Below are 57,671 nucleotides of genomic sequence, written 5' to 3'. Positions count from 1 at the left end.
TATACTTTCCAACCCATAATACAAACCAGCTAATCCCCCCACAATCGCAGCTCCGGTGTCTGTATCTTCGCCAAGGTTTACAATGGATAATACGGTATCCTTATAATTGTCTTTTTCCATAAAAAACCATAAGCTTGATTCTAAACTATCGATCACATAACCGCTGGACCTTAATTCATTATTTGATTTAGACCGAATTTCATGTAAAATCGTGCTATTAAAATGGATTATTTCTGACTCAGGGAAATTGTTGTCTGCCCAGAATTTTGAAACTTGATTGCGCATTTCAGCGTAAGCCTGCTCTTTGGCCAAACCTAGCAAAATCAGTTCGGCTAATTTAAGGTAGATAAAACATGCCATTGCAGCGCGTACATGCTTATGCGTTAGCGCTGAAATCTCCCAAATTTTCTCAAATTGTTCCGACGGACTAAGTCCTTTGATTTCAAATAAAAGTGGCAATATTCTCATTAATGAACCATTGCCGTTGTCTTGTTCTTTTGCCTGATATTTTAGCGCTTTTAGCGCGCCGATTTGCCCGGATTCGATAATACTTTTAAGCTCACTGATCGATTTAGCCGTGGTGATACCAATATCAAAGACTTCTCCTCTTGCTGTCCACAATTTACCTTCCTTCCAAGCTATAAATTTTTTGGAGATATCCACCAAATCATATCCATCTAATAGCGAGTCTGCAAGACACAAGGTTAAAGATGTATCATCCGACCAGATACCGATAGGTTGATTATGGCTGCCAAATCCGATCATTTCAGTAGCTGGATTTTTAAGCATATCTTCTTTCGACCTGAATTCAAATGGTACACCAAATGCATCACCAACTGCAATACCAAACAATGCTCCATACATTCTATTTTTCGCTTGGCTAGCCGATGTATTCGGATCACTAGCAGATCTGTTTGATTGTTCGTTCATAAATGATTGGATGAATGATTTCACATCAAGATAATAAAAAATATTTACCTGCCCATTTCCACCATTCACCGAGTTTTCCTGTCCGTTAGTCTAAAGGTCATAGGCTAAAGGAAGATTGTGTTGTAGTTTTGAATCAACAAATAAGAACAATATAACTAACAATATAAAATAAAGACATTATGAAAACGCTAGTAAAAACATTCGCAGCAGCAGCTTTAATCGCAGTATCAACCTTTGCAATGGCAGCTGAAGGACCAGGTTCAAAATCAGCAAAAGCAAACGTTAACCTTTCCACAGCGGACTTTGCCCTTGAGCATTATGTTGCAGTTACGACAGAGGGAAAGTCAGCAGGAGTAGAGCATATATTTGCTGCCGATTTCAGCCAAAAGGTTCAAGCTTCTAATGCGCAAACCCATAGTCGTAGCGCGTTGATCAAATCTTTGAAAAAACAAAAAGGCGAGAAGCTAAACTGTGCAGTATCTACAGATATCATCGAAGAGTCAGCAGACTATATGGTCGCTAAGGTAACTTTGAAATTTGAAAATTTCACCAAGACTGATCTTGTGACTTTGGTACGTGAAGGGAACAACTGGAAAGTATCCAGTTCAGTAAATGCTTACAAATAATTTGCCGAAGCTAGTTGTCAGCTCGGTCATACAGAGAGCTGACAACTAGTGAATCATATGTTTATTTAAGGCCATGTCGTGAGATGTGGCTTTTTCAGTATATATTTCTACAAACGTTAAATAGAATTACTGTTATTTTTTTATTTTTGATATATTATTAATCTTTAATTTATGTACAAAGCCTTTTTTTTCATAGCTTGTTTTTCCATTTTAAATATTTGCCATGCTCAAAATAGGGAGGTAATCAAATTAGCAAATCAATTTATCGATACGTTGGAAGTCCATTCGTTTATGCGGAGCAAGATCGACTTCGATCAATTACGTACAGAGACCAATGCAAAGGTTAAGAATATGAATAAGACAGATTCATTATTGCCGACGTTTAAAGAAATAATTTTCGGATTAAGTGACCTTCATTCAAGCGTTGGCTACGTTAAAGATACAACGGATAATTTGGCATTAATTAAAATGATCGCAAGTACGACCTATGAGAAAGAAGGAATGTCTCCACTCAATTTTCAACATCGTTTCATTGAAGATAAATATGCATATATCAATGTTCCTGGTGTACTTTTAGAGCATAGACGCTATATTGATACTTTACAAAAACAGCTGCGTGAACTGGATGGAAAGCAGCCGAAAGCCTGGATTATTGACTTAACTGAAAATGATGGCGGCGCTTTTGTACCAATGGTCACTCCATTCCATAGCTTAATTGATACGACTCAAACTTTTTCTTATTTCGATGGAACCTTAGATAAAGATGGTAAGGAGGTTTTAATCAATAAATTTCAGATTCCTCAAAATGGTCTATATATTGACAATAGCATTGAAGCTAAATATTGTAAATTCGATACCGTCCAAGCTCAACCACTTAAAAATAATCAGATACCTATTATCGTCCTGGTCTCAAATATCACTGCAAGTTCTGGCGAAATTACTGCGAGTCACTTCTTAGGACAAAAGAATGTCACTTTAATCGGAGCGAAGACGAATGGTTTAACTTCGAACAATGAACTCTATTATGTGGATAAAGGTTATTCCGTTAATTTAATGACAGCATTGTTGCATGATCGGAAAGGAAAGTCTTATCATGTCGGGGAAGGTGTAAGCCCAGATATCATCGTCGACCTGGAATATCCGGAAAATATCAGAACTTTTAAAGATCGTTATCGATTTACATTAGAAAAAAAATCAGTATTTATCAATAAAGCGCTTGAGTTTTTGAGAGCGAAGGGGATTTAACTTCGAACAGTAAAATTGAAGTTTATAGAGTAAAAGACAGATGGACGAAAAGGAACTATTTGATTTGTTTTTTTCAAAACAAATCAGTGAAGCGAAATTTATTGAAACATATTTTACAGATATATCACCTTCTGATGAATATATCTTGGCCAAAATTACTAATGCCATAACAAATAAGGATCGTATAGCTATTGAAGAATCTATCTCAATCCTCCATAGTGGTCAGTTTACCCAAGCAAAACTCACTGAAAAACTTTGTGAAATATTAGCCTATCCCTGGCATATGGAACATGAGGAAATTGCTTCTATGTTGCAATCTTTAGCGGATCCCAAAACAGTAGATTCATTATATCAAGCCAGCAAGTTACAATTTGACTATTTAGATTATGATGATACCTACCAGTTTGCTAGAAAATGTATTAAAGCGATGGCGCAGATTAATGACGCTAATGCAATCAATAAATTATGGCTGCTCGCTGATCATGATATCGTTGAGATTTCCAATTATGCGAAAAAAGAACTCCGTTATAAGGGATTGTTATTACCAGAAGATCCAGTTGCTGACAAGACAATTGCAACCCAAAAGAAAGAAGGCAAAAGGCGTCTTTTGATTACAATTGCTGTATGCGTTGCTGTAATTTTTATTGCTATTTTATATTACCTAGTATAAGTTCTTCATACACCTCCCCATTCCCCAAGCTTTCCTAATTCTTGGTCTATTTTCAAACTAATGTTTATTATTTAAATAATTAATCGATGAAAAAAATATTTCTTTTTATCTTATATTAGAGCATGATGAGACATTTTTCACTTATTGTACTATCGTTTTTAATATTTTGTTTTAATGCAGTTGCCCAAAATAAGGACATCCTAAATTTAACAAATGCTTTTATTGATACCGTTAAATCCAATGCATATTCCAGGGCCAATGTAAATTGGGATTCTGTTGCTCCGATTATCATCAAGAAAAGTTGTGGTATCAAAGAAGCTAAAGATTTGCTCCCCTTATTCAAGATGGTTCTGAGCGATCTTCGGGATGTGCATTCCTCTCTACAATATCATGAGACCGATACGAGCATTAAAGAAGATTTTATGGTTCAGTTGAGGCAGATGGCGAAGATGACTGATGCAGATGCAGGCCTGCCTCCCAAAAATTATCAATCTTATATGATTGATAAAAAATATGCTTATATAAATATCCCTCCAGTTCGGTTGGAGCAGGCAAAATATATTGATACCATTGGAAAACAACTCAAATTTTTGGATGATAATAATCCCCAAGCTTGGATAATTGACCTTACCGAAAACAGTGGCGGAGCCAATTACCCCATGATATGGCATTTTGCGTCATTAATTGATGTCGATTACAGCTATTCAGATGTTTTGAATACGGGGGAGGAAAAAAAGATTTCGGTAGTTCTTAAACCAGAAGGCGAACAAGCTACGCAAGTATATGATATTTTAGAGCTAGATCCCAAAAAACGTCCGCCCATTAAATTGAAGAATACGCAAGTTCCCATTGTTATTTTGACCAGTTATTATACCGCTAGTGCTGCCGAGGCATTTTTATTACATTTTAAAGGACAGAAAAATGTGATAACTGTTGGTCAAAAGACATACGGTCTCACATCGACCAATCAATATTATGAGATTGGGAATAATTTTTCTCTGGATTTGACTATAAGTGTTTTAAAAGACCGTAATGGGAAAAAATATAAAATTAACGAAGGAGTGAACCCTGATTTTCTTTTGCCATTTGATCATTCAAATATTAAAACCACGAATCAATTATTAGAAGCGGTGATTAATAGTAAGAAAGACTACATTGAAAAAGCTTTGGAAATTATAAGCAAGCCAAGTAATTTCTCTTTATGAAAATATATAGATTCACATAAAGTACTTTTACAGTAAATGATCATTAATAATTTTCGGAGAAGCGCTTGGCAATTTAGGAGAAAAATTAGAAGTAAACTTGATGAAATTATTGCTAATAAGTGGTTTAATAACCCTCAAGGTAGTTTTGTAGCAAGATGAAGAACTTAAATTTAGGTAAAGAAATCGGAGAAGATTAGGGAAAGGGTTAGTCGCAAGTGGTTGTTCGGAATTTCCGAACAACCACATAGTATGGCGCATTATGCAAAAAAAATGATTTTACGGCTATTTTAATTTTCCAAAACTTTACGCTCTTTACTGCGGAACTCTTTCAATTCACTAATAAAATCATTTAGTGCTTCTTGCTGTACATGGTCCATTACCACAATTTTATACCAATTGTTATCTTCGTCGTGCGAATCCGGAATCAAACCAAATTTAACTGCTAGCTTTTTGGGCAAATCAGCTGATTTTATGGTAATGATATTCATATGTGAATCCCTATAAAAGCCAATTCCCAATTTTTCGAGTTCCTGACAACATACTTCTGTCCGGTAGTTCAGAATCTTCATTTTCTCTAACCATTGATGTGGGCCATAGGTCTGCAAAATCATCCAAATTGCCACTGCGTTTGCTCCAGAGCGACTTCCGCTCAAAGTGGTGTCCATTCCATTGACATATTTCGCTTCTTTGGTAAAAACATTGTCTATCAGTCCTTTTCTCGTGATAAATATACCAGTTCCATAAGGAGCTTGGAGCATTTTATGGGCATCCATGGTCACCGATGAGACGTGTTTATTGTTGAAACCGATATTATGGTTTTGATTGACAATTGGATAGATAAATCCCCCAAATGCCGCATCTATATGAAGTTTAAAATTAAGATCATATTTTATGAAAACTGAGGCGTAATCATCTGGACTATCAACGCTTCCAAACATGGTGGTACCTGCATTTGAAATAACGATAGCATACTTTTTGCCATTTTTCACAGCTTCATAGACATGCTTATCCAGTTGATCCGACAGAATTTCTCTGGTATCAAAATCGACCGGAACAATCACAAGATCAATATTCAATAAATTTGCAGCTTTATTGACCGAATAATGTGTGTCTTGCGATGCAATTAGGAAAATTTCATTACAATTGGCATTAAATGTATTGATGAATAAATTTCTGTACATCCAACAAGCTTGTATATTGGCTTCTGTACCTCCAGAGGTAACATATCCATCGCAATCTTCTTGAGATTGTAATATATCTTTACTTAAGATTTGAATGACATCTTTTTCAATATCTTGGGTGCCTTGAAAAAAAGGCTCCGATTCTCCGACAGTATGACAACCAATATGGTTAGGATTCTGAACAATTGTCTGCAGGAAAGGAGCTTCCTTTAAAAATTCAGCCTGTTCATAAAAAACTCTTCCATCCAATTTTGTTCCGGGAAGCCCTAATACAGGGCTTTGGCTATAATTGATATTCTTAGCAAGTGCTTTGGATATTAGTTCTTTTTGAATCTCAACCCCAATTTTTTTCCAGTATTTATATTCTTTCATTTGGTGTTTTAAATTATTAACTTCATTTAGTCAAAATATAAAGCCGATTGTAAAAGTCATTAATTAGATGAAATTTTCAAACTGTTATTTTTAAAACAAGAAAAAAAATGATTTAGTGGATTTTTTACTGATAAATATTTGGAAAAAAGCGGAAAATTGACTTACCTCTGATGAAGCCGAAGAGCTATATGATTTTAATTATCTTTCTTTTAATATCAACAATGTGCCGCATTGGAAAGATGTAAAAAGATTTTTATTGACCGTGAATGAGTTTGTTGTGGAAGGGAAATGGGGTGGTTCTGATAATTTTAATAAATTGGAATATTTAGCTGAACGGATCAGTTGGTTTCATGGGATTCAAAGTCATTAAGACCGGAGCTCAGAAAATATGTTTATAAAAAAAGCTATGAATGGAAGAGGTTAATCTAAAAGCGAGGATAAAAAGGAATATGTTAGATATCCTGTCCGGAAAATCATTTAGAGACGAAACGAGTGAAATAATTCAACATCTAAATAAAAGCGATGCAAATGCATTCGTTGGCATTCAAAGAGAAGATGGAATCTATACAATTATTGGTGCCGAAAAAATTTATTATATGACGCCTTTAATGACTAAAGGCGATATTCCGATCGGTGAATTTCTAAGTATTTTAACAAAAAATGCAATGACGCTCGGCAAAACTTCAACCTATGAGTTTGTCAAAATTAACGAAAACAATACCGTTTGGGTTATGAATGCCGAAACGATGAATGCTTTATGGAATACGATGCTTTTGCTGGATAGCGTGCGTAAATCATGCTGAAATCTCCTGCTTCTGGTTTTGCAGATCCTATAATTTTATCATGTGAATAGATGACAGCAGTTGGATGTCTAGTCTTTTCACCTCCCCATTCCCACCATTTACCGAGTTTTCCTGATCGTTGGTCTAAAGCCCATAGGCTAGGGGCATATTGTGTCGTAGTTTTGAGTCAACAAATAAGAACAATATAACTAGCACAATAAAATAAAGACATTATGAAAGCATTAGTAAAAACATTCGCAGCAGCAGCTTTAATTGCAGTATCTACTTTCGCTATGGCAGCAGAAGGCCCAGGTTCAAAATCTGAGAAAGCAACGATTAATCTTTCTACAGCAGACTTGGCCCTTGACCATTATGTTGCGGTAACCACCGAAGGAGAGTCAGCAGGCGTAGAACAACTATTTGCTGAAGATTTCAACCAAAAGATCCAGGCTTCCAATGCCCAGTCTCATAGTCGTGAGGCAGTGATCAAATCTTTGAAAAAACAAAAAGGCGAGAAGCTAAACTGTACAGTAACTACCGATATCATCGAAGAGTCGGGGGACTATATGGTTGCCAAGGTGACGATGAAATTTGAAAACTTCACCAAGACTGATCTTTTGACTTTGGTACGTGAAGGTAATGAATGGAAAGTGTCCAAATCGATCAATTCATATAAATAAGAGCCATCTCGAATAAATATATAAATGTTGTAGAGCCACGTCGAGAGATGTGGCTTTTTTACCTCAAAAGGGCCTGATTCTCATCAGACCCTTTCTCTTAGCGCTTACTTGTACAGTAATTTTTATGTTTCCTATCGTTTCCTCTTTTTTGTTTCGTCATCCAATGTTTTTAAGGACTATTGGACTTTCACTGTACGGCGCCAATTTTTATGTTGATCCTTTCTTTCGAAAGGTAGCTAATAGCCGTTTTGTATAATAAGAACAACAGCCGATTTGAAATAGTTTTATTGGAGTAAATTATTTTTGATAACTTGAATCAGTTATTTACAATGGAGGAGAACTTATACCATCATAAACTATTATCACATTATATCTCCAATTGGGGCGATGAATATCGTTCACTTATCTGGGAAAAAGGTCCTTATAAAGATTTGGGGGATCAATTTCGGGTCTTGGAATTTCCGCCAACGCCGGAACGAAATATGTGGACTTATGCCACCTGTGGTATGTCTCATTTTGAGGATCAACTCTGTTTGGAACTACACATCTTTTCGGATGAGCAAGACCAAACTCTAGTTGAGTCATTAATTGTGATAGCTCATTTTCATAGATTCCGCGCACGTTTGGGACACTGGCACACCATCAATTGGGGAAGGGGATGGCGACTGAATTCTTCCTGCTCTTTTGCGTTGCTCTCTCAACCTTATTTGGATGGGGCCAAACTGGAAATTCTTGATCTTGAAGATGGCAAGTCTGTTTTTTTCTATTGGCTCGTGCCAATTACCAAAGAAGAACTTGTGTTCAAAAAGGAATATGGAGCAGACAGGCTCGAGGAAATATTTGAAGAAAAAGGATTAAATTATTTAGATCCTTTTAGGAGTTCCCTGGTTTGAATAAAGGAGTTATTTCGGGTGCACCTATTCGTGTGGATCTGTCTGAGGGGGACTCCCAGTTTATTAATGAACAAGGGTATAGTCGTTGGCTCAAGAATACCTTAGATATGCGTATGCAAAAGAAAGAAATTAGATGTTTAATAAAGTATGAAAATGTCGCACAAGGGATCTATAACTATAAAGTTTTCTTACCATTAAAAAGTGGTTGGAACAATAATAGCTTGGTTACTTGTACAAATTGTGGGGAATTGTTTGTAATTGACTCGGAAAATCCAGAAACGGAAAATCTAAGTGTAAAACAAATTGCGGATTCAACTTTATGTCCAACTTGTAATGTTGTTTTATCTATGTATTTGGCACATTACCCTGCTACAATAAGAATTTCAGAAAATCAATTTGGTAGTTTCAATGATAAAGCTGTTTTCAATCAAGAGGAAGAATCGGAAATTGTAGAATTTTATGAATTAAGGCCATCACAAAAGAGCTTAAACTGATGAATAAGCCATATCTCGAGCACGGATATAAAAGTGGCAGTATTTTTTTAGATTTGCATATAAAGGATTCAAAAGACCATAAAAAGGTTATAGAAACTAAAATTTCTATTGATTTTATTAATATTCAGTCTGTAGAATTTCGTGAAGTATAAGACTTTGGATGGTAAATAAGCATGCTGCATAATTGTTAACTTGGAGTGCAACAGTTTTAGCACATATAAATACACAGTTCACTCCAAAAGTATGCTATAAGAGTTCCTATTCTAAATTGCGATCCCAATTCACCTAAAGATAATAAATTCATCCGGACATTCCCGCCATTCACCGAGTTTTCCTGTCCGTTGGTCTAAAGCCTGTAGGCTAAGGGCGCATTGTGTCGTAGTTTTGAGTCAACAAATAAGAACAGATAAATAAACTAACAATATAAAATAAAGACATTATGAAAGCATTAGTAAAAACATTCGCAGCAGCAGCTTTAATCGCAGTATCCACTTTCGCTATGGCGGCTGACAAACCGTTATCAAAATCTGAGAAAGCAACCATTAACCTCTCAACAGCAGACTTTGCTTTAGAGCATTATGTTGCGGTAACGACAGAAGGTGAATCAGCAGGAGTGGAGCAATTGCTCGCTGAGGACTTCAGCCAAAAAGTTCAATCGGCAAATGCACAGTCTCATAGCCGTGAAGCAGTGGTTAAATCCTTAAAGAAACAAAAAGGTGAGCGCTTGAATTGCGTAGTAAGTACCGATATTGTTGAAGAGTCAGCAGATTATATGGTGGCTAAAGTGACCTTGAAATTTGAGAGCTTCACCAAGACTGACTTAGTTACGTTGGAGCGTGTGGGGAATGAATGGAAAGTCTCCAAATCGATCAATTCCTATAAATAAGAGCCATCCCTTACAAATATATAAGTTGTGAAGCCATGTCTACCGATGTGGCTTTTTCTGTTTTAGCTCCTTCCCATTCTTTTAATTTTTTTTGCAGCAAATGGGATTCAAAGAGGGATCAAATTTGATATTTCAACAGAGCTTGTTCAGTGTTCGTTCAGTACTTGCTCAGTGATTACTCAATGAAGACTGAATAACCAGTGACTAATTACTGTCTAAAAATTGATTGAAAATTGTGATTAGGGATAAGTTGATATCATCATGTATCGGTTTTAATGCAAATCTAAATTACCGACTTCTAAAATCTGGAATTATGCTAAAGCCCTTCGGGCATCAACAGCGATAGCCATTTAGATTCGGCGTTTTGATCCAGTACCTGTACATTTTAAGTCAAAAGGGCCTGATTCTCATCAGACCCTTTCTCTTAGCGTTTTATTGTACAGTAATTTTATGTTTCCTATCGTTTCCTCTTTTTTGTTTCGTCATCCAATGTTTTTAAGGACAATTGGATTTTCACTGTACGACGCCAATTTTTATGTTGAACCTCTCTTTCGAAAGGAATTTTGTAGCCGTTTGTATGGTAAGAACAATAGCCGATTTGAAATAGTTTTATTCGAGTGATTTTTATAGGTTTAATTTCTACACAATCTGTATAGTGACTACAACCTTTTATGCTCATGCTTTTTTGACTTCGATGATGTTATCATCAATACTATTATTTGAGAAAATAATAATATTGTGAGTCCCCATACGAAAGAGTCTATTTTATTATTTAGGTAACGAATGAGTATAAGAAACAACTCAATTAGTATAAAATAAAATAACGGATTTTTAATAATTGCTCTCATAATATTAGCCTAAATTATCCACTTAAAGATAATTAATTTATCCGACTATTCCCGCCATTCACCGAGTTTTCTGTCACGTTGATCTAAAGCCCGTAGGCTAGAGGTCTATTGTGTTGTAGTTTTGAGTCAACAAATAAGAACAACAGAACTAACAATATAAAATAAAGACATTATGAAAACGCTAGTAAAAACATTCACAGTAGCAGCCCTAATCGCAGTATCCACATTTGCTATGGCAGTAGAAGGACCTGGAGCAAAAGCAACAAAAACAAACGTTAACCTTTCTACAGCAGACTCCGCTTTAGAGCACTATGTTGCGGTGACTACTGAGGGAGAATCAGCAGGTGTAGAGCAGTTATTTGCAGCTGATTTTAATCAAAAGATCCAAGCTACCAATGCACTGTCTAACAGCCGTAGCGAAGTGGTTAAATCCTTGAAAAAACAAAAAGGCGAAAAGCTAAACTGTACAGTAAGCATAGATATCATCGAAGAATCAGCAGACTATATGGTGGCTAAAGTAACGTTGAAATTTGAAAACTTTACCAAGACTGATCTTGTCACTTTGGAGCGTGTGGGCAATGATTGGAAAGTATCCAAATCGATCAATTCGTATAAATAGAAGTCATTATAATTAAATATATAGGTTGTTTAGCCGCGTCGGGAGATGCGGCTATTTTTTTGAGGTCAAAAAGCCTAATTTGACGAATTTACCCCTTAAAATAAGAAGATTTTACCCCCCTTCCCTTGTAACGTTTTTGATAATATTGCAAGTGTCAATACGACATTTTATTGTATTGATGATGTTAAATAACCAAGAGTGTTTGCCTGATTAGCTAAATACCCTGTCCAAATCGCACAAAAAGCGGGTGAAGGGAAAGTAAGCTGGCTAAAACTCAAAAATAGCTAAATAACCAAGTTTAATTATGATGAATTTACCAATCAACAGTGGATTGTTTGATCCTTGAATTCCTAATGGAATGCAATATGGCTACTCATATTGCCATGCTACTCTTCATCAAAATATTATTTAATTACTAAACAGTTTTACTTATGAAAAGGAAAATAGTATTCACACAGTGCTGGCTTTGTTGTATCTGCTTTTTACTTTTAAGCTTACAGCAGACTTATGCGCAGTCAATAACTGTAAGGGGCCGGGTTACCGAAAATAATAGGTCACTGGCCGGAGTGACCGTCAAAAATATCGGTTCCACAGTGCAGACACAAACAGATACACAGGGAAAATATACGCTCAGTGCTGCCACAGTCACGGCATTAGAATTTACCTTTCTAGGTTATGCGAAACAGCGCTTTGAGTTCAGTCAGCTCAAACAGATCAGCCAAGGGAACTACGAGCTTAATGTGCAACTTGATGCTTCCGAAGGAGATGTTTTGGATGAAGTGGTGGTTGTTGGTTTCGGTTCGCAGAAAAAAACAAACCTGACCGGTTCGGTTGCGGTTGTGGATGCCAAGCAGCTGGAAAATAGGCCTGTAAGAAATGCTATCCAGGCACTGCAAGGACTGGCACCAGGCCTAAATATTTCCCAAAACTCGGGAACGATGGAAACCAATCCATCCATTAATATCCGGGGGACGGGCACAATCGGAACCTCTTCTTCGGCACCACTGATTTTAATCGATGGTTCTGAAGGATCTTTGGCGGCACTAAATCCACAGGATATTGAAAGCGTATCTGTATTGAAAGATGCTGGAGCGGCTTCAATTTATGGCTCTAGAGCCGCTTTTGGGGTCATTTTGGTCACCACAAAATCTGGAAAGGCTGGACGTACTTCGGTAAATTATAATAATAGCTTCCGTATGAATGCCCCAACATTAATGCCGAAGATGATGGATTCTTACACTTTTGCTCAATACTTCAATCAGGCCGAAGTCAACGCGGGTGGTTCACCACATTTCTCCGCGGAGCATCTGCAGCGCATCTTGGATTATCAAAACGGAAGCCTGAAAAATTCGACTATAGTCGATCCCAACAATAAATTGTACTGGGCTGAAGGATATGCCTATGGTAACGACAACAATGATTGGTTCGATGTCATGTATCGGGATCAGGCTTTTGCCCAGGAGCACAACCTAAGTCTCAATGGTGGAACCGAAAAAACAACTTATTACCTTTCCGGCAATTTCATGAAACAACAAGGGTTGATGGCCTTCAATACGGATCATTACGACCGTTACTCTGTTGCGGCTAAAATCAATTCTAAAGTATCTGACATCTTTCAGGTAAATTACAATGCGCGATTGGTGCGTGAAGACTACGATCGTCCTGCAGCATTGACCAATAGTTTTTATGATGATTTAGGCAGACAGGGCTGGCCAACGCTGCCACTGTATGATCCGAATGGATACCTATTCAGTTCTCCCTCACCTGCACTTGCCATGAAAGAGGGCGGACAGGATAAATCAAGTAAGGATTACATTTACCAACAGTTACAACTGATCCTCGAACCTATTAAAGGATGGCGTACAACCGGTAATTTTAACTATAGGACTACAACTCAATTTCGTCATTGGGATTCGCAGCGTCTTTACAACCATGACGTGAATGGTGATCCGTATCTGTATAAAAACTCATCCAATGTCTACGAATTTGGTCTAAAGGAAAACTATTATAACATCAACATCTTTTCTGATTACGATAAAAGCTGGGGCGACCATCATTTTAAAGTTATGGTCGGTGGGCAGATTGAACACACGGCCTATCGCAATCTCGGTGTGCAACGCGACGGAATCATTATCCCGGATCAACCGGTATTGAATCTGACTTCCGGCACAGACATCAATGGAAAAGCAGTAGTGCCTTCTGTATCTGGTGAATATCAAAAATGGGCAACAGCAGGTTTCTTCGGCCGATTGAATTACAATTATGCTGAAAAATATCTATTGGAAGCTAATTTGCGTTATGACGGTTCATCACGTTTCCGCAGCGATAGCCGCTGGGGCTGGTTTCCTTCAGTTTCTGCAGGATGGAACATCGCCAAAGAAAACTTCCTTAAAGATTCGGCACCATTTATTAATATGCTGAAATTAAGAGCTTCTTACGGAGAGCTGGGCAATCAAAATACCGATGTCTGGTATCCGACTTATGTCACGCAACCAACGGGTACAGCCAATGGCGCTTGGCTAATCAATAATGCGCGACCAAATTCTGCTTCGGCTCCAGGCTTGGTAAGTGCATTATTAACCTGGGAATCTATCAATACGAAGAACTTAGGTGTCGATTTCGCCTTTTTAAATAGCCACCTTTCTGGGTCTTTTGAGGTCTTCGAACGAAAGACATTTAATATGGTCGGCCCAGCGCCACAGTTGCCTAATACATTAGGGACGACAGTTCCTCAAACAAATAATACAGACTTAAAAACAAGAGGGTTTGAAGCTACACTGGGCTGGAATGACCGTACAGCCAGTGGTTTCGCATACGGAGCAAAGTTTCTCCTGTCGGATTATACCACAACGGTAACACGCTATCCAAACGCAATAGGGTCATTATCAAACTATCGGGAAGGCCAAAAGTTGGGTGAAATATGGGGATATCAAACCCTTGGTATTGCAAAGACAGAGGAACAGATGAGTCAACATCTGGCGAGCTTGCCCAATGGTGGACAAAATGCATTAGGAACACAATGGGGGGCAGGCGATATCATGTATGCGGATTTGAATGGAGACGGAAAAATAGATGGTGGAAGCAATACAGAGGCCGATCCAGGTGATCGTCGTGTGATTGGAAACAGTACACCACGTTACTCCTTTGGATTGAATCTGAATGCGGACTACAAAAATTTTGACTTTAGCATTTTCATGCAAGGTGTCATGAAACGCGATTATTGGCAAGGGGGCTACTATTTTTGGGGAGCAACTTCAAAATGGTGGTCAACGGGCTTGGTCGATCATCTTGATTATTTCCGTACTGCTGATAATCCCCTGGGTGAAAATCTTGAAGCATATTACGCACGTCCTGTTTTTGGTACTGCTAAAAACCAACAGACGCAGACGCGCTTTTTGCAGAACGCAGCCTATATCCGCATAAAAAACATTCAGCTGGGTTATACCTTGCCGAAAGAAACAACAAAACGTTTTGGTGTGGAGCGTTTACGCGTATACGTTTCCGGTGAAAATATCTGGACCGGCTCAAGTGTAGCGGGAATGTTTGATCCCGAAACTATTGATGGCGGAAGCAACGGAACGGTTTATCCATTGACAAAAGTCTGGTCTGCAGGTTTAAGTGTTACATTTTAAGTCGATTCATTATGAAATTCAATAGTACTATTTTTAGATTGATGCAATTAGGCCTTGTCGCTTTGGTAGGCCTAGCTTCCTGCAATAAATATTTGGATATTGCACCCCCTTCGTCCATCATACCTGAAGCTTATCTGGATGAGGAGTCACAACTTGCTGCTTATACCGTAAATCAATATGCTGGACTGTTTCCTTCGCATGGCAACTGGTCCTTTGGCACTTTCGGCATCGACGGAAATACAGACAATATGGCTATTCCAACACTCGATAACAAATTTATTCCAGGCCAATGGCGCGTTGGATCGAATGGGGGTGACTGGGATTTTTCAAGTATTTATCAGATGAATTATTTTATCAATACGGTGGTTCCCAAATGGAAGGAAAATCGTATTCTTGGAAATTCCAGTAACATAGCACATTATATCGGTGAAGCCTATTTTTTACGTGCCTACGTTTACTTCGGGAAATTGCAGGCCTTGGGCGATTTTCCTATTATTCGCAATGTGATGTCGGATAAGGATAAGAGTATTTTGGTGGAAGCGAGCAAGCGTTCACCAAGAAATGAAGTCGCTCGTTTTATTCTTTCTGACTTGGATTCGGCTATTACCTTGCTGAACCAAAGTTCGCCTGACGGCAAGAAACAGCGGATCTCAAAAAATGTCGCGCAACTGTTCAAATCCCGAGTGGCTTTGTATGAGGGTACATGGCTCAAATACTTCAGCGGAACAGCATTCGTCCCTAAAGGACCAAACTGGCCGGGTGCTGCAAAATCATACAATAGCAGTTATGCATTCCCGACGGGAAGTATTACCGGAGAGGTCGACTACTTTTTAACGCAGGCCATGGAGTCGGCTGCTGCGGTTGCTGATAATGTGCCGCTGGTGAGCAATACCGGAATAATAGAATCTGCCAACAATGAGAATCCTTACTTCAGTATGTTTGGTGCCGTGGATATGTCCAGCTATGGCGAAGTACTGCTGTGGCGACAATATAATCAAAGCCTGGTGACACATAATGTGCCTGTTTATGCACAACGCGGAAATTATGCGGTTGGTTTGACACGCGGCCTTGTCGAAAGCTTTCTGATGTCCAATGGACTGCCTATTTACGCTTCGGGCAGCGGTTATGCTGGCGATGATTACATCGCAGATGTTCGGAAGAATCGCGATGGTCGTTTACAATTGTTTTTAAAAGAGCCTGGACAAAAGAATGTATTGGTCAATGTCGGACAAGGTACACACTATACCCTTATTGAGCCCACACCGACTGTTTACGATACCGATTGGGAAAGACGTTATACAACGGGTTATACCATACGTAAGGGTATTTCATACGACGGTTTACAAACGCTCAACGGTCAGGGATTTACGGGTAGTATTACCTTCCGAGCTACCGAAGCTTACCTCAATTACATGGAGGCCTGTTACGAAAAAAATCAAAATTTAGATACGAAGGCACAGGCCTATTGGCGCTCATTGCGTACACGTGCTAAGGTCGACCAAGATTTCAATGCGACCATTGCTGCAACACAAATTGATAAAGAGAAGAAAGATTGGGGCGCGTATTCTGCAGGACAGTTTGTATCACCTACATTGTACAACATACGTCGCGAACGCAGAAGCGAACTTATGGCTGAAGGTCTACGTTGGATGGATCTCAAGCGTTGGCGGGCAATGGATCAGCTGATTACAACGGCCGACCATTTTGAAGGTTTTAAACTTTGGGGACCGATGAAGGATTGGTATAAGCCCGAACAGCTGATTTATGGTGCTACCAATGATAAATCTGTCGTTTCAGATCCCGCACGGAGTGAATACCTCAGGCCATTGGAGATCCGAAGCAATGCCCTGTCTTATACTGGGGTGAAATTTGCCATGGCGCATTACCTCGCACCCATTGCCATCGAGCATTTCCAGTTGGCTTCGGATGATGGAACAGCAGAAAATTCTGTTATTTATCAGAATCCAGGATGGTCACTGATCAGTGGAACTGCCCCAACCGGCTTGTAGAAATATAAAAAGGGATATGTGTCATCTCATTATTACACAAATACGAATATATCCCTCTTTTTGACTCAATATCCCCCTTGATCACGCAGAAAAAGGGGGATATTTTTGTTTATTGATAATCAAGAGCTATTGGCTCAAAGAAACTTAAACTAAATCATGAAAAAACTTTTATCTGTCTGTCTTAGTTTGCTGTCGAGTTGTTTTGGCGCATATAGTCAACAGCCCATCCCACCGCAGTATAAATTGGTCTGGTCGGATGAGTTTGATTATAATGGTGCGCCCGATACGACTAAATGGAGCTACGAAGAAGGTTTCAAGCGTAACCGGGAGGAGCAGTGGTATCAAAAGGAAAATGCTTCCTGTCGTGACGGCTTGTTGGTTATTGAAGCAAAAAAAGAACAACGTAATCATCCCGGTTTTATTCAGGGCAGTCATGATTGGATTGCCAGCCGTAAAAAGATAACCTATACTTCGGCTTCGATAAATACTTTAGGAAAGCAGCACTGGAAATACGGGATTTTTGAAATCCGCGCGCGTATCCCTGTTGGAGAAGGCCTTTGGCCTGCATTCTGGACTTTAGGCACGAGCAAAGAATGGCCATCCAATGGTGAAATAGATATCATGGAATATTATCGCGGCAATATATTAGCCAATATCGCAACTGGCACTGACCAACGCTGGAAAGCACATTGGTTCGGTAAGACGAAAGCAGTTAAGGATCTTGGTGGAAAGGCTTGGGCAGATCAATTCCATACCTGGCGAATGGTTTGGGATGAAGACGCTATTGCGCTTTATGTGGATGATATGGAAATGCTTCACGTTCCTATGGATCAATTGGTCAATCGGGATGGTACAGGATTCAATCCATTTACCCAACCACATTATCTCCTGTTAAATTTGGCCCTCGGTGGAATAAACGGTGGCACGATAGCTGATAAATTACTCCCTGCAAAATATGAAATCGATTATGTACGGGTCTATCAAAAAATTGAACGTGCTGAAATGAATAGTTTTACGCCAGGGGAAATATGGAAAGACCAATCCGGTCATGTGATCAATGCCCATGGCGGCGGCGTACTTCATCAAAATGGAAAATATTATTGGTACGGTGAGAAACGTGGCGGAACGACATCTCAGGGAGTCAATGTGTACTCATCCAATGATTTGTATAATTGGAAGTTTGAAGGATTGGCTCTCACACCTAGCGCAGATTCCACAAGCGATATTGCCTGGGGCTGTATTATGGAGCGGCCAAAGGTTATCTATCACGAGCAGCTGAAGAAATATGTCATGTGGTTCCATCTTGAGTTGAAGGGGCAGGGCTATGCAGCAGCCAGAGCCGCTGTCGCTATCAGTGACTCTCCGCTTGGGCCTTTTCAGTTTGTTCATAGCTTCAGGCCCAATAACAATATGTCACGCGATATGGGTCTTTTTGTTGACACCGATGGCAAGGCTTACCAAATTTATTCATCGGATGAAAATTATGCTTTACGTATGGTTCAATTAACCGATGATTACCTGCATGTAACAGCGAAAGATTCCTTACTCTTCCGGAATCATCGGGAAGCCCCAGCTTTATTCAAGCATAAAGATCAGTATTATCTGATCACCAGCGGATGCACCGGCTGGGCTCCAAATCGTGCAGAGCTCCATGTCGCTAAGAGTCTTTTTGGCCCCTGGAAATCCCTTGGGGATCCAATGCAAGGGCCAAATTCGGCTCTGACTTATGGCGGTCAATCGACATTTATCCTGCCTGTCGCAGGAAAAAAGGATGCCTTTATCTTTATGGCCGACCGCTGGAATCCCAAAGATCTTATGGATAGCAGATATATCTGGCTACCGGTAGATCTCCAGAATGAAAAAGTACAGATAAATTGGAAGGATCAGTGGGATTTAAGTGTATTTCATTAGTTCGATCATATGGCTGTATTTAACCTAGATTCAGTTAAACAAATCAATCTTTTTTGAAATGATTTATTAATCGATAAATAATAAAAAATGCAATCTCTGAATAAATTAGTGCCTATTCTACTCTATAGTTTTGTCTTCTCCTTCGGGTATGCACAATCCAGTGTTACCCTGACTTATGAGCGGAATAAAATGCAACAGCAAGATACTGTTGTCCGAAAAGGGATACCTTGGTTGGATGAAACGATTACCGAAGAAAATCGGTTGCCCATGCATACAGATTTTGTGACCTTTCCGCAGGAGTCTCAGATCATCAACAGCGATTGGCGTGAATCCTCTGCGTATTTAAGTTTGAATGGTTCCTGGAAATTTAAATGGGTAAATAGCCCTTCAAAACTACCAACTAACTTTGAATCATTAAATTATGACGATCGTCATTGGGATTATTTTCAGGTGCCTGCAAACTGGGAACTCAATGGATACGGTTTCCCGATGTATACTACCTCAGGTTTTGAATTTACCTATTTAATCGGGAAACCAAATCCACCAATTGTGCCGATGGATTTCAACCCTACGGCTGTGTATCGCCGTGAGGTAGTCATTCCCGAGGATTGGCAGGGAAAACCCGTAATTCTCCATATTGGGGCAGCCAAATCGAATCTATCTGTTTGGGTAAACGGTCAATATGTCGGGTATGGGGAGGATAGCAAATTACCATCCGAGTTTGACATAACAGCATATTTGAGAAAAGGAAAAAATCTTATTACAATGCGCGTCATGCGATGGGGAGTCGCAAATTATTTGGAGGATCAGGATATGTGGCGTCTTAGTGGAATCACGCGAGACTGTTATCTGCTGGTTCGGCAACCAGTACATCTACGTGATATTCAATTGTCGCCAACCCTCAATGATACCTTTGATAAAGGACAGTTAAAAACTAAGCTAATCTTTAACCAGGCCAGTCGTGGGGATCTAATGGCAGAGGTTACACTTCATAGAAACGGTCGGCTTGTGTCAATTGAAACTGTTAAAGTCGACGGACAGGAAATGGATATTGAACAGACCATAGACCATCCTGAACTATGGTCGGCTGAAATGCCAAATTTATACCAGGTGACTGTTAAACTTACAGCCCCTGAAGGCAAACTCAGCGAGATCGTTCCCCAGCGAGTGGGCTTCCGTAGGGTCGAGATCAAAGAAGGTCAGTTGCTCGTTAATGGGCAGCCTATACTTATCAAGGGAATAAACAGGCACGAAACAGATCCCGTTACTGGGCATGTGATCTCGAAAGAAAGTATGTTGCGCGATGTACAGCTCATGAAAAAATTCAATATCAATGCTGTCCGCACCAGCCACTATCCCAATGCCGAATATTGGTTGCAGCTCTGTGACCAATATGGATTGTATGTAATTGATGAGGCTAATATCGAATCACATGGCATGGGTTATGACCTGTCCTATACGATGGCCAATAGGCCGACCTGGGAGAAAGCACATGTTGCCCGTGTTGAACGCCTTATTCAGCGCGATCGGAATCATCCTAGCGTAATTATTTGGAGTATGGGCAACGAAGCCGGAAATGGTTATAATTTCTATCGGGCCTACCTCCGGATGAAAGAGCTCGATCAAAGTCGCCCTGTACAATACGAAAGGGCTGTGAATAATTATGGTGAATTAAGATTTGACTGGAACACGGATCTGATTGTACCGATGTATGCAAGTCCATCTGCAATGAAGAATTATGCAGCGCGTAACCCTAAGCCTCAAAGACCCTTTATTCAATGTGAGTATGCACATGCCATGGGGAATTCATTGGGAAACTTTAAGGATTATTGGGACATCATTCGGGCAAACAAAGGAATATTTCAAGGCGGATATATCTGGGACTTTGTGGACCAGTGTTTTGTTAAAACCAATGCTAAAGGCGATACAGTATATACCTATGGTGGAGATTATGAACCTAAAGAAGCGATAACGGACTGGAATTATGCTTCCAAAGGAATTTTTTATGCAAATAGAACACCCTATCCGCATGCCTGGGAAATGAAAAAAGTATATCAAGATATCCATAGCAGCCTATTGAACGGGAAAAAGATACAGGTTTACAACGAACGTTTTTTTACTGGACTTGAAAATGTTGAACTTCAATGGGAGCTTATTGTAGACGGAAAAAGAATGCAATCTGGTTTCATCAAGCATTTGAATGTGTTGCCTCAACAATCTGCTGTACTGTCGATTCCGTATAAAGTGGATATACCGGGGGAAAAATTTCTGAATCTGACTTACCGATTGAAAAAAGCCGAGGCCTTACTTCCTATGGGGCATATTATTGCAACTGAACAGTTACCTCTGGGGGGCTCTTTTCAGCCTAAAACAACCATTTTGGCACAGGGTAAAATCAAGACAGAGCGAAAAGATGGAAATTTGATCGTCTCGGCAAAACAGCTGCAAATGGAGTTTGACCTTAAATCAGGATGGCTGACCAAATATCATTATAAAGGACAGGATTTTTTGGATGAACAAGCACTATTTAAGACTAATTTCTGGCGCGCGCCGAATGATAACGATTTCGGTGCAAATACGCCGGAAAAACTGAAACCTTGGAAACAGGTCACGGATTCGATTGAACTGCTTGAAATTAGATCCGAATTAATCGATAGCCTGGCCTATGTATATGCGACCTACCAGATGCCTCAGGTATATGGACAGTTAGAAATGAAATACTGCATTAATCAACGGGGTGAAATGCGCATTTCCCAATCTTTCACTGCTGACACTACAAAAAAAGTTGCGGTTCTGCCACGCTTCGGTATGCAATGGATCATGCCATCTGGCTTTGAGGCCATTAATTACTACGGTAGGGGACCACAGGAGAACTACATCGACCGTAATTTTGCGTCACATGTCGGAATTTATAAACAGACCGTCGATCAACAGTATTTTCCCTATGTAATGCCACAGGAGACAGGAAATAAGACCGATATCAGATGGATGGAAATAAAAAATAAACAAGGCAGGGGATTGTTCTTTACGGCAGATTCTACATTTAGTATGAGCGCTTTGCATTATTTTGACAAAGATTTGGACGATGGTCTCAAGCGACAACAACGTCATGCAGCTGACCTTGTCAAAAGGAAACAAACGCAACTTAATATTGACCTCAGACAAATGGGCGTGGGGGGAATCAATAGCTGGGGAGCATGGCCGCTTCATGAATATACATTGCCATACAAAGATTATTCATTCTCCTTCGTTATAAAACCAGTCGAATAATTATAGCGTGCTGTACAGCAAAAAGCGTTCTTAATTGCTGTACAGGGCTTATTTTATTTTTTGACAATTCAGACTAAGGCCGATCGACATGGAATTCATTCTGAAATGCTTTTCGGTACTTTTTGACATAGTCGGATGGTGTATGGCCAAACAATTTGCTGAACTGCTGTCTAAAGTAGCGCTGATCGTAGAAACCTGTTAAATTAGCTACTTCATTGATTTTTGAATCTGTTAGTATGAGCATTTCTGCGGCTTTTTTGAGTCGTACCGACCTGATAAATTCATTGATCGATTTGCCTGAAATAGTTTTAATTTTTTTATAGAGTGAAGAATGACTCATTCCTGTTTTTTCGGCAAGACTTATTACAGTCAGTTCTTCCAACAGGTTCTCTTCAATAATCTCAATGCACCGTTCTATCAACAGCTTGTCTGTGATCGGTATCTTTAGCTCATTGGACTGTAGCGTAATCGCATTAAAGAAAAAGTCCTGAAGGTTCTTCTTGTTCTGCAGTAATGTTTTGACCCGGAGTAACAATATTTCCGAATCAAATGGCTTATGGATATAATCATCGGCACCATATTGAATTCCGGCCAATTTAGTGCTGTCAGAGGTACTTGAGGTAAGTAGGATGATTTGAATATGGTTGAGCGTAGCATTAGATTTTACGGCTTTGCAAAGTGACAATCCATCCATCTCTTCCATGATAATATCACTTATGACCAGATCAGGTTGTTTTTCCTTGATCATATCGAGTGCCTGAACACCATTATCGGCATTATAGACCGTGTATTCTACCTTAAAAATGTCGGTAAGATAGCTGCGGATCGCATCGTCGTCGTCGACCAATAAGACACTGAATTTTTTGCTTGATATAGCTGTCGGGAATAAGGGAACGGTTTCCGTCACTACTTGTGAATCGTATAGCATTTGAATCCCCGACTCATTGTGGAGCGCTACATCTGCCAATGGTTCTTCGGCTGGGGTTTGTTGTGCTAAGATAGGCAAAACGAGGTCGAATGTTGTTCCCGCTGTTGCTGAACTCGTGTAACTTATTGTTCCGGCGTGCATTTCAACAAAAGTTTTGACAAGGTACATCCCAATCCCGAATCCTGTTTGTTTTTTGGGACCATTAAGTGGATCCGAAAAATATTTGTCAAATATCCTATCGCCAAGATGTTCGGGGATACCTTTTCCCGAATCTTTGATCTGAATGATTAATTCCCGACCCTGTTGCGATAAGGCAATATGGATAGCGCCATTGGAAGGTGTAAATTTAAAGGCATTTGATATGAGATTGCATAAGATGATCTCAATTTTTTCTTTGTCGGCATTGACATAAATCGGATCGGAATTTTCCTGGAACTGATAATCTATATTTTGTAATTTTGCCTGAGCAGCGAAATATAGAAATATTTCTTTCATAAAGCTTTGGCAGTCAAAAATACTTGTTTTGAGCTGTTCGGCGCCGTCCTCTGTTTTTCTAAATATAAGCAGCTGGTCTACCAAACTTAACAGTCTTTTGGCATTTCTATGTACAACCTGAAGGGAAGCATTGTCCTTGGACTCTTTATTGGTCTTTAGCAGATCTTTAATCGGATTAATAATTAAGGTCAGTGGTGTTCTAAATTCATGCGAAATATTCGTGAAAAATGCGTGCCTCTTCTCATTGAGTTCTCTTTCTTTCTGAATGGTAAATTTTGAAAGCTGTATTTCGTAATTTAAAGCGATTTGCCTTCTCCGATAGCGCAGATACCATAGTCCGATATAGACAATACCCAGCGTGTAAAGCAAGTAGGCCCACCAGCTTCTATACCAAGGCGGAAGAATTTGAATCTCGAGCTTAATCTGTTTATTCGTCCAATTGCCTTCCGAGTCGGTCGATTGAATAAGCAGGGTATAATTTCCTTCATGCAGACCGTTGTAATTTATTGATCGGGTAGACCCTGCATCGTTCCATCCCTTGTCTAGTCCTTCCAATAGATACCTGTATTTTATCTTTTGTGGGGAATCAAACTCCAGGGCCGCGAACTCCAACGAAAAAGTGGATTGATTGTAGGGAAGCGTCAATTTGTGAATGCTATGATCTTTTCCAATATCGACCCGGTCGCTCAGGTCGGCAATCTTTTTATTGTTAATTTTAAGGCTTGTGATAGCTAAGGCTGGTTCATAAATTTTCAGTTTAATGCTATCGGCGTCAAAGATGTTAAAACCGTTGTTTCCTCCGAAAAGAAGATGGCCGTTTTTGAGCTTAAGAGCGGCCCCATAGGAAAACTCGTTGCTTTGAAGTCCATCAGTTTCCTCGTACCGCACAAATTTTTTAGTGGAAGGATCGAACTTCGAAAGGCCATTAAAGGTGCTTAACCACAATTTTCCGATTTTATCTTCCAAAATATTAAGTACGGCATTGTTGCTCAATCCTTCATTTGTGGAATAATTTTCGACAATCTTTTTTGATTTGCTATCAAATGCCAGGAGTCCCTTTCCTTCTGTTCCCAGCCAAAGTCTGTTATTTTTTCCGAGCTGAATGGCACGAACAGGTTTTCCGATTAAATACCTGGAGCTTTTTTGCGTCTGCTTGTTTAGCTGTATGATCTCATTGTAATTCCCCATCCAGATATTACCTTTCTGATCATCAATCATACAATTGATATCATAGATGTCTTCGCTGAAGACTTCAAATTGGTCGCGTGTTGGATTATATGTATATACTCTTCCCTCAGAAAACGTCGCTGCCCAGATCTTCGCATCCTGATCCTTAAAAAGTAACTGTACACTGTTATTTAGCACCCCATTTGCTGTCCTGCAAGCATAATATTTAAACCCCGAACCTTTTGCGTAACGCGCAATTCCCCTTTCAGTTGCGATCCATAGGTCTCCATGATTTCCGGTCAAAAGATGGTTTACCGTATTGTCTGGCAATTGCTGCGGCCCTTTTTGGAAAGATTGAACCTGATTGGTCTTGTCATCCCATACATAAAGGCCATTGCCTTCGGTACCAATCCAGATCTTGTTATCATATTCTACGAAAGAACGTACAAATTTGTGCGCTAAGTTAAATCCCGCATAATGTTTCTGCTGTAAATAATTAAATTTATAGCCATTGTTATCAATGGTCTCAATGCCGCCCTTTCCAGTGCCGATCCATATTTTACGTTGGGAGTCTATGTAAACCATATAAATGGTCTTGCTGTTTAGTAAAAATTGTGCGGGTTGTAGATCACTTTTGTTTTCTGCTTTTCCATGAGATAGGTTAAGAATAAAAATACCATTGTTTTGCGTGGCTAACCAAAGTTTGTTTTGCCCCTCCAGCGTCAGCATGTTGATCTGACTTGACTTAAGCTCCTGTGGATACAAGGACGAAAGCATATGCTCTTTGATTTTCCAAACAAATAGTCCCTCGTAATTACCAATAAAGAGTTCACCGTTGTTTGTGCTAGCCATACAGGTTGCACTCGTAATAGCCTTTGATACAAGATTCAACTGCTGTGTTTTTTTGTCTAATGCATATAAACCGCGTCCCTCTATAAAAACCCATACCCGGCCGGTCGCGTCAATATGCGTGGCCGATACATGGTAGTATAAGGTGGATAGGTTCGATTTATAATCTTTAAAAGCAATTTGTATGGCATATACTTCTTGATGACTTTTGTAAAATAGCCCCCAGCCGTTTGTGCCTATATAAATATTATTGTCACTATCGATTTGAATGGATTTCGTGTCAGCATTGAGATGATATGACTGTTTTGATTTTTGGTCTATATAATTTAAACGGGTGAAGGTGTCAAAGTTTCGGTCGTAGATTCCAATCCCTTGCCCAGTTCCTATCCATAATTTTTTATTGTGGTCTTCTGCTATACAATAGATATAATTATGCGGAATGCTATTTTCATTATTTAGCTGGTTTCTATAGGTTTTTATATCATAACCGTCGAATCTGTTTAGTCCGTCGAAGGTACCAAACCACATGTAGCCCTGACTATCCTGAAATATAGATTTCACCGAACTATTCGATAAACCTTTATTCATCTCCTTGGGAAATTGCGCACTTGTCAGCATGCTTGTGTGAACAAGAATGAGAACAAATACCAGGATCAAGGCCTGACGAAAATATAGGAGTCTGTTCAAACTAGGCATGTTAGCAGCTATGTTAGTATAGTATTTCCGATATCAGATAATATATCGATTCTTCCTTATCATAGGTGATTATCTTGAAAACAACTTTTGTGATCAGAAAAAGTCAATTTGAAGATTATATGGTTAAAGATACGATTGTTTTTTAAAATAAGTGTATATTGTACGTTTATTTAAGACGAGCTGCTTTACGACTAAGATTTTGCTTCATAAAGCAAAAAAAGCAGCCGCTATCATGAGTTGTCAACAGGAGGAGGGATTCTGGACACGAAGTATGTTAGATCCCGAACATGCACCCGGTAGGGAAACAGGCGGAACAGCTTTTTTTACGTATGTGTTGCTCTGGGGAATAAATAATGGATTGCTAAGTGATTTTAAGTTTAAAAATGCTGCGGTTAAAGGCTGGAAATATCTTAGTGAGATCGCTTTACAACCCGATGGCAGAATTGGGTATGTACAACCTATCGGTGAAAAAGCTATCCCCGGACAGGTGGTGGACACCAACTCTACAGCGCCCAATTGTGGCCATCGGCGACGCTTCGGTTTTCGTAGGCGACTGGACGCAATGGATACAGTTCGATCCGGCGCGGTTCGGTATCACCCATATTTCCGATAAAGAAGCCAAACCACTCTATATACAGCATCATGCGCTCAATCGTTTTGAGGAGCGCAGCTATAGTCCCAAAGGCTATGTACAGATTTATCTTGCCAAAACCTTTATTTATGGTACACCGGAGGTAATCGTCTATCGTGGACAGGTACTCATCTGCTGTTATTGTGCACGGCACAAGGTTGGCTATTTTCTGGTGAGCTATCATGGTGATAAATGGGTGATACGTACCTTTCTTTTTCTGACGAATGAAGGTACTCCCGAAGGTACAAAGCTCAAGGAGCTCGTCGGCTTGGAAAAAGAAGACGCTAAATATCTGATGATAGACCGAGTCACCGCATTTTTGGATTATGATATTGAGCATGATCAACGACTCCGTATGCTATTTGAAACTGCCGGCTGCGGTTCCCTTTTCGGGTATATCAAACTTTTTGCGCGTCCGGAAGACAATGTGAAAAATAGCGCAGCAATCGCTAATTATCTTTTTGGTAAAGCAGACTATTTCGACGAGTTTATACAGATTTGATAAGAAGAAAGCTATACTGGTTTTTGGGATCCCGAATCGTTCATTTATAACTCATGTTCATGTATCATGAACATTTAATTTTAGTGAACAGAGAATACAAAAACTTTCCTACTGCTTCAAGTGAATGGAAATACCGCCAAGGTTATCAATAGACATATCAATAAGAACAAGTCGAATTTACATTTGACCTGAAGTACTCGCTGTTGATAGACGTATTGGTTTTGCTATTAGTGAAGAATTTTAGTGTTTCAATAAGCATCAAAACTATGGCAAGCAGGTTGTCGCTAAACTGTGGCGACAACCTCAAACCTGCGGATGATGGACCGCTTTGTATAGTAAGAAGTAGCCGATGTGAAATAGTTTTATTTGGATAAAAAAAATAAAAAAATATTATTTTATAACTTTGATTATTAGGTCAATAGACCTGTTTGGGCGAGTGGGACAAATGAACCCTTATCCCACGGTGATATAAGAATAAAAGTATATTTAATTTTTTAACCAATTATGGATTCAGAGATCAAAAAATTGAAAACACAAGTTCGTGCACTGATTATAGTATGTCTGGTTCTCTTTTCGGGGATGACAGTGACATTGTTTACAGTGTTAAACACAAAAAAAGGTGGTGCGGTACTCGATGTGGAAAGGATAAATATCAGGGAGGCCGACGGAACGATAAAATTGGTGCTGAGTAATAAGACGCGACAACATCCCGGAAGAATGTTGGGGAAGGATGCTGATCCTAGGGAAAGGGAGGCTGGACTAATTTTCTTTAACAGCGATGGTGATGAATGTGGCGGATTGGTGTATGATAACGATAAAGAGCATGCCGGCATGGTCTATTCCATCGATAAGTATCAAGATGACCAGATCATGCAGTTACAATATATGGAGGACACAAAGACCAATAAAAGGAAGTACGGACTTCAACTATGGAGTTATGCGAAGGAAGACGCATTTGCGCAACGCCAAGATAGGTATAAAGAGTTAACCAATTCGGCATCAAAACAGTTGCGTGATTCAGCAGTGTCTATTCTCCGGAATGAGGGTCTTCTTGCAACTGACCGTATGTTTCTAGGTAAGAATTATAAGGATGAAGTAGGTCTATTTATACATGACAGTCAGGGCAGACCGAGAATCCGGATTATGGTCGATAAGGATAACCAGACTGTTTTGGAGACCATAGATACACTAGGAAATATAAAGAATAATAAAATCAGTCAAATTGAGTAGTCAACTTTACGCTAGCTTACTGAAGTTTTACGCTGAATTTAATCGAGAGGGGATCTCATCACCTCTGTGTATACAACATTTTGTATGAAACAAATTGTTGAGGAAAATTTGAGGGAATATGTCATTGTATTTCTTGATTGGCAATGTCTCAGACTAAAAACTTCAATAATATAAGGATTGGAATCCACACCATCTTATACATCATATTGTCTTATTAAGGTGCTCTATGAATGTCTTTTGCGCCAAAGCATGGGTAGAGTCGTATCGGGGATAATCGTAGTTATGATAGCTCAATTAGAATTAAGTAGAAAGAATAGGTGGTTTTAGTAGAAGAGCCTGTAAATAGATTCCCAAAAATCCTTCTTAGATGCTTAGAAATCGCTTTTGATAGAAAAATCAAAATCAATCTTATTAACAAAATTATTAGAAGACCTATTAGAAAAACTAGTAGAAAAGAACAATAAGGATTTAAAACAGCAATCCAATCATACCTGTCCTTTCAACAGCTTATACAACGAAGCGTTGACAAACTGAATGACCTTAAATTCCATTTTATCAAATATACCAGTGAAATATACACTAAAACACTTCTTGGTAATAATATAGCTATCAGGATGGATCGGAAAGGAAGGGCGCAGGATAATATTTTTTGTTGAACGATTATGGCGGACAGTTAAATATGAAAAGCGTATTGTGGAGCAAGAACAGCAAGGCAATAGCCGTGCAGGCTATGGAGATTTCATAGTATCAGGCCTTTCTAAGTATTTGTCAGATGCATTAGGTAAAGGTTTTTCAGAAGCCAATTTGCGGAACATGAGGCAGTTCTACCAAGTGTTCCCTGAATTTGATCAATTCTCTACGCAGCGCGTAGAGAATTCACAATCCGTTACTCAGCGCGTAGCGAATCTTAGCTGGACAAATATCCGTTTGATTATGAGGATCGATGACCCCAGTGAACGGGACTATTATATCAAGGAGGCTACAGGGCAAAATTGGACATCCCGTGTATTGGAACGGAATATCAAGAGCGGTTACTATCGTCGCTTACTTTCTACCCAACAAGCTCAAGCACTTTCTGATCTGGAGAAATATAATCCAGCCGATTTTATTAAAGACCCTTATATTGCCGAATTTTTGGATGTGCCCGAAGATTTGACTGGAAAAGAGTCTATTTTAGAAAAGGCATTGATCAAAAATTTGCAAAAGTTTCTACTTGAATTGGGAAAAGGATTTTCCTTTGTCGAGCGTCAGATGCGCATCAGTACGGAAACTTCCCATTTTTATGTGGATTTAGTTTTCTACAACTATCTGCTCAAGTGCTTTGTGGTAATTGATCTGAAGACAACCAAGCTCAGCCATGGTGATATTGGCCAGATGGATATGTACGTTCGTATGTTTGATGTACTGAAGCGTGGAGAAGACGATAATCCGACTATTGGCATTATACTTTGTGCCGAGAAGGATGAAACTATCGTAAAATATTCCGTTTTAAAAGAGAATAAGCAGCTGTTTGCTTCGAAGTACAAAACGGTATTGCCTAGCGAAGAGGAATTGGAAGAAATGATTGCAATGAGCAATCGCAAATTGATTGAAACAACAGGGGATAATGACTAAAAAAACGAACATAAAAACTTTATAATTCCGGTAGCCTTGAATACTTATTTTAAGAACTGTGATCTAGTGACTTTGGTTCGCGAAGGTAATGACTGGAAAGTATCCGAGTCGATCAATTCGTACAAATAAGCAGGTCGTTTAAAATAAAAATATATGTTGGAGAGCCATATCGGAAGATGTGGCTTTTTTAATGTCAAAATAGCATGATATTAATCAGACTCTTTATCTAACCTTTGCTTATACAGTAGGTTTTACTTTGGTCCTCTCGATACATAATACTTGATAATGTATCTTGATTTTTTTTGTAATAAAAAATAAATATTTGGTGATAATCGCTAAATATTTATTATTATTACATTAAATATAAAACTTATCAATTATGAAAAAAATGGACAACATCGTTTTTAAAGGATTATTGGTAGTCGCCTGGATCATATTTGTTGGATTGTCTATTGAAGCAGGAGCCATTATTGTTAATTTCGTTTTCAGTATTTTCAAACCGGAACTGGTTGGAAGACTCTATCAAAAACTTGATCTGTCGGCTATGTACAGGCAGAGCCAAGTGTCTTTTTACACAATCTATTCTTTTATCATTGTCATTGCAGTATTGAAAGCACATTTATTTTATCTGGTGGTCGAAATGATGCACAAATTGGATCTGAATAAACCCTTCAATAATTTAGTTTCCAAACAGATTACAAAGATCAGTTATTTAACATTTTCAATTGGGCTGTTGAGTTATGTTGCACAAGAAGCCGTGGGTAGAATTCTAAGGAAAGGCTACGAAGTCGGAAGCTTAAATCAATTCTGGACCGATAGTCAAGCATTTATTTTAATGGCTGCGGTTATCTATGTGATATCTGTTATTTTTAGCAGAGGAATTGAATTACAAAACGAAAACGATTTAACCGTATAAGATGCCGATAATTGTAAATTTAGATGTCATGATGGCTAAGAGAAAAATGTCATTGAACGAACTATCAGAGAAAGTTGATCTTTCACTTTCAAATCTTTCAATATTAAAAACTGGAAAAGCCAAAGCGATAAGGTTTAGCACATTGGAAGCAATTTGTAAAGTATTAGAATGCCAGCCGGGAGACATCTTGGAATTTGTAGAGGGTTGAGGAATGAAAGAGGGATTCTAAAAAGAAGACTTCCTAAAGCAGTTAATCATCAAATAACAAAAGCGATCTGATCGAAGGAAGGTACGATTAGTAAACAATTAATTCAAAAGGGTCTGATGTTAATCAGACCCTTTATCATAGCGTTTATCTGTACAGTAATTTTTATGTTTCCTATCGTTTCCTCTTTTTTGTTTCGTCATCCAATGTGTTTTGAATACTATTGGATTTTCACTGCACTACGCCAATTTTTATGTTGATCCTTTCTCTCGAAAGGTAACTAATAGCTGCTTTGTATAGTAAGAACAGAAGCCGATGTGAAATAGTTTTATTCGAGTAAATTATTTTTGATAACTTGAATTAACATGAGCTTATCTAAAGATTTAAACAAGAAAACAACTTTTTTTCTTGCCTTATGATAAGCGCTTGAAGGTTATTAATCTATAATTTTATTTTAGTCAACAAGGTGTTAGAGCAAGTAGCATTATGAACCAAAAATTACACGTGAAATTAAGCTTATTATGAGAAAAATTAGCGTCTTAAACTGGGTATCGATTGATGGTTTTATCGCCGGTACACATGGCGAAACAGATTGGTTTCCCTGGGATAGCGAGATAGAGGATTTTTATGAACAGCGACAGGATAAAGCCGATACCATTATTTATGGCAGAGAAACCTATGAAGTAATGTCACAATACTGGTCTGATAAGACTTTGACTGCAGCTGACCGGCCATCGTTTATTAATTTCATGAATAATACGCCAAAGATTGTTTTTTCAAAATCGCTTGCCGAGGCCGACTGGAACAATACGAAAATTGTTAGGGAAGTCAATAAACAAGATATCGAACAATTGAAGTGCGGGCCGGGGAATGATATTCTTATTTACGGAAGCGGTACTATTGTTTCTCAACTCGCAAAGCTGGATTTAATAGATGAATACGCATTAATGCTATATCCTATTGTTCTAGGTTCGGGAAAGCCATTATTTCCCAATATATCAGATCGGGTCAAGTTCGATTTAATCCGTACTGAAAGTTATTCTTGTGGAAGCAATTTGCATATTTACCGTCCTCATAATTGATATCTAATGAACTTTATTGCGAATTAATGCTGGTGTTGCATTTTAATGACTGTCGGAAATTCTTCACCTCCCCATTCCCGCCATTCACCGAGTTTTCCTTTCCGTTAGTCTAAAGCCGATAGGCCAGGGGCGTATTGTGTTGTAGTTTTGAGTCAACAAATAAGAACAACAGAACTAACACAATAAAATAAAGACATTATGAAAACTCTAGTAAAAACATTCGCAGCAGCAGCCTTAATCGCAGTATCCACTTTCGCTATGGCAGCTGAAGGACCAGGTTCCAAATCAGCAAAAGCAAACGTTAACCTTTCCACAGCAGACTTCGCTTTAGAGCACTACGTTGCGGTAACTACCGAAGGCGAATCAACAGGTGTAGAGCAATTGTTCGCTGCTGATTTCAACCAAAAGGTTCAAGCTTCCAATGCGCAATCTCATAGCCGTGAAGCAGTGGTAAAATCTCTGAAAAAACAAAAGGGGGAGAAATTGAACTGTGCAGTAAGCACCGAAATCCTTGAAGAGTCAGCAGACTATATGGTGGCTAAGGTGACCTTGAAATTTGAGAACTTCACCAAGACTGATCTGGTTACCTTGGAGCGCGAAGGCAACAACTGGAAAGTATCCAAATCAATCAATTCGTATAAATAGTATCACTGGTGGTTTGCCAGTCATAAAAAGGCAAACCACTAGTGAATCATATGTTTATTTAAGGCCACATTTTGTCAAATGTGGCTTTTATTATGCTTGAATATTTTAAGTGGGAGTATTACTGTTTTTGCATAATCCCATATTGCTTGTTTTGATTATTCTCTATCCTTTGGCCAGCATAGGTTTCAAAAATATGTTTTGTAGATGCTTTTAGTGAGCGCATTGTTTGAATTGGGTGGTAACCAGGAGCTGTAAAAAATTCGATTTCGTTATCAATTTTTGAGTACCAAATATTACCCAAATCTTTTAATCCTAGTGTGTCCGGCCTAGTAATTTTACGAAAGTGCTCGAGTTTGTCTTGATCCAGCCCGATCACTCGATAGCGTTGAGTTTTATCTTGACAGTCCACTTGGATATATCTTTCCCCGTTCCAGCACATGCAGTCTTCCGGAGTTAGATAATGAACTGTAAAAAAGATTGCGATAATCAGCGAAGCAATCCCGGAAAATCTTAGGGCATATTTATTTAGAATTAGCTTTTTAGATGATTGAACCAACACCTCCATATTTTCAGGTTCATTAGCTTCGTTACTTTCCTCTGTAGTGGCTATGTGATCGTTTTTATCATCAGCGATTCCCATAGTTTCCACTTGATCTTCTTCTAAAATAACATTATCATGAGTAGTAGCCTGAGGTTCACTCGATGCGGGCAAAACATTTTCTATATCTTCTTTAACCTCTGAATGCTCTTCTTCTTTAGGTACATCACTTAGTGGGGTTTGGTCTAAATTATTATAGGCAAATCGGAATGGCCTAGGTTGATAATCCACAAGTATAGCAAATAGCTTCACGACGCGGTCCTCAGGATCTTGTGTGATGTTGAGGGCGAACTTTTGCAATGCTTTTAAATATCCTGTATTGTACTTGGTTATCGCTTCTTCCAGATTTTTTTCTCTTTTAAGTGGATCAAAGAATTTTTGAAAAACTTCAATGTCTTCGGGAGGTAGGCCCTCGGACAATCTGATTAAACAATAGTCTCTCAGTTTAGCAGGAGAGGGGTTGACCAATAGGTCATCAAGTTCCTGTCTAATTTTCTTCGCCTGATAAAGGGCGAAAACCTCTTCTTTAAATTTGGCAAATGTCGTTGGCATGGCATCAAAAATACGCTAATTCTACATCGGAATTTACGGAATCCCGTAAGATTATATACCATCAATACATCAGAATCGTCGGAATAATAAGAATCTCATCAGATCATTCGAACCTTTCGGAATGATTTGATAAAAAGGCTTTTAGCGGCTATAACTTTGTTTTCGAAATCAGATGATAGTCGATTAGTTTATGAGGCTAAGATACTAAACAGATTTCACAATGAGAAGATATCGCGGTAGACATTAGCCGGTTTGGGAAGCAGCTTCTGCCTCCCGCGATGGACACTCTTACTTCCCAAAAAATTCAGAAGGCCTTCTGAAAACATTTGTAGCAATCCGGTGCATGGAGCACGCGGGCCTACCAAGTTTTTGACTTTTAATTTTTTGAGTTATGTGGAGTTTAATCTTATATTTTTTGTTTGGAATCGGTCAACCGTCTAATTCACAACCGAACACTGGTGCACCAACGGTGCAAACAGCAGATGAACCGCCAGCGGATGGAGATGGTGGTGACAAAGGAAACCCACCTCCTAAAGGATAATTTTAAATATAAAAAACAGGAGAGAGCTGATGAAAATCGCTCTCTTTTTTTGTTTAAAATTGATTTAGATATCTTTTTTAGATAAATTAGTGAAAAACTTGGCCGTGAAAAGATCTATTTTATTTTTACTTTCCTTGATCGTTATATTTTCGTGTTCCGAAAAAAAGCAACCTAATATAATCGGTGAAAGTCGGAATTATTATCGAAAAGCCCTTTTTTTCTATAATATAGGGAAGCACGATAGCTCTTTTTTTTATCTCGAATTGGCCAAAGATCAGGCACTTAAGGAATCAGATGATTTGACAATAGCAAGAAGTTTTATCCTGATTGGAATTAACGAATATGATCAAAGCGATTTTTTTGGCGCGCAAGAAACATCTCTCAAAGCGATTGAATTTTTGGATAAAAGAAAGATGAAACAAGATACACTGCTGTCCTACGCTTATAATACGATTGCTAATGCCACAGATGAAATGAAGCAATATGATCAAGCAATTCCATATTACCATCTTGCTATCCGATACTCAAATGATTCAAGCAATATCCTTATATATAAAAATAATTTGGCCGTCTGTTTAAGAAATGCGAAGCGTTATGAAGAAGCAATTAAATTATCAAAAGTGATATTGGCAAAGTCGTCGTTAGGATCTACAGACTATGCTAAGTTTTTAAACAATTTGGCTAAGACGAAGTGGATGGCTGATTCCTCCTATAATCCAGTCCCATTATACCAAAGGGCGCTAAGTATACGTCTCAAAGAAAAAGACCTCTGGGGCCAGAATTCAAGTTATGCCAGTTTAGCTAGGTATTACGATGATAAAAATATTGATTCTTCTATCCATTATTTAAATAGGCAATATAAAGTAGCAGTAGAAATTAAAAGTGCAGACGACCAATTGAATGCACTCCGAGGATTGATACAGTCCAATGCATTGTATTCCCAACGATATTTATCAACCTATTTGGCACTCAACGACAGCATCCAGCAGGCTCGTGCTGCCGCCAAAAATCAGTTTGCGCTGATCCGCTATGAAGTTGAAAAAAACAAGACCGAAAATCTAAGGCTTGAGAAAGAAAATGCTGAAAAGCAGAATCGCCTCATTAGGCAACGCGTTATCACCGGTGCAAGCTTTTTTTTACTTGTTTTACTTGCTGGTGGTGGTACCCTCTGGTACAAACGACGCAAGCAACGGCTCGAACTCGAAGCTGAGAACAAAGTCAAAGAGACCCAGCTTCACCTCTCCAAGAAGATCCATGATGTCGTTGCCAATGGTATCTATCGTGTCATGTCCGAGATTGAACATAACGATGATGTCGACCGCGATGGTGTACTCGACAAACTTGAAAATATGTATCATCAGTCACGAGATATTTCGCATAATGTTGAACAGCAGACCGTCACCGAGATACCGTACAACGAGCAGCTGGCCTCCTTGCTCAAATCCTTCGCTGCAGATCACCGTCGTGTCTTGATCGCCGGTAATGATGTAGAGCAATGGACGGACGTTGCCAAGCGCATTAAAGAAGAGGTAAAGCATGTGCTGCAGGAGCTTATGGTTAACATGAAGAAGCATAGTCAGGCCGAGCAGGTTGTGGTACGCTTTGAAAAATTAGATCAGCAGCTCACCATATATTATAAAGATAACGGTGTAGGAATGCCTGCCGAAAAGCCGCAGGGAAAAGGTTTGACGAATACGGTTTCCCGTATTGAAAGCCTCGGTGGCAAAATTATCTTTGTCAGTGAACCGGGAAAAGGACTCGACATTACGACTACTATCCCACTAGTATAAAAAGACAATATTGTATGTTTAAAAAAGTACTCATTGCCGAAGACCACGAGATAGCCAACATTTCAGTGCAGAAAACCCTGCATGACCTGGGAATTCATGATACCAAATATGTGTATTATTGTGATCATGCCCTCACCTGGATCAAAAATGCCATCCGCGATGGCGAGCCTTATGATCTGCTGATCACTGATATCGAGTTTGAAGATGACGATAGCCCACAGGAAATCAAAGACGGCCTTTCCCTGATCAAAGCCGTTAAGATCGTACAACCCGATATCAAGGTTATTGTGCTGACCGCCAAAGACCGGTCTGCACTGATCAATGAGATGTTTCGAGACAATCAGATTGATGGACTTGTACGCAAGGCACGTCGTGATGGACAACATCTGCGCGAGGCACTCCAGACTGTTTACCAGCATCGTACCTATCAATCACCCGATAGCAAGAAGTTTATCCAGGAGCAGAACTCGCACGAGTTTACCCAATTTGACCTCCATATCGTCAAGTTGCTTTACGAAGGAGTATCCCAGAAGGAGATGCCCGAATATCTACAACAGCGCGATATCCGGCCATCGAGCCTCAGCAGCATCGAGAAACGGCTCAACCTGATGAAAGATGTACTCGGCTTTACCAAAAATGAACAGCTGGTGGCCCATTGTAAGGAACTGGGCTTTATATAAAAATATTTTTACCTACTTACGGGATCCCGTAAGGGATCGTTATAGTATTGCATTAGGTTTGTATGAACGGATTTATAGCAGGAATTATATTTTTCGTTATCTAAAAATAACTGATGCATTCAGGATATTTAGTGCTATATATTAACAAGTTTTATGAAGAGAAAAGGCTATCGGAGGATAGCCTTTCTTTTTTATTGTCGTTTGAGGTTTTAGACTCCAGATGAATCCAAGTCGAACGCTTAAATATGTTTAATCAGCCTTATTCGAAAATGTATTGATTGAATTTAGGCCATAATAAGCAAGCCCGTTATCTGGATATTCTTTTAGAATCTGTTCATAAAGTGCCTTTGCTTTTTCGGCCTCTATTGTCTGTGAATAACAAAATGCAATATTACAGAGTGCCATTTCCCGATAGCACATTTTTGAAGCACTTAATAATATCACTGCACGGTATTTGTCTATCCACTTGTTTTTTGTAAAGAAATCAACACTTTGCTTAAAGTGTTCTGTAGCCGTTTTAAAATCTTTTTGTTTTATCGCTTTCATCCCTTTTTTATGGGTTATCGGTATTGTCTGCTGCAATACAATTGATAACAAGGCAAAGAGAACAGCACCGATAAAAATCCCATGCTTTGGAATGAAAAATCCAAAGATGGCTAAGAATATTATCCATATGAGGATGATAATCGCGACCGCAGGCCAGGATACTTGTCGAACGATTGGAACATTTGCACTCATTTTATCAAAATCTAGTTTCAGTTGTCATGTGGTATTAAATATACTGAAATCGCCGCAAAGTCTTCCTTCTTAGTGTTGTTTTTATATTAAGTTTTGCATAAAGACCAATCCGACCAATTCTTAATTATGCCTTTACGGGAAACCGTAGAATTAGCCCATAATCATCCGCTAGATTTGTATCAACCATTACGAGTTAACGATTATTAATTGAATATTTCAATGAAAAGATACTTTTACATATTTGACGGCAGAAGGGTAGGACCATTATCCTTTGATGAAATCAAAGCAGCTAATATTTCAGCAGAAACATTGGTTTGGTATGAAGGATTGGAAAATTGGCTACCCGCAGGAGATCTCGAAGAGTTTCTGTATTTTTCTGATCCTACTGAAGAGATTGAGACACTGGTCGAAGATGATGATGCAATTATAGAGGAAATCACTATCCCTGTTCAGGAAGGGCCAGTTTCAATTCATCCTGTTACTGGTGGAGATAATCCGGATTCAGTTGGAATAGGTAGCCCCATAGTTCAGAGCAATAGTGTAGAAGCCCAACTTAAGACCTATTCCCCTTCTTTGAACCAATATCATGGTATTGACGATCCATTCAATGGTGGACAGCAACATTTGATTTATCCAAAGCAAGCTATGTTTTCGGCTCCTTTTAGTTTTAAGGGAAGAATCAGACGAACAGAATACTGGCTCAGTATTGTTATTGGCTACGTATATCTATTTTTTGTCATAGGATTGGTAGGATATAGTAATGGCTCGAATAACCTAGGTTCCGTAGGCTTCTTGTTCTTAATCCCTTTTTACTGGTTTCTTCTTGCCCAGAATACCAAGCGCTGCCATGATCGGGGGAATTCTGGATGGTTCCAAATTATTCCATTCTACGGCCTTTGGATGGCCTTCGGTGACAGTGATAGATTTGTAAACGAATATGGCCCCAATCCTAAAGGGGACAACCTACAGACAAGATTTTAACGATATTATTTTAAATACATGAAAAGGATTTCTTTGATTGCTAATTCCAGCATTCAATATTACAAGTATGATGTAAATATTGATCTCGAGTTTGGCAAAGAAAACAGATTTTACTACCACCAGCCATTTGATACTAACTTTTTTGATTTTATCCTTGATCCGGTTTTTAAAATTACGAAGGATGGAAACGAAAATTATTATCGTTTGCAGGAATTGATTGATAAAGGTTTTGTAATCAATAAACGTCTAAAGGATGAAGCCGATTTGAGTACCTGCATCGGTACGGTCACAGAAGTTTACGAAGAAAGTAATCTGAAGCAGACACTCAAACAGTACCAAAATAAATGGATTCCATTGCCTTTTTTTAAGGAGAACTCAATTAACAGAGATTTGCTGTACCCGACAGATTGGGTACGCGTTTTTTTTACTTGTGATGAAGAGTTTACACTGGCAAAAATTGTCATTGCCGTGGATACGTCTTTAGCCAGAAGTGAAAATGATAAAACTGGTCCTCAGTTGAGCAATAATCCGGATGAGAATGTTTTCAGACTTCAGTCTGATGAAATCAATCTGAGTAATTTCTTATTTACGCAGGACAATTCTGTCGCATGGATTGATCGGTATCTAGCCGGTTTATTTTATGATAAAAACGAAGAAGAAAGGTATACACACCCTATCAAGAAATATATAGCCAAATATATCCTTTTGGTTAAATGGTTGGCAGCTCAGACCGAGTCTCCAGAAATTCAGCTTTTTACGGACAACATCAGGAAAAAGACTGTTGACCTGGTAATTGATATTGGCAATTCGGCGACTTGTGCCTTGTTATTTGAAAACAAGGATGATGACAGCTTTGATTTTGATAGTGTCAAGAAACTTATTATACAGGATTATACCAATCCGCATTTGGAATATAACAATTCATTTCCAATGAATATGTTGTTTAGCGAATCGAGCTTTGGAAATATTGATAAAGACAATTATCACAACAATAAATTTATTGTTCCCAGTTTGACCCGCATCGGTTTTGAGGCAGAAAAGCTAATCAATTCCGCGAGTACAAATCTGGATCTTGGCTACGAACTTAAAACCTATAACTCAAGTCCCAAGCGATATCTTTGGGACGATCAGATGAGCGACCGGGAATGGGAATTTCAGCCGATTAAATCCAGTCGGGTAAAGAAAGTTTACCTGAATGGGATATCTGAACAATTGAGTTTAGATGGAAGTTTGAAGAGCGCAAGGGAGGCATTTGGAGCTAAGTCCATGTTTTCGAGGGCTTCGTTGATGAAATTTGTGTTCCTGGAAGTATTGATGCATGCCCATGTACAGATCAATTCCTATAAGTTTCGAGAAGAACATGGCGAAATGACCATGCCTCGAACGATCAAACGGATTACGATATCATGCCCTACAGGTATGATCCAGCACGAGCAGATCGCGCTAAGGCAAGCGGCAGCAGAAGCATGTGAATTGCTGGATGGTTACCAACGGTTCTACTTTGATCAGGATGAAAATACAAACTGGTTCAAGAAACCGGAGATTATTCCATCTATTCAGGATATCTCCAAAACCCTCAGCCAGCTGGAAGATAAAAAAGATTGGATGTATGATGAGGCGACCTGTAGCCAGCTTGTTTTTGTTTACAGCCTCTTTTCGAAAAAATTGAGAAGCAACAATTATGTGATTGACCATTTTTTATTCAATAATAAGAATGCGTTAAAGATTGCTTCGATTGATATCGGTGCGGGGACAACTGATATAATCATCAATCAATATCAACTTAAGACCTCAAATAAGATTCAGGAATTGATTCCACAACCGCTGTTCTGGGACAGTTTTAAATTGGCAGGAGATGATCTAATGAAGGAGCTAATCCAAAAGCTGATTATTCGTAGCCCCTTAAAAATGGATGATTCAACCATTGAAGGATTGGAAAATTATGGGAGATCAAGGGGGATTGTAGACATCCAAAGTCGGATCAATGGATTTTTTGGAGAGAATTCCAATAACATGGGCTATCTCGCAAAGATGATGCGTAAGTCATTTGTCCATCAGGTGGCGCAGCCTATTGTACTTAAATATCTCCAGCAAGCAAATCACCAAGAATCCTTGGAAATGTCCTTCGAAGAAATCATTGGATGCAAATTTGAAAATAGTGCACTTGTCAACTATTTTGAGCGGGTAATCGGTTTCAATTTTTTGGAAATCCGATGGACAATATCGGCTAAGGTCGTCAATGAGATCGTCTCGAGTGTATTTGAGGGAATGGTTCGTCAGATGTGTCTGGTGATTAACCAGTTTGAGTGTGATTTTGTGGTCCTGTCCGGAAAGCCTGCATCCCTGCTTAGCTATGAGGAACTGTTCAAAAAATTCCTGTATGTTTCGCCGACCAATGTGATCAATCTCAATAATTATTGGATCGGAAAATGGTATCCGTTTGCAGACAATTTGGGAAATGTTGAAGATCCCAAAACGATTGTTGCTGTAGGTGCAATTATCGCGTTGATGGCAGCCAAATTGAAGAAGATACAGGACTTCAATTTAAATACAATGGAGCTGATCAAAAACCTGAATTCAACGGCCGATTATATTATTTCCAGAGTGGAGAATAGAAAAGAAGTCATATTGACTCCACAAAAAAATGAGCAGACTTTTTTGCTTAAATCACTTCCTTTTGAGTTTGGCTATGCGAAATATCTATCGCGAAACTACACGTATTCCGGTCTCTATAGATTAAGTATAGATCACAGACAGATGGAAGAGGTTGTCAAGAACCGTTTTGTTGGCCGCGATGCATCATTTTATGAAGAGCAGGTCGATAAAGAGCGGGGTGAAATTTTACGCCATCTACCATTGAAGGTGACCATTGCCCGAGATTGGGATGAAAGTAAGGAAATATTGAAAATCGAACATATCGAAGATAATGAAGGAAATGAGAAGCCGGGACGTTTCTTCCAGCTCCATTATCAAACCTTGGATAGTGTTCAGGGATATTGGTTAGATACTTGTGAATTCGTTTTATAGTAAAGAAATGTCGAATAATTATTCTGAATTAGAAATCAAGCTTATTAAGGAGTTTATTTCCGGTAAGATCGATCTTATACAGGGATCGATTCAATGGGCGGACAAAAATCTAAAATATGAAGAACGTAATAAAGCGCTCCTCACATTGAAGAACAGCCTGAATACAATTAAAAAGGTTAAGAGTAATATCGGTAATAAACCGGTCATCGCTGTCTTTGGGGCAAGCCAGGTGGGGAAATCCTATCTGATCAAAAATCTGTTGAGCGATACAAATAGGCCTTTTGAGATTGAAAATGATAATAAACAATATGATTTCCTAAAGCAAATAAATCCACCGGGAACTGGCGCAGAAAGTACTGGCTTGGTTACTCGATTTACGATTGATCAAGACCCCTCGTTCCCAGATTTTCCAATAAAGGTGAACTTGCTGGCAGCAAAAGATATACTATTGGTCTTACTTGATGCCTTTTTTCTGGATCTTAAGAAAATTACTTCTTTTCCCTCAAAAGGAGATTTTGAAGCACATCTTAAAAAACTGGAGCTTGAGGAAACCGAAACTCAGCAGGATTTTTTAACCGAATTTGATGTGCTTGAGATTAAGGAGTACTTTGAAAAAAATCTTTCACAGCATACCATCCTGTTTGAAGGTCTCTATGAAACAAGGTTCTTCGAACGTATAGGTCGTATTATCCGCCATTATGGAGTTGCAGATTGGTCGCGCATATTCGATATCCTTTGGAATAAGGAAATCTTATTGACAGAACTATTTATCAACTTGATCAATAAGCTGAAATTGGTGCAGTTTGCACGCTATGGGTATATCAAGTTTGAAAATGTCCTGCGTGAGGGCGGAGCTATTCTCGATGTCAAACGCTTGGGTGAACTTAGTACTGAATCTGAAAAGGGCAGCACAATTTTCAAGTTGACGAATGGTTCTGAGGTTCAGATTGAGGTACCTGCATTGTCAGCGCTGATTGCCGAACTTGTTTTTTCGATTCCCGAAGGACTTGTTGAATCCAAAGAATTTTTAAAATACAATGATTTATTGGACTTTCCGGGAGCCCGTAGCCGTCTGGCATTGGATCAATCGGATATTTCGACAAAGAATATTGATGCCATGTTGTTGCGGGGTAAGGTCTCTTATCTTTTTAATAAATACTCCCTTGATTTCAATGTCAATAATCTTTTGTTCTGTACCAATGACAAGCAGTTGGAAGTCAACGAAATTTCTTCCCTGTTATACAACTGGATTGAAAACAACGTGGGCGGGAGTGTCGAAGAGCGATCAAAATCACTTCAGGAAGCGAGCTTGCCGCCATTGTTTGTCATCTTTACCTTTTTCAATAATCAGATTAAGTTTGACACCACAAACGATGGCGAATACCTGGAATCCGCTGAAAAGTTAAACTATAAATGGCACACACGTTTTGAGCGTTTCTTCGAGCAGGAGATCGTTACGCAATCGCGTAACTGGCATACCAAATGGACAACTCAGGAAAATCTGTTCAAAAATTTCTATCTGTTGCGTGATTACAAGTATTCGAATGATACGTTTATAGGATTTGAACAGGAAGGGGAAGAGATCGGAATTCATCCGGAAAGGGAGAATTTTTTGAAAGTCATGAAGCAGTCCTTTACACGCTATGGTTTTGTCCAAAACCATTTCCAGGATGCCGAAAAAACATGGCAACAAGTTGCTTCCATCAATCATGATGGCTCGGCGTTGATTATTGAGTCTCTGGCGAAGGTGTCGGGTAATAAAACCAAGATCAATCATAACCTTCAAAAGTTAAACACAATCCTAACCAAGATACAACGGGATCTGGAACGTTTTATTCATAAAGACGATGTCACTGTTATGCGGGAAACGCAGATGCGCCAGGTAAATCAGTTTCAGTTGGCGTTTAATAGTGCCTTAGTTAGAGATCTTGGATTGTTTAACGCCTTTATTAACTGTCTTTCGATTAACCCAAATGATATTTTTCAGTTGCTGAATGAACATATGGTGGTTGATACCAGTCGCCGTATACTGGATGAAACCACACAGGAGTCCATTCTATTGGTTCAATATCCAGAGCTAAAACAGGCGAAGTCGAAAGCAGAAATGCTAACCATTCTGCAAAAGCATCTTTGGCTTTCATCGCATGAAGCCGTTGAAGACTTTTTAAAAGACAGTGGTATCGAAATCGCTGATTTATTCCAGGAGGAAGAGACCAATTCATCAAAGTCTGAGTATTACGTTCAATTGATTCTCGAATCTTGGTTAGCGAAGATCAACAACTTGGATCAGTACAAAGATTTCATCGCACATGGTCTGAATAGAAACAGTTTGATTTTCGTTGTGAGCTACTTTAAGGAACTGCTTAAAAAGCGAAATGTTGCCAGCAAAATAGTCAGGTTGCTAAATGATATCATTTCTGAAATAGATGTCAACCATGGTTATGAAATATTTTTGACCGAAACCTTCTCCCTGGTGATCAATGAATTGATTTTCAATTTTGATGTCAGCTACTTTACGGAAGAAGAGAAAGAGGAAGCAAGAAACATCTTGGTTTCTAATCCCAATCGATTTTTTGAGCGAAAACTTGATACATCTGCCAGCGCGATTTCCGCTTTGTTCGACGCCGAAAATATTGATGTACGTGCAATAGCACTACAGAAGTACAACAAATGGATTGAATATTTACGCCTTTCACTCCTTGTCAATGCAGGATATATCGATTACGATGAGCAGGCCAATCAGGAATTAAAATTATTGGTCGAACAGTATTCACCTTTTCAACTGGTTTAAAAATGCAAAAATTTCACTCAATAGCAACTGATAGGTACATTCCATTATCTTTTGACAATGCTTACCTGTTTAATCAGTATGATAGAATCAGTAATTTTTTGGTCTTTAACTTGGATAAAAAGTATCGGAATTTTTTGGCTAAGCCCGTTAAAAACAACTTTGATATTGATTGGTACAGTGTGCATATGGGCCTTCAACCATTAGAGCATTCATCTTATCGGGAATATGGTCTCAAACAATATTGGCTGGTAATGGGGGAACTTCAAAAACGTATAGAAGATCTTATGCGGAATAAAGACTCCAATGTACAGTATTGGGGGGCAATTCTTCAAACAGTTTTTAATCCAGAGGACAATCTTATTTTTACCAATGGACAGGATATCTGCATTATCTGGGGCTGGAAGTTTGAGAATAACCAAAATCGTAAACCGCATCTTCTTGGCGATAGCTTTCAGGAAACAATTAATCCACAGGATACCCTATTGCCACCACAGATTCCAGACATGGATCCCCCAATAGCTGATAACAGTGCTCCAAAACAATCCGAAAGCCTGGAGTCGGGGTCTGCTATTGAAAACCCTATTTCTTCTCCGGATATCCCCGAAGAGTATTTTATGGCTGATGTCAAAGAAGAAAACGTTGGTATAGAAATAGGTAAGAAAGAAAGTTTTTTGGCCTTTCTAAAATATATAGCGGTGACTTATTGGTGGGTGCTGATCGTTCTCTTGGGATTGATATGTTTGGTCTTCTTTTTTAAATCTTTAATCCACAGATCGTAATGGAACAGGTCAAAAACAAATCTTTCGCCAACAACTGGTGGCTATTTTATCCCTTATTGTTTCTGCTTATCGGTTTACTCGTTTATGCCTTGCTTTGGAATCCTGAGAATACGATTGAGGTGCTAAGACAGGAATTGAACGACTGCCGGGATAGGCACGCTGCTTCGCCTAAAAGACAGGTTGATGGGGAAGTCAATACCTTGCCTGACAACATTGATTCGTTGCAACTTGGGGAAATTGAGAAAAATCAGGCACAGCCAAAGGAAGAAAAGAAAGCCGAAAATACAATTGTTAACTGTGATGCAAAGGTAGAATCTGGCGGTCAGGGAGTCACCAAGACCAAGCATATCCTAGGCGATCAATCTGGGCGTGTAATTTTGCAGTACGATACAAAAACAATTCCAGATGAGATCAAAGTGTATTACGATGGTAAACGTATCGCTCATACAGACGGGCTTGTTTCTGGAGCCGGTCAGTTGGAGTGGATTTATGAAGTCGCCCCTGGCAAACCCAATTATTGTTACGTGGAAGTTTCGGCACCAACACCTCGCACCGTTTGGGAGTATATTGTTAACTGTCCACTTTAATAAAGATCTATGAAACATTCAAAATACCCATTTTATTACTACTTGTGCTTGGCGGCTTTTGTATTGCTGAGTGTGCTTTTTTGGACCTTTTTCCTTACAGCAGGAAACGTTGTAAGACGAGGTCCGGTACAGGTTGCGCCCATAGAACATAAACCTACAACTGCTACCACATTGGAGATAACCTCCATCGTGTATCTAGATGCGCTACCGCTGGCTTAGTATAACGATTAATATTTGAATCTAGAAGTAAAGAAAATTTAGCCTATATGAAACAAGAAAATTTTTTGTTTGTGGATGTGGTTTCATCCATTTTCCTGCTCATCCTGTTACTCTGTAATTTCTTTGGAATGCTCTATATGACAGAGGGTAACATGTTGTTGAGCCTAGCCGTCAGCCTGATTATTGTAGTCTGTTACTATTTTGTGCTACAGCTGCTGAAACGGAACAAAGAGCGTATGCTCAATCAAGGGTATATGAAGAGTACCGCCAGTTTATTTTTTATTGTATTCATTGTTTTTGGTCTGATCAGCTATGTCTTTATGATCCATTTGGTCAATATTGAGAAAAATAGCAAAAAGGCAATTCAGAAAGAAGCAGATGAAAAAGTGCTGCTTGTCAAAGATTTAGCCACACAGTACGATAGACGTGCCAATGAATCGTTGCAGACTTTTGAGGCACTGTTTAAAGGTAAATTAAACGCCTATAAAAATCAGCGAACAAACGTACTACGCAATGAATTGGGAAATCCACCTTTTAACCTGCCTGAAGCTATATTGAACAGTCCGTCAGCAAGTATTGATGTGTCGGCGAGTACCAATGCCATATTAAATGCTTATCAAGTTAAATATAACAATAACCATAAATTGTTGGACAGTTTAGTGTTCAAAAAAGCAGATAGTTATAATCAGATCTTTCAGCAATGGGATAGGCTTAATTTGGCAACAAACTACGTTGCCCTGAACGATTTTGTGAAAAGTAGCGCAACGCTTGTGAATGAAAAAATCAAGGAACTACCCGTTGACAATGAACCTATCAAAGTCACGACCAGTGACCGGAATTTGCCCTTGGACAGCCCGATTGCATTAGCGAAGATCTATTCGCCCGATTACCTCCTTCCACTGATTATTATACTGATTATGCATGCCTTTATTTTGATCCCTTACTTCACGTATCGGGTACGCAAGTATAACAGTCCCCGCTTAAAGGACACTGAAGCAGAAATTATTAATCGAGGTGGAACAATAGAACTTTAATACCTAAAAAGATGGATAAGCATAAAAAACAAAATATTTTATCGAACTGTAATATGGTTCCATTGCCTGCCTTGGATCAAGCTATAGTGGGCGGATTTATCGCATTTGATGAATTGGAACAGCATGGTCTGACCAGGGACAAATTGAAAGAGTTGCAGCTTTTGGATGATAGTCGGAATGGCAAAATTGTTTTACCACCTCCGATCCCCGGTTTGCCAACTATTGATGTCGAGTTGCCGCTGATGCCAGGAATGCCACCGTTACCTACGATGACCAGTCCAAGTGCTCCGATTCAGACCAGTGAAACATTGCTGGAACAAATCAAGAACAATGAAATTTCTGCCGACGATATCAAAAAGCTTATCGGGGAGAAGAAACTGACCTTTGACTATCTTGAAAGTATTGGAGTCGAAAAGAGAGTGGTTCAGGCATTGAAATTCTATAGCAGTGCCTCCGCTATTACGATCTTTAAGCGAATTGAGGACCTGCCACCCATGGAAAGTGGACGGACCGATCTTTATATGGTGGGTATGCCATTCTCAGGTAAATCAACGATCTTGGCAAGTCTCATCAAACATTCCAATAAGCAGGGGATATTAATGCACGATAGCTATAATCCCGATGGGAATAAATATTTGGAAACCCTGAAGAGAAATTTAGATTACGGTGTATTGCCGATACGTACTGATAGTGCAAGTTACAACTATATCGCGACTTCATTTAAAGATCAAAAAGGTACGACCCATCCATTCAATATTGTCGAGGTCCCGGGTGAAAATTATGTGAAGATCTTTAATCAGGGCTTTGAAAATTCGGAGATCCCCCAATTTATCAATTACGTCAAAAGCAACAACAAAAAAATCCTGGTATTTATTATTGATGCATTATCTCACGATAAGCGTTTTGAAGATGAAAAGTTCTTCTCGGCATTAGACCAAAGCATTGCCTACACCAATATCATATCCATTTTTAAGGACTCCAAGGTATTGGATAATACGGATGCGGTATATTTTGTGGTCAATAAGTTTGATTATATCAAACAGACCAGATATCGCGATGACGATAGGGCAGAAAGTGAATTAGCCCTCGATTACATGAATCAGGAGTTCCTGTCCCTGATCGAAAACTGTAAGACAGCGCGGGAAAATTCCAGAAACCAGTTTAAGATCAAAATACTGCCTTTTTCCATTGGTGATCTTGTTTACGAAAAGATTGTGACTACGATCGAAGATAAATATCCGCAAGAACTGGTGAAGAATATGTTGGAAGATAGTTTTGTCGTAAAAGGCGGCGCATTTTGGAAAAGATTTTTTTAAGAAATATTTATGGAAAGTACACATTATAGAAATAGAGTGCATCTTATTATTGAACGTACTCTGAATGGTCTGGATTATGATTATGTGTCGGCCGGACTGAATAAAAATGAATTAGAAAAGTTACAGCTTTCATTCGATGAAACCAGTCAAGTCGGTCAGTTTAATGAGGGGTATTGCTATTCTATCAAGCGGACATCGCAGCATTTGATTTATTCTGTTATCAATACGAGTATGAAGGATAATGCAAAGCGTAATGGATTTTTTGCAGTGCGTTTGATTGTTAAGCACAATGAACTGCTGTCACGTGTCATGCAATATCTATTGCAGATCACTACACAGTTTATAAATCATATGAAGGACGGGAGTTTAAATAATCAAAACTACGATCTTATTCTAGAAGAGGCTGCAAAAGACATCAAACGAGTCAATTGCATTACACCGGTGATTGAACTGGATAAAACAATATATTATCAATTTTTGAATCTCACTTTGGATCAGAGTGATGCTTTCAACAATCCCAAATTGGTATATGCGAGTAAAGTCTATTTCCTGGACGAACAGTCAATACAAAATGAGGGCGTCGCTCAACAGTTCGGTTTTCAGTCGACGCAAAACTTATTTGGAAAGGTTCGTAAGATTACATTTAATAATACCACTACAAATGGATTGCGTGTAAAGATCAACGAGCAAGAGGTTAGTTTGGCGAAGGATCAATTTATCATCTGCAAAGATGGAGACCGTGTGCAATACAAACTTATTTTTGATTCACGTTATAAGGACGTCAATATTTTCGAAGGAGAAGTGGAGGTGCGTCCCGAAGAGATTGTATTGCCTAAACGTCCAGTACTGGAACCCGAAAAAAGCTCAAGCGGACTGGTATGGGCCTGGATAATCGGACCAATTCTGGGAATTGCTATCGGTTATTGGGGAATTGACCTCGTTATGAATTTTTTTGGAACAGGACAAAAAGCTAACGATACTATTGTCGTAAAAGAGGAAATACCCGCCAAGAATTTTGCCTTCAAAATTGATACTGCCAAAAGTAGGGCACTTTACCTCGAGTTTACCGATTCCACCTTGCAAGGTTACGTTTTCAATTATAAAGGAAACGCGGAAGGCTGGAAGTTTTACAAAAAAGGAGAGGAGAAGAATATGAAGGCTTTGACCAAAGCCGAGTTGCGATCTATTGTCCAAGATGAGGATCGTATCCTTCATCTTTGTGATCAGCTGACTGCACTGATACCAAGCGATATTCCTGAAGACAAGCCCGCCACTACCAATTCAAGACCGATAGATAGTGAGGAGATTACCACCGATAAAAATAATAAATCGCAGCCGGAGAAGCCTGAAAAACAATCTAGCCAGCCAGTAAAAGGAGGGACCAAAGGCAATGAATCAAAAGTATAGGGGACTTTATTTTTTGGGAGCTACCCTAGGGGTTGGTTTACTGATTGTGGGTTTGATGAAGCTGATGAGTTCATCCCCAGTCCAGCAGGGCTCTACGAAGCAATCGGCTATCACAACGGCAAGTGGGCATAAAGTGTTGGAAAATAAGATCAAGGAGATTTCCGAAGACAATGTTAGTCCTGCACAGTACAACAACTTGCTGATCGAGATCAATAATGCGGCTTCGCAGGATCTATTTAATAAAGCGATTCAGGACATGCTGCTACAGCAACTCAATGACAGATATACTCAACTGAGCATGAACCGCATCAATAAATTGCTTCGTTCAGATCCTGTTAAACAGGCAGATCTTAATATCCTGGTCGCTCATCTCGAGAGTACCTTTGGCCCGACGGCAGAGGTTGCTGCGATCAAAAATAAAGTCAAAGCTTTAAATCACTATACGGAAGCCCTGCCACAGCGCGTAAATTCTCTGATCAATCAAGGGTTTGCTGAGTTTGATGAAGGGCAGTATAGGGCTTTAATGAACGAACTGGAGCGGATGCCAAATCTTGATGCCAATCTCAAAAGAAAGAAATCTGTTCTTGCGGTTAGAAATGCTGGTATAAGTAAGCTGCAGCAATTTCATCGGAATTACGAAAACTGGAATTTGAACATGAATTTATAAAACAGGATCCATCCGCTAAACAGTGGTTGTATCAGATAAAACCTACATAGATTAATCTATTGATATGAAATATTTATTAACCCTTTTTTTATTGGGCATGACTTTTTGGGGCTTTGCCCAAGCGTCCAACGATGAATTATTGGCCCAGGCCAAAGCACAAATGGATGATGGCTTGTATGAAGAGTCCATAAATACCTTAAATAAAATTCACGGAAAGACAAAGACAAAAGAATTCGTGGATTACTTTATGACCGTAAATTATTTCAAATTATTGGATAATGGCGACTATCCATCTTTTGAACTCATCAATAAGGTACGTAATCAGGGTGACCTGTTTTTGAAAAATTACCCTAAATCAAGCAACCTCGGTAATGTAAAAAGGATACTCGACAAAATGCATGATTATCCAAAGACACAGCAAGGCTATGATGATACCAAGAATCGAATCTTGCAGGAAAAAAAGATAGAAAGACAGCAGGTTTTGTTGACAGCGATCAGGAAATCCTATGAGGCGCAAGATTATGTCCAGAGTTTAGCCACCATTAAGGTTGCCAAAGAATCAGGATATGATGAGAGCCCTGTTCAGTATTATGATTTTATGGTTAAGTACAAACTATATGACCAGAATACTTCGCAAACATACCATGAAGTAGAATCTATAGTTGCACTTGGAAATTCTATTTTAGGCAGTGACCATAATTCACTGGCTAAGTTAAGTACGGCGGAAGTAGAAAAGATCAAAAATATTGTTGCCGGATTACCAAAATCGCTTGATGAGTTCAGAAAAAAAGAAGAGGATAAGCGTGCAGCAGCTTTGGCCCTGCAAAGGCAAAATAAATTTGCAGCTATATCAGCCGACTATGATGCACAGGAGTATTACAAAGTAATATCAGTTATAAACGACTTTCCTGAAAATTCCCTTGAGTACCTAAAAGTAAACTATTTTCAGGCAATGAGTCGATATCGACAGCTGAAAAGCCAATCCGACTATGAGTTTTCCGAGGTATTGACAGTGCGATCCAATTTGCAAGCCTATCTCGGTAAATATGCCGATGATAATCAGACTTATAAGAATGATGTTACGACAGCAATGGATGATCTGAACAAAAATTATCCTAGCTCTCAATATGCTTATGATGCGCTGTTAAAGAAGCGGGAGAAAGAAGAACTTAAAGCTCTTCGTAGGGCCAATCGAAAAATGTTCACCAATATTGGCTACGAGTATGGAAAATTAGCACCCATCGGTGTACGGTTTGAAGTCGGCGGCGGTTTTGTGGGTTTTTTCACGACGATACGCTATGGATTAAAAACAGACCGTCAGCTCGACGAGTATTATTACAATACCAACCGCTCCCAACCGAATAAAACCGAACTTATAGTAGGACCCAATTTTAAGGTCGCTGATTGGTTGCTGTTGAATATCGGCGGTGGCTATGGAGTTTATTCACATCTATATCGCAATGACTATGCACAGCGTGATGGCTATGGCAGAACAGGTTATTTTGCCGGTTATGGAGGGCTGACCCTTCGCCTCGGTACTTACGTCAATCTCATTGGCGGTGCCTCTTTGATGGCTATCGATAAACAATTTTCATCTAAAAAATTTACGCAACCTGAATTTACTGGCGGCATAACATTTAATATCCGATAATAATGAAACCTATTAATTTTATCCTACGAAACCTTTATTTGCTGTTTATTTTGACCGTTCCGTGGGTATCCTGTGATGACAAAGATCAGTTTGATTTTAATCAACATAATAAAGTTGCAGTGACAACACTGCAGGTGATGGGGGTAACCAAAAACGATGCTACTTTAAACGGAAGGGTGAATACCAAAAATGGTGAGGCGCTTACAGAGATCGGTATTTGTTATTCTACACAATCTAAACCAACGATTTCCAGTGAAAAAGTGCTCATGACCAGTGATTTGGATACCGGAACGTTTACCTTGCATATTCAAAGTCTTAAACCTTCAACGACCTATTATTATAGAGCATTTGCAACCAATGCCTCAGGAACAGCCTATGGCGATCCGTTGAGCTTTACCACCCAAAGCGGTTATGTCTCCAAGTTGGAAACAGAAGCTGCGACAGCTATTACACGCGTGTCAGCACAGCTAGGCGGAAAGATCACCGATGATGGGGGATATCCAGTCACTAGTAAAGGCATCTGCTATAGTTACATCACATCTTATCCAACAATTTCCAATGATAAGCTCGCGGTGGATACACAAAGCACATCGTATAAAGCCAACCTAACTAAATTAAGGGCCGGTACAACCTATTATGCACGTGCTTACGCGACTTCGTCAGTTGGGACAGGCTACGGTCAGATTATAAGTTTTACGACAGCATCCCCCATTGTAGCCTCAGGGATAACGACAGCAGTAGTCAGTTCAGTTACATATTCTTCGGCTGTGGTAGGAGGCGCTGTTCTGGAAGACAATGGAGCATCGATTACTGCACGGGGTTTATGTTATAGTGCCACCAATAGCGTGCCCAGTATTGCCAATGGATCCGTCGTGAATATCGGCTCGGGCACGGGATCGTTCTCTGGCCAACTGACAGGATTGGCGGTAAATACGACCTATTATGTACGTGCTTTTGCCACCAATAGTGCAGGTACAGCTTATGGGCCAGTTGTAAATTTTAAAACCTTATTGCCAGATTTGCCCAGTGTTTCTACAATGAGTCCTACGAGTGTGACGATGACTTCCGCCTATACGGGCGGTTATATTGGAAGTACCGGTGGCGGAAAGATCAGTTCAAAAGGAGTGGTCTATAGCAGCAGTAATGCCGCGCCAACATTGAACAGTGGGAAAGCTATCTCAGGTGGGGCAGGTCCCGATAATTTCTACATGACACTTTCTGGCTTACAGTATAACACCACCTATTATGTTAGATCATACGCAACCAATGAGGCTGGTACTTCCTATGGAAATACCTATACTTTTAAAACCTTGTTACCAAGCCTACCTTCCAATCTAAATACCTACAGTGCTTCGAATATTCAGCGGAGTTCTGTCTATGTGTCTGGTTATGTGGGGACAGCGGGAGGTGGGACTATTACTTCAAGAGGTATTGTATATAGCAATACAAATTCGTGGCCCACAGTCGGGAACAGTACTGTCGTTAGTTTAGGGACAGGTACTGGAAATTTAAACGTAACGCTGACAGGCTTGGCTGCAGGTACGACTTACTATGCCCGAGTATATGCAACCAATGAGGCCGGAACCGCTTATGGAAATATAATTTATTTTACCACATCCTCACCTTATACGGCACCTACCGGAGTGAACACCTCATCAGTTAATGGAATTGGCAGTTCCTATGCGACCTTCAATGGCTATGTCGCAACAGATGGCGGAAGTACAATGACCGAACGGGGATTTGTTTACAGCTCATCTTATAGTATGCCGACTTTATCGAATGGGATTAGGACAGCTGTAATCGGGAATTCGACGGGGTATTTTTCTAAAAGTGTGACAGGATTAACTCGGTATACCACTTATTATGTACGGGCATATGCTACCAATGCTTATGGTACCACGTACGGAGCGGTCACTGCTTTTTATCCCTATTAAATAACAACGGAAAACGGGAAGGGCGTTCTATTATCTTAGAACGCCCTTCCCGTTTTTTGCCCCCTGTTTTATTCGTTACTACTTATTTTGATGGCGTCACTACTTACAAAGCCGACAAGTCCTTTGTCAGTCTGTACCTTTGCCCAGTTTCCGATATTTGAAAGGCAGATTAGTTTTTGAGTTCTATAGATAGTCGTAATAATTGGAAAATCTAGCGCAGGCCCCTTTCTCAGGTCTGCTTTTTCAATTTTTAACTCCACTTTTTTTAGGTGGTAGTCTTTATTTCCCGATGATGTGTTGTCACTTGGTTTTGCTGGTGCTTTCACTGGATCTTTTTGTTTCTTGATTTTAGACGTAGATTTCTTTTTCATATCAAGATTACATACACCACAGGATCCACCACGCGCACAGTGTGCACATTTACTGCAATTGCGACAGGCGGTACAGTATGCGGAGCCTGTGCATCTTCCGAAAGCATGCTCATGATCTACCGCAGCATAAGTATTGGCTGTGGTCTGGCTGAATCCAAGCTGTGCTGATAATGTTGTTGCCAGCAGAATGTTAATAATTTTTATCATAATAATATTCTTTTATTCTTTGTTCCATAGTCCAAGTTGATGATCCCTTGCATACTGCTGGGCATAGACAAAACGTTGCTGATATTTTACATTTGGCGGAATGGTCATTAGTACCGCATACCCTTCTTTAATGATTTTTTCATTGATGAGGGTGCCATCTGCAAAGTATGCATAGGCCAGGGTGCGCCCATATTGATCCAAGGGATTAACATCGAGTTCCAATTTTACAGATTTATTCTGCAGCAGCTTTTGCGCATATTTTGACGCTTCTTTTCCAAAAGGTTGCTCTTTCTTGTGAAAGTAATTACGGGGTTCGGGTGCGTCGATACCGATCAATCGAACTTTGATCCGTTTGCCATTTTCATCCTTACACCAAAAGGTATCCCCATCGGAGACTTTGGTGATTTTATAGTCCTTGGCTGTTGTTATTTTGGTGTGATCAGTATTGCTGCTTGCGAAAGCTGCGAACTGATTGACCTGCGCTTCTTTTTTTTGATTACAGCTGATCAGCGATGTTGAAATCAGCATAAGTGAGCTGAACAGCATGTTCCATTTTTGATTGATACTTTTCATTTGGCGATCTGTTTTTATACTATTTTTCCCCTTTTCTTCGCTCGGTCAGGTTGAGGCAATTTTCTAGTTTGATTTCTTTTTTGCGCCATCCATTTGATTATACATGTTGTAATTATTTGTGGGTGAATAATATGGTTCAAAATTAGGATTTACATTTTCTCGGATTTATGGTTTCCCGTAAAAAGCCCTGGTCGTTAGTTTCTACTTTTGAATTATCAGAAAAAAGTAAATAACATAATCGCTTTATAGTAAAATCAAATAAGCCATTATTAAAAATTGAAAACTATGGATTTTAAAGATGAGATTCGTCAATTTGCCAAGCGTGTTGACCGACTTTTACCACAGATCAAAACAGAAGAAGCTACAAAGACATCCTTGGTGATGCCATTTTTGAAGATATTGGGCTATGATGTTTTTGATCCTTTTGAGGTGCAACCTGAATTTATCGCTGATATCGGTATCAAAAAAGGAGAGAAGGTTGATTATGCGATCTTACGTGAAGATAAACCCGTTATCTTAATAGAATGCAAACATTATGCAGATGGGCTTGATCCGCATAATTCGCAACTGTTCCGTTATTTCCATACGACAGAAGCCAAGTTTGGTTTGTTGACTAATGGTGTAGAATACCGATTTTACACTGATCTGGTTACGCCAAATAAGATGGACGAAAAGCCATTTTTTGAATTTAAGATTATGGATATCAAAGACAATGAGGTATCCGAATTGCGCAAATTCCACAAAACAGAATTTGATCTGGAAAGCATTTCCAGCGTTGCGAGCGAATTAAAATACTTTAATGAGCTGACGATTTTAGTTATGGCTGAAATGCAGACCCCGAGTGACGATTTCGTTCGGTTTTTTGCGAAACAGGCTTATCCGAGTGTTGTCACAGCAAAGGTTTTGGAGCAGTTTACACCATTGGTCAAGCGTGTTTTTACACAGATTGTCAATGATCAGATTGCTGAGCGACTTAAAAGCGCGCTCAAAAAGGAAACTGAAGCCGAAGAAAAGAATGCTGCAGTTGCACCGATAGAACCCGATGCAGTGATCGTTACTACCGAAGAGGAGATTGAGGGGTACTTGATCATTAAATCCATCTTACGGAAGGATATTGAGGTGGGGCGTGTTTTTATGCGGGATAATCAGTCCTATTGCGGCATCCTGCTAGATGATAACAATCGCAAACCAATTTGTCGTTTTTATTTTACGCCCAATCGCCTCCGTATAGGTTTGTTTGACAAAGATAAAAAGGAAGCCAAATACGATCTGGACTCATTGGATGATATCTACAAATATTCGGAACAGATTGTCGATACGGTCATTAACTACTAATTATCCCTATGATGATACCTGGAAACCTTAAGAAGCCAAAAATATTTTAAAAATTATTTTATCGCCTGGAAATTATGAAAAGAACAATTTTTCTCGCAACACTTTTTTTATTAGTGGTAGCATGTGTAAAGCCTTCTAATGAAGAGAAGGCTAAAGTTTTAATCAAAGAATATATACTTAAGTATGCAAATGATCCGAAGAGTTATGAGGCTATTGAATTTGGATCTTTGGATTCATTGCAATCAATCGATATGATTGGTACCGGTGCTGAGTATTTTAATCTGCAGAATGAATTTTCAAAAAGTACTGACATGGAGGAAAGAAAAAAAATTATGGTTAAGCAATATAAATTATTAAAGGATCGACAGGGTTTTCAAATGATACATCGATATAGGGCTAGTAATGCATTTGGGGCAAAAGTGCTTTCGGATAATATTTTTTATTTCAATGCAGGTATGGATTCGGTACTCGTCGTAAGAAAACCTGGAGAATAGGAATATGTACTTTTTCATCTCCCCTAAAGTATTACTAGGTCATTAGAAATAAAGGTTACGAGACTGTAACATGAACTGTGTCAGAGGAATAATTCAATAAGATTATTTATATTCAATTATTCAAACGACACGGTCATGAAAGAAAAAGACCCATTCGACTTTGAACGCTTCAAGGCAGAAGCCATG

Annotated in this window: 47 protein-coding genes (1 of these 47 running past the window's edge); 40 read left to right on the top strand and 7 right to left on the bottom strand. The window is 39.2% G+C overall.

What is annotated here, in order from left to right:
- Positions 1-930: the 5' portion of an ADP-ribosylglycohydrolase family protein gene (locus tag LC454_RS05080; protein WP_223580260.1), read on the bottom strand. The gene continues 84 nt to the left of window position 1, outside the view; only the first 930 of its 1,014 coding nucleotides appear in the window; the start codon lies at positions 928-930; the stop codon falls past the left edge of the window.
- Between the two features lie 179 nt (positions 931-1,109).
- Between LC454_RS05080 and LC454_RS05075 the strand changes: the two genes are divergently transcribed.
- The 4 genes from LC454_RS05075 (at position 1,110) to LC454_RS05060 (ending at position 4,676) form a co-directional block, all read left to right on the top strand.
- Complete coding sequence (locus LC454_RS05075) at positions 1,110-1,556, top strand: nuclear transport factor 2 family protein (protein ID WP_223580258.1); 447 nt, start codon at positions 1,110-1,112, stop codon at positions 1,554-1,556.
- Positions 1,557-1,727: 171 nt separating this feature from the next.
- Complete coding sequence (locus tag LC454_RS05070; protein WP_223580256.1) at positions 1,728-2,801, top strand: S41 family peptidase; 1,074 nt, start codon at positions 1,728-1,730, stop codon at positions 2,799-2,801.
- A 40-nt stretch (positions 2,802-2,841) separates the two neighbouring features.
- On the top strand, positions 2,842-3,471 hold the full coding sequence (locus LC454_RS05065; protein ID WP_223580255.1) for a hypothetical protein: 630 nt from the start codon (positions 2,842-2,844) through the stop codon (positions 3,469-3,471).
- Positions 3,472-3,911: 440 nt separating this feature from the next.
- Positions 3,912-4,676 (top strand): S41 family peptidase, encoded by a 765-nt coding sequence (locus LC454_RS05060; protein WP_223580253.1) that lies wholly within the window; start codon positions 3,912-3,914, stop codon positions 4,674-4,676.
- A gap of 287 nt (positions 4,677-4,963) precedes the next feature.
- Here the strand turns inward: LC454_RS05060 and LC454_RS05055 are convergent, their stop codons facing one another.
- Entirely contained in the window at positions 4,964-6,229 is a 1,266-nt protein-coding gene (locus LC454_RS05055) for a pyridoxal-dependent decarboxylase (RefSeq protein ID WP_223580251.1), read from the bottom strand.
- 223 nt (positions 6,230-6,452) lie between these two features.
- Here LC454_RS05055 and LC454_RS05050 point away from each other — a divergent pair, with 223 nt between their 5' ends.
- The 11 genes from LC454_RS05050 (at position 6,453) to LC454_RS05000 (ending at position 22,253) form a co-directional block, all read left to right on the top strand.
- On the top strand, positions 6,453-6,599 hold the full coding sequence (locus LC454_RS05050; RefSeq protein ID WP_223580249.1) for a hypothetical protein: 147 nt from the start codon (positions 6,453-6,455) through the stop codon (positions 6,597-6,599).
- 40 nt (positions 6,600-6,639) lie between these two features.
- A complete protein-coding gene (locus tag LC454_RS05045; RefSeq protein ID WP_223580247.1) occupies positions 6,640-7,032 on the top strand; it encodes a hypothetical protein in 393 nt (130 codons plus the stop codon).
- 212 nt (positions 7,033-7,244) lie between these two features.
- Positions 7,245-7,691, top strand: a complete 447-nt coding sequence (locus tag LC454_RS05040) for a nuclear transport factor 2 family protein (protein ID WP_223580245.1) — start codon at positions 7,245-7,247, stop codon at positions 7,689-7,691.
- A gap of 329 nt (positions 7,692-8,020) precedes the next feature.
- The gene (locus LC454_RS05035; RefSeq protein ID WP_223580243.1) at positions 8,021-8,584 is read left to right on the top strand and encodes a suppressor of fused domain protein; all 564 of its coding nucleotides are present in this window, start codon (positions 8,021-8,023) and stop codon (positions 8,582-8,584) included.
- Positions 8,581-9,078, top strand: a complete 498-nt coding sequence (locus tag LC454_RS05030) for a hypothetical protein (protein WP_223580242.1) — start codon at positions 8,581-8,583, stop codon at positions 9,076-9,078. Before LC454_RS05035 ends, LC454_RS05030 begins: the two co-directional genes overlap by 4 nt.
- A 439-nt stretch (positions 9,079-9,517) precedes the next feature.
- Entirely contained in the window at positions 9,518-9,964 is a 447-nt protein-coding gene (locus tag LC454_RS05025; RefSeq protein WP_223580241.1) for a nuclear transport factor 2 family protein, read from the top strand.
- A 1,020-nt stretch (positions 9,965-10,984) separates the two neighbouring features.
- Positions 10,985-11,431: a nuclear transport factor 2 family protein gene (locus LC454_RS05020; RefSeq protein WP_223580240.1), complete on the top strand. Its 447-nt coding sequence runs from the start codon at positions 10,985-10,987 to the stop codon at positions 11,429-11,431.
- Between the two features lie 431 nt (positions 11,432-11,862).
- Positions 11,863-15,063, top strand: coding sequence for a SusC/RagA family TonB-linked outer membrane protein (locus LC454_RS05015; protein ID WP_223580238.1), 3,201 nt, complete (start codon positions 11,863-11,865; stop codon positions 15,061-15,063).
- Between the two features lie 11 nt (positions 15,064-15,074).
- Complete coding sequence (locus LC454_RS05010) at positions 15,075-17,072, top strand: RagB/SusD family nutrient uptake outer membrane protein (protein WP_223580237.1); 1,998 nt, start codon at positions 15,075-15,077, stop codon at positions 17,070-17,072.
- A 156-nt stretch (positions 17,073-17,228) separates the two neighbouring features.
- Positions 17,229-18,983 (top strand): family 43 glycosylhydrolase, encoded by a 1,755-nt coding sequence (locus LC454_RS05005; protein ID WP_223580235.1) that lies wholly within the window; start codon positions 17,229-17,231, stop codon positions 18,981-18,983.
- An 87-nt stretch (positions 18,984-19,070) separates the two neighbouring features.
- Positions 19,071-22,253, top strand: a complete 3,183-nt coding sequence (locus LC454_RS05000; RefSeq protein WP_223580234.1) for a glycoside hydrolase family 2 TIM barrel-domain containing protein — start codon at positions 19,071-19,073, stop codon at positions 22,251-22,253.
- A 73-nt stretch (positions 22,254-22,326) separates the two neighbouring features.
- On the opposite strand, the gene LC454_RS04995 is transcribed toward LC454_RS05000, so the two are convergent.
- Positions 22,327-26,379 (bottom strand): two-component regulator propeller domain-containing protein, encoded by a 4,053-nt coding sequence (locus LC454_RS04995; RefSeq protein ID WP_223580233.1) that lies wholly within the window; start codon positions 26,377-26,379, stop codon positions 22,327-22,329.
- A 160-nt stretch (positions 26,380-26,539) separates the two neighbouring features.
- Between LC454_RS04995 and LC454_RS04990 the strand changes: the two genes are divergently transcribed.
- From LC454_RS04990 to LC454_RS04955, 8 genes are all read left to right on the top strand, one after another.
- Positions 26,540-27,001 carry a glycoside hydrolase family 88 protein gene (locus LC454_RS04990; protein WP_223580232.1) on the top strand — a complete coding sequence of 154 codons (462 nt, stop codon included), beginning with the start codon at positions 26,540-26,542 and terminating at the stop codon, positions 26,999-27,001.
- Complete coding sequence (locus LC454_RS04985) at positions 26,907-27,521, top strand: hypothetical protein (protein WP_223580230.1); 615 nt, start codon at positions 26,907-26,909, stop codon at positions 27,519-27,521. Before LC454_RS04990 ends, LC454_RS04985 begins: the two co-directional genes overlap by 95 nt.
- Before the next feature lie 504 nt (positions 27,522-28,025).
- Positions 28,026-28,751, top strand: coding sequence for a hypothetical protein (locus LC454_RS04980; RefSeq protein ID WP_223580229.1), 726 nt, complete (start codon positions 28,026-28,028; stop codon positions 28,749-28,751).
- Between the two features lie 693 nt (positions 28,752-29,444).
- Positions 29,445-30,365, top strand: coding sequence for a YhcG family protein (locus LC454_RS04975; protein ID WP_223580228.1), 921 nt, complete (start codon positions 29,445-29,447; stop codon positions 30,363-30,365).
- Positions 30,366-30,744: 379 nt separating this feature from the next.
- Entirely contained in the window at positions 30,745-31,281 is a 537-nt protein-coding gene (locus LC454_RS04970) for a DUF2975 domain-containing protein (protein WP_223580227.1), read from the top strand.
- Between the two features lies 1 nt (position 31,282).
- Positions 31,283-31,489: a helix-turn-helix domain-containing protein gene (locus LC454_RS04965; RefSeq protein WP_223580226.1), complete on the top strand. Its 207-nt coding sequence runs from the start codon at positions 31,283-31,285 to the stop codon at positions 31,487-31,489.
- Positions 31,490-32,007: 518 nt separating this feature from the next.
- Positions 32,008-32,568, top strand: a complete 561-nt coding sequence (locus LC454_RS04960; protein ID WP_223580225.1) for a dihydrofolate reductase family protein — start codon at positions 32,008-32,010, stop codon at positions 32,566-32,568.
- A 198-nt stretch (positions 32,569-32,766) separates the two neighbouring features.
- Positions 32,767-33,213: a nuclear transport factor 2 family protein gene (locus LC454_RS04955; RefSeq protein ID WP_223580224.1), complete on the top strand. Its 447-nt coding sequence runs from the start codon at positions 32,767-32,769 to the stop codon at positions 33,211-33,213.
- A 118-nt stretch (positions 33,214-33,331) separates the two neighbouring features.
- Here the strand turns inward: LC454_RS04955 and LC454_RS04950 are convergent, their stop codons facing one another.
- Positions 33,332-34,363 (bottom strand): hypothetical protein, encoded by a 1,032-nt coding sequence (locus LC454_RS04950; protein ID WP_223580222.1) that lies wholly within the window; start codon positions 34,361-34,363, stop codon positions 33,332-33,334.
- A 391-nt stretch (positions 34,364-34,754) separates the two neighbouring features.
- Between LC454_RS04950 and LC454_RS04945 the strand changes: the two genes are divergently transcribed.
- The 3 genes from LC454_RS04945 (at position 34,755) to LC454_RS04935 (ending at position 37,374) form a co-directional block, all read left to right on the top strand.
- Complete coding sequence (locus LC454_RS04945) at positions 34,755-34,904, top strand: hypothetical protein (RefSeq protein ID WP_223580220.1); 150 nt, start codon at positions 34,755-34,757, stop codon at positions 34,902-34,904.
- Between the two features lie 104 nt (positions 34,905-35,008).
- On the top strand, positions 35,009-36,694 hold the full coding sequence (locus LC454_RS26495) for an ATP-binding protein (RefSeq protein WP_223580218.1): 1,686 nt from the start codon (positions 35,009-35,011) through the stop codon (positions 36,692-36,694).
- Positions 36,695-36,708: 14 nt separating this feature from the next.
- A complete protein-coding gene (locus LC454_RS04935) occupies positions 36,709-37,374 on the top strand; it encodes a response regulator (protein WP_223580216.1) in 666 nt (221 codons plus the stop codon).
- A 249-nt stretch (positions 37,375-37,623) separates the two neighbouring features.
- Here LC454_RS04935 and LC454_RS04930 read toward each other — a convergent pair whose 3' ends face one another.
- Complete coding sequence (locus tag LC454_RS04930) at positions 37,624-38,112, bottom strand: tetratricopeptide repeat protein (RefSeq protein ID WP_223580214.1); 489 nt, start codon at positions 38,110-38,112, stop codon at positions 37,624-37,626.
- Between the two features lie 219 nt (positions 38,113-38,331).
- On the opposite strand from LC454_RS04930, the gene LC454_RS04925 reads away from it, so the two are divergent.
- From LC454_RS04925 to LC454_RS04870, 12 genes are all read left to right on the top strand, one after another.
- Positions 38,332-39,093, top strand: coding sequence for a DUF805 domain-containing protein (locus LC454_RS04925; protein WP_223580212.1), 762 nt, complete (start codon positions 38,332-38,334; stop codon positions 39,091-39,093).
- Positions 39,094-39,111: 18 nt separating this feature from the next.
- Positions 39,112-42,120 (top strand): virulence factor SrfB, encoded by a 3,009-nt coding sequence (locus LC454_RS04920; protein ID WP_223580210.1) that lies wholly within the window; start codon positions 39,112-39,114, stop codon positions 42,118-42,120.
- 7 nt (positions 42,121-42,127) lie between these two features.
- Complete coding sequence (locus LC454_RS04915) at positions 42,128-44,911, top strand: virulence factor SrfC family protein (protein ID WP_223580208.1); 2,784 nt, start codon at positions 42,128-42,130, stop codon at positions 44,909-44,911.
- Between the two features lie 2 nt (positions 44,912-44,913).
- On the top strand, positions 44,914-45,690 hold the full coding sequence (locus tag LC454_RS04910) for a hypothetical protein (protein WP_223580206.1): 777 nt from the start codon (positions 44,914-44,916) through the stop codon (positions 45,688-45,690).
- Complete coding sequence (locus tag LC454_RS04905) at positions 45,690-46,277, top strand: hypothetical protein (RefSeq protein ID WP_223580204.1); 588 nt, start codon at positions 45,690-45,692, stop codon at positions 46,275-46,277. Before LC454_RS04910 ends, LC454_RS04905 begins: the two co-directional genes overlap by 1 nt.
- A 9-nt stretch (positions 46,278-46,286) precedes the next feature.
- The gene (locus LC454_RS04900; RefSeq protein ID WP_223580202.1) at positions 46,287-46,496 is read left to right on the top strand and encodes a hypothetical protein; all 210 of its coding nucleotides are present in this window, start codon (positions 46,287-46,289) and stop codon (positions 46,494-46,496) included.
- Positions 46,497-46,543: 47 nt separating this feature from the next.
- Positions 46,544-47,530: a hypothetical protein gene (locus LC454_RS04895; RefSeq protein ID WP_223580200.1), complete on the top strand. Its 987-nt coding sequence runs from the start codon at positions 46,544-46,546 to the stop codon at positions 47,528-47,530.
- A gap of 11 nt (positions 47,531-47,541) precedes the next feature.
- A complete protein-coding gene (locus LC454_RS04890; RefSeq protein WP_223580198.1) occupies positions 47,542-48,846 on the top strand; it encodes a hypothetical protein in 1,305 nt (434 codons plus the stop codon).
- Between the two features lie 9 nt (positions 48,847-48,855).
- On the top strand, positions 48,856-50,253 hold the full coding sequence (locus LC454_RS04885; RefSeq protein ID WP_223580196.1) for a hypothetical protein: 1,398 nt from the start codon (positions 48,856-48,858) through the stop codon (positions 50,251-50,253).
- Positions 50,237-50,920 carry a hypothetical protein gene (locus LC454_RS04880; protein WP_223580194.1) on the top strand — a complete coding sequence of 228 codons (684 nt, stop codon included), beginning with the start codon at positions 50,237-50,239 and terminating at the stop codon, positions 50,918-50,920. Before LC454_RS04885 ends, LC454_RS04880 begins: the two co-directional genes overlap by 17 nt.
- A 64-nt stretch (positions 50,921-50,984) precedes the next feature.
- Positions 50,985-52,571 (top strand): hypothetical protein, encoded by a 1,587-nt coding sequence (locus tag LC454_RS04875; protein ID WP_223580192.1) that lies wholly within the window; start codon positions 50,985-50,987, stop codon positions 52,569-52,571.
- Positions 52,572-52,573: 2 nt separating this feature from the next.
- Positions 52,574-54,505: a fibronectin type III domain-containing protein gene (locus LC454_RS04870; protein ID WP_223580190.1), complete on the top strand. Its 1,932-nt coding sequence runs from the start codon at positions 52,574-52,576 to the stop codon at positions 54,503-54,505.
- 68 nt (positions 54,506-54,573) lie between these two features.
- Here the strand turns inward: LC454_RS04870 and LC454_RS04865 are convergent, their stop codons facing one another.
- Together LC454_RS04865 and LC454_RS04860 are read right to left on the bottom strand one after the other, a co-directional pair.
- Positions 54,574-55,083, bottom strand: coding sequence for an SH3 domain-containing protein (locus LC454_RS04865; protein ID WP_223580188.1), 510 nt, complete (start codon positions 55,081-55,083; stop codon positions 54,574-54,576).
- A 12-nt stretch (positions 55,084-55,095) separates the two neighbouring features.
- A complete protein-coding gene (locus tag LC454_RS04860; protein ID WP_223580186.1) occupies positions 55,096-55,656 on the bottom strand; it encodes a thermonuclease family protein in 561 nt (186 codons plus the stop codon).
- Between the two features lie 285 nt (positions 55,657-55,941).
- Here LC454_RS04860 and LC454_RS04855 point away from each other — a divergent pair, with 285 nt between their 5' ends.
- Complete coding sequence (locus LC454_RS04855; protein WP_223580185.1) at positions 55,942-56,991, top strand: type I restriction endonuclease; 1,050 nt, start codon at positions 55,942-55,944, stop codon at positions 56,989-56,991.
- Between the two features lie 74 nt (positions 56,992-57,065).
- The gene (locus LC454_RS04850; RefSeq protein WP_223580183.1) at positions 57,066-57,485 is read left to right on the top strand and encodes a hypothetical protein; all 420 of its coding nucleotides are present in this window, start codon (positions 57,066-57,068) and stop codon (positions 57,483-57,485) included.
- Positions 57,486-57,671: the final 186 nt, after the last annotated feature.

The sequence above is a fragment of the Sphingobacterium sp. GVS05A genome (genome assembly GCF_019969845.1).
GTDB lineage: Bacteria > Bacteroidota > Bacteroidia > Sphingobacteriales > Sphingobacteriaceae > Sphingobacterium.
The sequence above is the reverse complement of the archived record's forward strand: the minus strand, read 5'-3'. Positions and strand labels throughout refer to the sequence as shown.

Bases quoted from the DNA above. Each gene is read 5' to 3' on its own strand.
- LC454_RS05020 (WP_223580240.1), top strand. From the start codon at position 10,985: ATGAAAACGCTAGTAAAAACATTCACAGTAGCAGCCCTAATCGCAGTA.
- LC454_RS04945 (WP_223580220.1), top strand. From the start codon at position 34,755: ATGTGGAGTTTAATCTTATATTTTTTGTTTGGAATCGGTCAACCGTCT.
- LC454_RS04910 (WP_223580206.1), top strand. From the start codon at position 44,914: ATGCAAAAATTTCACTCAATAGCAACTGATAGGTACATTCCATTATCT.
- LC454_RS04920 (WP_223580210.1), top strand. From the start codon at position 39,112: ATGAAAAGGATTTCTTTGATTGCTAATTCCAGCATTCAATATTACAAG.
- LC454_RS05060 (WP_223580253.1), top strand. From the start codon at position 3,912: ATGGCGAAGATGACTGATGCAGATGCAGGCCTGCCTCCCAAAAATTAT.
- LC454_RS04930 (WP_223580214.1), bottom strand. From the start codon at position 38,112: ATGAGTGCAAATGTTCCAATCGTTCGACAAGTATCCTGGCCTGCGGTC.
- LC454_RS05025 (WP_223580241.1), top strand. From the start codon at position 9,518: ATGAAAGCATTAGTAAAAACATTCGCAGCAGCAGCTTTAATCGCAGTA.
- LC454_RS04865 (WP_223580188.1), bottom strand. From the start codon at position 55,083: ATGATAAAAATTATTAACATTCTGCTGGCAACAACATTATCAGCACAG.
- LC454_RS04855 (WP_223580185.1), top strand. From the start codon at position 55,942: ATGGATTTTAAAGATGAGATTCGTCAATTTGCCAAGCGTGTTGACCGA.
- LC454_RS05065 (WP_223580255.1), top strand. From the start codon at position 2,842: ATGGACGAAAAGGAACTATTTGATTTGTTTTTTTCAAAACAAATCAGT.
- LC454_RS04915 (WP_223580208.1), top strand. From the start codon at position 42,128: ATGTCGAATAATTATTCTGAATTAGAAATCAAGCTTATTAAGGAGTTT.
- LC454_RS04850 (WP_223580183.1), top strand. From the start codon at position 57,066: ATGAAAAGAACAATTTTTCTCGCAACACTTTTTTTATTAGTGGTAGCA.
- LC454_RS05040 (WP_223580245.1), top strand. From the start codon at position 7,245: ATGAAAGCATTAGTAAAAACATTCGCAGCAGCAGCTTTAATTGCAGTA.
- LC454_RS04900 (WP_223580202.1), top strand. From the start codon at position 46,287: ATGAAACATTCAAAATACCCATTTTATTACTACTTGTGCTTGGCGGCT.
- LC454_RS05000 (WP_223580234.1), top strand. From the start codon at position 19,071: ATGCAATCTCTGAATAAATTAGTGCCTATTCTACTCTATAGTTTTGTC.
- LC454_RS05010 (WP_223580237.1), top strand. From the start codon at position 15,075: ATGAAATTCAATAGTACTATTTTTAGATTGATGCAATTAGGCCTTGTC.
- LC454_RS04895 (WP_223580200.1), top strand. From the start codon at position 46,544: ATGAAACAAGAAAATTTTTTGTTTGTGGATGTGGTTTCATCCATTTTC.
- LC454_RS05075 (WP_223580258.1), top strand. From the start codon at position 1,110: ATGAAAACGCTAGTAAAAACATTCGCAGCAGCAGCTTTAATCGCAGTA.
- LC454_RS04870 (WP_223580190.1), top strand. From the start codon at position 52,574: ATGAAACCTATTAATTTTATCCTACGAAACCTTTATTTGCTGTTTATT.
- LC454_RS04875 (WP_223580192.1), top strand. From the start codon at position 50,985: ATGAAATATTTATTAACCCTTTTTTTATTGGGCATGACTTTTTGGGGC.
- LC454_RS04950 (WP_223580222.1), bottom strand. From the start codon at position 34,363: ATGCCAACGACATTTGCCAAATTTAAAGAAGAGGTTTTCGCCCTTTAT.
- LC454_RS04880 (WP_223580194.1), top strand. From the start codon at position 50,237: ATGAATCAAAAGTATAGGGGACTTTATTTTTTGGGAGCTACCCTAGGG.
- LC454_RS04955 (WP_223580224.1), top strand. From the start codon at position 32,767: ATGAAAACTCTAGTAAAAACATTCGCAGCAGCAGCCTTAATCGCAGTA.
- LC454_RS04925 (WP_223580212.1), top strand. From the start codon at position 38,332: ATGAAAAGATACTTTTACATATTTGACGGCAGAAGGGTAGGACCATTA.
- LC454_RS05005 (WP_223580235.1), top strand. From the start codon at position 17,229: ATGAAAAAACTTTTATCTGTCTGTCTTAGTTTGCTGTCGAGTTGTTTT.
- LC454_RS04965 (WP_223580226.1), top strand. From the start codon at position 31,283: ATGCCGATAATTGTAAATTTAGATGTCATGATGGCTAAGAGAAAAATG.
- LC454_RS04885 (WP_223580196.1), top strand. From the start codon at position 48,856: ATGGAAAGTACACATTATAGAAATAGAGTGCATCTTATTATTGAACGT.
- LC454_RS05055 (WP_223580251.1), bottom strand. From the start codon at position 6,229: ATGAAAGAATATAAATACTGGAAAAAAATTGGGGTTGAGATTCAAAAA.
- LC454_RS04970 (WP_223580227.1), top strand. From the start codon at position 30,745: ATGAAAAAAATGGACAACATCGTTTTTAAAGGATTATTGGTAGTCGCC.
- LC454_RS05045 (WP_223580247.1), top strand. From the start codon at position 6,640: ATGGAAGAGGTTAATCTAAAAGCGAGGATAAAAAGGAATATGTTAGAT.
- LC454_RS04960 (WP_223580225.1), top strand. From the start codon at position 32,008: ATGAGAAAAATTAGCGTCTTAAACTGGGTATCGATTGATGGTTTTATC.
- LC454_RS05035 (WP_223580243.1), top strand. From the start codon at position 8,021: ATGGAGGAGAACTTATACCATCATAAACTATTATCACATTATATCTCC.
- LC454_RS04860 (WP_223580186.1), bottom strand. From the start codon at position 55,656: ATGAAAAGTATCAATCAAAAATGGAACATGCTGTTCAGCTCACTTATG.
- LC454_RS05070 (WP_223580256.1), top strand. From the start codon at position 1,728: ATGTACAAAGCCTTTTTTTTCATAGCTTGTTTTTCCATTTTAAATATT.
- LC454_RS04905 (WP_223580204.1), top strand. From the start codon at position 45,690: ATGGAACAGGTCAAAAACAAATCTTTCGCCAACAACTGGTGGCTATTT.
- LC454_RS05015 (WP_223580238.1), top strand. From the start codon at position 11,863: ATGAAAAGGAAAATAGTATTCACACAGTGCTGGCTTTGTTGTATCTGC.
- LC454_RS04890 (WP_223580198.1), top strand. From the start codon at position 47,542: ATGGATAAGCATAAAAAACAAAATATTTTATCGAACTGTAATATGGTT.
- LC454_RS04980 (WP_223580229.1), top strand. From the start codon at position 28,026: ATGGATTCAGAGATCAAAAAATTGAAAACACAAGTTCGTGCACTGATT.
- LC454_RS04935 (WP_223580216.1), top strand. From the start codon at position 36,709: ATGTTTAAAAAAGTACTCATTGCCGAAGACCACGAGATAGCCAACATT.